Consider the following 57,671-nt stretch of genomic DNA (forward strand, 5'->3'; position numbering starts at 1 on the left):
GCTGGGCGAACACGCCCTCGTCTGCCCACTTGGCGAAGTAGCCGTAGACCGTGTTCCAGGGCGGGAAGTCATGTGGGAGATAGCGCCACTGGACCCCGGTCCGGTCCACATACAAGATCGCATCCATGATGTCGCGCAGGTCATGCTCGGGTGGCCGGCCGAAGTCCAGGGCCTTCCTCCGGCGCTCGAACCGCCAGGCGGCAAGGACCGGCTCGATCAACTCCCAGCGGGCATCGGATAGATCACTCGGATACGGACGTCGCTTCGCCATGCTTCCGGCGTATCGCCGCAGACCGAGTGCGCCCAGGCGCACATCGACGACAACGGAAGCGCACAGCCGCGAAGCCCGGGCGTTCTGGGATGAGACAGGAACACGGGCCATCCCGCCCCACCCGTTACCCCACCTGCCTCACAAACCCCAGAGAATGCCTGCCACCTCTCCATCACCACGACTCCGCACACCAAGAATGACCGGAAACCACAGCAATCCAGATGAAAACGACCTCTTACTGACTGTTTCAGAATGAGATCCGAGAAGACGCCGGCGTCCGGCAAGTGCGGTCGCCTGCCGGACTCTGGTGTTCCTGCCGGGGGCCGTCGGCTGAGGTTGTCCAGGCACGTGCGGTAGGCGTCGCGGGCGGACCGCACGTGCCCAGCGCTTCCACCCCTCCCCCCGGAAAGGGTCGTTTCTGACGCGTTCGGGTGAGAGATCCACTCCCGACTTGATCATCACGGTAAGCGCCCGATTGCATACTTTCCGCGATCAAGCTGGTTCGGCGGTCACGCCCATGGAAGGAAGTCATGATCAAGACCATCACGACGCGTCAGGGACTCATCGGGACTGCTGCCGCGCTGGCGCTCCTGGCAGCAGGGGCGGCCGGGGGTATGGCGATGGCGGACGATGCGGCCGTCAAGGCCAAGGCTCCGTACGCCCAGGCGTCCGCCCAGATCAATTCGGACGGCACGCGCGCCCAGTCCAAAGGAATCAAGTCGTCCACCAAGGTCGCCACAGGCATCTACTGCGTGACGTTCGACGACGCCAGCAGGATCGACGTGAGCCGCAGCACCCCGGTCGCCACCATCATCACGACCGGCGGCCCGCAGTACGCGATCAACCTGCGCACCACCCCGTCGCCCGAGTGCGGGGACGCGGCCGACACGCTGACCGTCTACACCGGCGAACGCAATCTGATGGCCGACACACCCTTCATGCTGCTCGTCCCCTGACCTTCCCGCCTCGAGCCGGAAAGCTGGACCACCGCTCGCCGGCATAACCCGGCCGCCCCAGCACACGGGTGACACGGCCGAGAATAAGGAAGCCCCCATGTCTCACCGCATCACCGGGCGCGCTCGCGCCGTCGCCCTGACCGTCGCCGCCCTGGTGTCGGTCCCCGTCCTGGCCAGCACGGCAGTGGCGGCACCCGCCGAGCTGTACGCCCCCTACGCCCGCGCCGCCGCCCAGGTCGACGCCGCCGGCACCCTCACCGCCGCCAAGAACGTCTCCTCATCCCGCAGGGTCGGGCAGGCGGCCTACTGCGTCGTGGTCTCCGACCCCGACATCACCCTCAAGGACGCCGTCGTGGTGGGCGCCGTCAACGCCGGCCAGGGAACCTACGGCCTCGACATTCGCAACTACCCCACCAGCACCTGCGGCAACGCCGCCGACACCATCACCATCTACACCGCCTACAACACCGCTTCCAACCCCGTGGCGTTCACCGTCGCAGTCCTGTAGCCCGCACCTTCCCGTGCGTCGCCCGGACACCCTGCCGAATGACGCACCCTCTTGCGTTGTCCGCTCGTGGTCGGCAGGGTGCTCGGGTGCGTGCTGATCTTGTCCCAGACGGCCTGTGGGAGCGGGTGGCCCCGCTGCTGCCGCTCCCTCCCGAGCGACGACGCCGCCATCCTGGGCGGCTTCGCGTTCCGGACCGGGTGGCCCTCGCCGGCATCATGCACGTCCTGCGGACCGGCGTCGCCTGGCGCGACATCCCGGCCGAGACCGGCGGCTGTTCCGGAGTCACGGCCTGGCGGCGATTGCGGGACTGGACCGAGGCCGGCGTCTGGCCACGCCTGCATACCGCCCTGCTGACCGAGCTGCGCCGCACAGACCTGCTGGACCTGGACGACTGCGCCGTGGACGGCTCGCATGTCCGGGCTCTCAAAGGGGGGACCATGTCGGCCCCTCACCCGTCGACCGTGCTCGTCCCCCCGGCCCCAAGCACCACCTGATCGTCGACCGCCACGGGATCCCGCTTGCCGTCACACTCACCGGCGGCAACTGCCACGACGTCACCCAGCTCCTGCCGTTGCTGGATGCTGTCCCGCCGATCCCGGGGCTGCGGGGACGCCCCCGCCGAAAGCCTCGGCGCCTGTACGCCGACCGGGGATACGACTTCGACAAATACCGCCGCCTGCTGTGGAAGCGCGGCATCAAGCCCGTGATCGCCCGACGCGGTGTCGCCCACGGCTCCGGTCTGGGCAAGGTGCGCTGGGTGGTCGAGCGCGCGTTCGCGTGGCTGCACCAGTTCAAACGGCTCCGCACCCGCTACGAGCGACGCGCCGACATCCACCAGGGACTGCTCGAACTGGCTTGCAGCCTCATTTGCCTCCGCCGCCTCCGAACTTCATTCTGAAACCATCAGTTAAAGGCGACGGCGTCCACCACGCCATGCTCGGCATCGCCCGGATGCACAACCTCGCGCTCGTTGGATAGATCAGCGGGCCGCACAGCGGGCGGCCAACCGAGCCCGGGGCAACCAGAAGATCATTTACGGGACACCCTTAGCGGACGTGGGCGGCCCGTGCTCGGCCACTGGCGGGCCGCATCCGCCGTCCGGCCGGAGCGCGTAGCGATCGGCGGCGGCCTATGTCCGGCCACCGGCGGCCCTGATCCGCCGTCCGGCGGGAGCGCGTAGCGATCGGTGGCGTCCGGTACCCGGCGGGCCGCATCCGCCAATCAGCAGGAGCGCGTAGCGATTTGGTGCGCCTGGACCGGCCCAAATTACGTAGATCTGATCCATTTCACTTCCGCGTCCGCCCGGAGGGCGGCTGGCCGGGCGGGAGCCGCTGCTCGTGCCCGCCAACGCCAGAGCGCCAGGATCCGAAGGCTCCTCCCATGCCATCCCCCGGGGGCGGCCCGACAGTCCTTGTCGTTGCGTGACGGTCGTCGGGGTCAAGGGGGGCCCGAAGGGCCATCGGCTTGCCGACGCGACCAACGGGAGCGCCCTTGACGCCGGCGGCCGGCGCGTAATGACACTGGGACTGACGGGCAGCCCCCGGGCACCTCCCAGACGCCGCCCAGCCGGAGCCTAGGCACACCCCGCCCCCGCCCCCGCCCCCGCCCCAGTTCTCTTCCCCCAGGCCTCGGTGACCTCACCGACCCCCCGCTTCAGCTCCCGGTCCCGCCCCGGCTCCGACTTCCCGAACCCCCTCTGGCCACAGGCGTGCCCACCTCCGGTCCGCCTCCACCTGTGCGGCAAGCCCGATCAGTAGGGGTTCGGAGTTCGCCGGCCCCAGCAGTTGGGCGCCGATCGGGAGGCCGGACTCGGTGAAGCCCGCGGGGATGTTCACTCCTGGCCAGCCGAGCGTGTTCCAAGTCCAGGTGTACGGGCACGCGGCGATCATCGCGCGGTCCGTGGCCATTGCTCCGAGCCCTGCGAGCTCGCCGATCCTGAGGGGCGGAGTGGCCGTCGTAGGCGTGAGGACGACGTCGAAGCGTCCGAAGATCTCTCCGATCCGCCGCTGGAGCAGCGGTTCGGCCCGCCGCGCTGACCGTAGGGCCAGGCCGCCCAGCAGCCTCCCCGTACGCATCGCCTCGTGCGTCCGGGGGTCGAGGAGCTCCCGGTCCGGCACGCGCCCCGCCCACTCCCGTACGCCGCCGGTCGCCCGCGGTACGAAGGTCAGGCCGATCTGCCCGTACCGGGGGTCCTCGGGGATCACCTCGTGGCCCAGCGCCTCCAGCCGGACCGCGAGTCGTTCCACGGCCGAACGGATCGCCGGATCAAGCGATTTGGGGGTTGCGGTGAAGGCCATTCCGAAGGAAAGGGCGATCCGGAGCCGCCGCCGGGGCCCCTCGGCCGCGGCCGCCGAGGCGGCCGAAATCGGGGGCGGCACGTGCAGGTCGCCCGGATGCGGCCCGCTCGCCGCGTCGAGCAGCAGAGCCGCGTCCGCCACCGTACGGGCCAGGACGCCGTTGACGGTGAGGCCGAGGAAGGACTCGGGGTCGGGCCAGGTGGAGATCCGTCCGCGCTGCGGCTTGATCCCGACGAGATGGGTCCAGGCCGCAGGTATCCGTACCGATCCCGCTCCGTCCGAGCCCAGTGCGGCCGGCACCAGCCCGGCGGCCACGGCGGCGGCCGAGCCGCCGGAGGAACCGCCGGGCGTGTAGTCCGTGTTCCAGGGGTTACACGTGTCGCCGAACGCCGGCCCCTCGGTGAACGGCCACTGCCCGAGCTCCGGTGTGGTGGTCTTCCCGACGATGACCGCGCCCGCCGCCCGGAGGCGGCGCACCGCCTCGCCGTCGGCGGCCTTGGGCGGGAAATCCCCGGCGCATCCGAAGGGGGTCGATTCCCCGGCCACGTCCATATCGTCCTTGACGGCCAGGGGCACGCCCAGCAGTGGCAGTCGCTCACCGGCGGCGAGACGCCGGTCCGCCGCTTCGGCCTCGGCGAGCGCGGCCTCGGCGCGCACCACGCGGAAGGCGTTGAGACGGGGCTGCGCCGCCGCGATCCGGCTCAGCGCCTCCTCTGCCAACTGCCGTGAGGACACCTCGCCTTCGGTCAGACGGCGGACCGTCTCCACCAGTCCTGCCGACACCGGGACGGAATCTGCGGACACCGGACCTCCCCACTCCTCAACCGTGTTACTCACAGGTACGGGGGACAGTAGCGGGCGGCCCGGGACCGGACCATCCCCCGCGGAGATCGCGTCCGGGATTCAGATCCACCCCTCCAACGACGCCATGAACCCCTCGAAGTCGTCCCTATGGATCGTGTGACCGGCGCCCGCGACCGTACGGACCTCGAAGCCGCGCTTCCGCAGCACCGCGGCGCGGTCCTCCGAGATCAGGAAGCTCGGGTCGGCGAGCTGCACCAGCGACGGCACCAGCGGGGTGGCCGGCAGCAGGTCGGTTCCCAGCAGCGGCTCCAGACTCACGGCGGTGGCCTCGTCCCAGACCGCCAGCGTCGCCAGCTCGATGTCGACGTCCGCCTCCTCCCACCGCGGGTTCATCGACCGGATCTGCTCCCTCGGGGCGGACTTCAGGCGGGCGAACACCTCGGGCCCGAGACCCTCGTCGGACGAGGCCAGGTGCCAGGCGGGGTCGGAGAACACCGCACGCTGCGGCTGCAGCCGATCCACGGCCAGGGACAGGGCCAGGCCGCCCAGCGAGTGCCCGATCGCGAGCTCCGCGCCCGCGGGCACGGTCTCGACGAGGTCGTCCGCGAACAGCCACGGGCTGTACTCGCCGCGACCGCTGCTGCCGTGACCGCGCAGGTCCACGGCCACCACCCGGTAGCCGCGAGCGGCGAGAGCCGGGCCGACGCGGCGCCACGTGCGATGGTCGGCCATGATGCCGTGGACGAGTACGGCGAGACGGTCGCCCTCGCCCCAGGTGTGGGTGTGCAACTGCACGGTGGTGCCTTTCTGTTGAAAGGAGAGGAGGGGCCGGGGAGAGGAGGGGAGGGGAGGGGAGGGGAGGGGAGGGGAGGGGAGGGCAGGTGGGAGGTCAGCGGACCCCGCGGATCGGCCTGACCGCGATCGCTCCCGCAACGGACAGGACCGCCGCGACGAGGAACAGCGACGTGTATCCGCCGCTCACGGAGACGATCAACGACGCGATGAAGGGTGCCACGATCTGCGGGCCCGCATTGGCGATGTTGAGCACTCCCATGTCGCGCGCCGCGTCCTTGGCCGTCGGCAGCACCATCGTCACCAGGGCCGTGTCCACAGCCATGTAGCAGCCGAAACCGAGGCCGTTGATGACGGAATAGGCCAGCATGGCCGTCCAGCTCGTCGACAGGGCCGGAATCACCAGCGCGACGGCGGACAGCAGTGCGGACGCGCCGACGAACAGCTTGCGCCGGTCGTAACGGTCGGACAGCCAGCCGCCGAGCACCGTCGACACGACCATGGCCACGCTGTTCAGCGGCATCAGCAGGGCCAGCGCCTCCTCCGGCGCCAGGCCGGCGGGAAGGTCGGTGTGGTCCTGGAGGACGTAGAGCTGGTACGCGCTGACGGCGAAGTAGCCGAGCACCAGCAAGGCCCGCCCGATGAAAGCCCAGCGGAAGTCGTGGTCGCGCAACGCGCTCGCGAAATCGGCGAGTTGCCGCTTCACCGGCATAGGTGGACGGCTCGGCAGCCGCTCCTCCCGGGTGCAGGCGGTGAACAGGACGGCGGCACCTGCCACGATCGCGCCGAACAGCAGGTAGCCGGTGCGGTAGTCCTCCGAGAAGGCCGCGCCGAGCAGCGCGCCCAGTGTCGAACCGAAGGGCAGGCCCAGACCCACGGCCGCGGACGCCTTGCCGCGCGCGGTCGCCGGGATGCGGTCGGGGACCACGGAGGTGATGGCGGCCTGGTAGACGTTCATGACGGCCTGCCCCAGACACCAGGCGATCGTGATCAGCAGCACCGTGTCGGCGAATCCGAGCAGCGCCATGGCGGGGATCGCGGCCAGACCGCCGCCGAGGATCCACGGGTTGCGCCGGCCGCTGCGGTCGGAGAGGGCTCCGGCGACCGGGTTGAAGACCGTCGCGAAGATTGCGGAGACACCCGCTATCAAGCCGAAATTGGCGACCTTGTGGGCGGGGTCGATCTCCTCGACCTGGAGCGCGAGGAGCACACCCGCCACGCCGACGTAGAGCGCGTACATCGCGGAGTTGCCGATCAGCAGCAGCGGCAGCAGGCCGCGTCCGGGTGCCGGGCGGCCGGCCGGAGCCGATCTCCCAGCCGCTGGGGACTCGGAGACGGAGGACGCGGAGGAAGCGGAGGAAGCGGAGGAGGAAACGGCCATGGTGCCCTCCTGGGCGGGGCGCAGATGGTCTGCGGGCGGATGAGGGGTGGCTTGAGCGGGGGCCAGGGAGCGGTTACACGTGTAACAACGAGTGGTCTGGATACGGCTGACGCAGGTGCTGCGGATGGCGAGGGCGTAGCAGAGGGGCGCGGGCGTTGCGGCGCCCGCCTGTGCGCCGCCCCCGCCGTGACGGCGGGGATGTGTCGGAAACACGGCGGGGGCGGCGGCACGAGCATCCGGCCAGCATGGTGACACGTGTCAGTTGCTCGTGTAACCACTGTCTAGCATCCGTTTCCGGCCATCCGCCAGTCCCCGGCGGCAACGGGTCTGGAAAGATGCGACGGCAATGACCGATTCACCGAAGCCGTCGGCCCGGGCCGCGACCGCCGTCCCCACCAGTGCCGACGTGGCCCGCCTGGCTGGTGTCTCGCGCGCGACCGTGTCGTACGTGCTGAACAACGCGGAAGCGGTGCGGATCAGCGAGCCGACCCGCCGCAAGGTCCGCGAGGCGGCCGAGGAGCTGGGGTACGTCCCGCACGCCGCCGCGCGGAGCCTGCGGGCGGGGCACACCCGGATCGTGCTCCTCCCCACCTCGCACGTGCCGGTCGGGCAGCTGTACAGCGGTTTCCTCAACGAGTTGCAGTGGGCGCTGCGCAGGCTCGACTACACGGTGGTCCAGTACGGCAGCCTGGGCCTCAGCGGCGATCAGGCGGCTCGCGCCTGGGCCGAGCTCAGGCCGGTCGCGGTGATCTCGCTGGGCGAGATCACGCTGAGCCCGCGCGACGTGGACACGCTCAAGCGGGCCGGTACCCGTGCGGTGATCACCGTCGGGCCGTCCGGGCTGCCGGGTGCGCACGCGCTGCTGATGGACCAGCGGGAGGTCGGTGCGCGGGCCGTCGAGCACCTCCTCGAACGCGGCCACCGCCGGATCGGCGTGATCGTCCCCGAGGCCCGGGGGCTCGGCCTGTTCGCCGCGCCCCGCCTCGAAGGCGCGCGGGGCGCCGTACAGGCCGCCGGGGCGCCCGAGGCGCGGGCGCTCCCGATGGCCTACACGGAAGAGTCGGCGGCGGCGCTGGCCGAACGGTGGGGGGAACTGGGGCTCGACGGGGTGTACGCGTACAACGACGAGTACGCGATGCTGCTGATGCGGGCGCTGCAGGACGCCGGGCTGCGGATCCCCGCGGACGTGGCGGTCGTCGGGGCCGACGACCTGCTGCTCGGCCGGCTGCTGCGGCCGCGGCTGAGCACCGTCCGGATCGAGCTGCCGAGCGGGGACCGGCTGGCGGAGCTGGTGGACCGGATGGTGCGGTCGCCCGCGGTCGCGGAGTCGCACCGCGACCTGCTGTCCGCCGTCATGGTGCCCCGCGAGTCGGCCTGACGGCACCCGGTCGCCCGGCAACGGTCGGCTCCGCTCACGTTCCGCTCATGTGCCGCCCCCCTCCGTGGCCCACCGTTGACAGGCCGTGACGGCCCGGCGGAGACTGCGCTCGCACACGCCCGCACCCGTGTGCCCGACTCAGGAGAGAGACATGCACATCCGCGACGTGTACGTCGTCGACGCCGTCCGCACGCCCATCGGCAAGTTCGGCGGCGCGCTCGCCGGCGCGCGCCCCGATGACCTCGCCGCCCACGTCGTCCGTGCCCTCGTCGACCGGACCCCGCAGCTCGACCCGGCCCGTATCGACGACGTCGTGCTCGGTGACGCGAACGGCGCGGGCGAGGACAACCGTGACGTCGCCCGGATGGCCGTGCTGCTCGCCGGGCTGCCGGTCGGCGTGCCCGGCGTGACCGTCAACCGTCTCTGCGGCTCCGGCCTGGAGGCCGTGATCCAGGCCGCCCGCGCCATCGCCCTGGGTGATGCCTCGGTCGCCATCGCCGGCGGCGTCGAGTCGATGAGCCGTGCCCCGTGGGTGGTGCAGAAGCCCGAGCGCGCCCTCCCCGCCGGGCACCAGCAGATGTGGTCCACCACGCTCGGCTGGCGCATGACGAACCCGAGGATGCCCGCCGAATGGACGGTGTCCCTCGGCGAGGGCGCCGAGCTGATCGCCGACAAGCACGGCATCACCCGCGAGGCCCAGGACGCCTTCGCACTCGACAGCCACCGCAAGGCGGCCGCGGCCTGGGCCGCAGGGCAGTACGAGGCCGAGGTCGTGCCGTTCCCGGACGCGCCGGAGCTGCTCCGCGACGAGTGCATCCGCGAGGGGTCCACCCCCGAGGCGCTCGCCCGGCTCAAGCCGGCCTTCCGCACCGACGGCACGGGCACGGTGACCGCGGGCAACGCCTCCCCGCTCAACGACGGCGCCGCCGCGCTCCTGCTGACCGACGAGGCGGGGCTCGCCGAGACCGGCCGCGAGCCGCTGGCCCGGATCCGGGCCTCCGCCGTGACCGGCATCGAGCCGCACCTCTTCGGCCTCGGCCCGGTCGAGGCGGTCGACCGGGCGCTCGCCAAGGCCAGCCGGAGCTTCGCCGACCTCACCGCAGTCGAGCTCAACGAGGCTTTCGCCGCCCAGGCGTTGGGCTGCCTGGCAGCCTGGCCCGAACTGGATCCGGCGGTGGTCAACCCACGGGGCGGCGCCATCGCCATCGGCCACCCGCTCGGCGCCTCCGGGGCCCGGCTGGCGGGTTCGGTGGCGCACCAGCTCGCCGCGGCCGGTTCGGGAACCGGACTCGCCGCGCTGTGCATCGGCGTGGGGCAGGGGATCGCCCTCGTCCTGGAGCGCTGACCGGACCGTGGGGGCGGCCGTGTGAGCCCCCCCACGGCCGTCCGTCCTCGGCCCCCACGGCCCGGTCTGTCGACCGGCCGGTCGACCGGTCCTCCGCGCAGCGATCAATTCCGGTCAGTGCGGTTTCCAACTGCCTTATAAGTGAACAGTTTTGGCCTTCTCTGCTGGCTACGATGACCCCTGCCCGAGCCAGCCCGCCGCGCGTCCCGGAGGCCCTGCGATGCCGTTTCTCGACCCGTCCCTCTGGCAGGACGGACCGACGCTGACCGGCGGCCCGGCCCCCGTGGTCGAGCCCGCGACCGGACAGGTCCTCGCCACGTTCGAGCTGGCTGCCCCGGCCGACGTCGCCGACGCGGCGGTACGGGCGCGGGCCGCGCAGCCCGGCTGGGCGCGGTCCACCCACCTGGAGCGCGCCGCGGTCCTCCGCCGGGCCGGCGACCTGTTCGCCCGGCACGCCGAGGAGCTGAGCACCTGGCTGGTGCGGGAGTCCGGGTCCATACCCGGCAAGGCCGCCTTCGAGTTACACGTGGCAGCACAGGAGTGTTACGAGGCGGCCGCCCTGGCCTCCCGCCCCACCGGGCAGGTGCTCCGGAGCGAGGCGCCCAGGCTCTCGTACACGACCAGGGTGCCCGCCGGCGTGGTCGGGGTGATCGCTCCCTTCAACGCCCCGCTGATCCTGGCGATCCGCTCCGTCGCCCCCGCGCTTGCCCTGGGCAATGCGGTGCTGCTCAAGCCGGACCGGCGGACGGCCGTCTGCGGGGGTCTGGCCCTCGCCGCCGTGTTCGCCGCGGCCGGGCTGCCGGCCGGGCTGTTGCACGTGTTACCCGGCGGCGCGGACACCGGAACGGCCGTGGTCACCGAACCCGGTGTCCGTATCGTGTCGTTCACCGGCTCGACCGCGACCGGCCGGGCCGTCGCCGAACTGGCCGGCCGTCACCTCAAGCGGGTCCACCTGGAGCTGGGCGGCAACTCCGCGCTCCTGGTGCTCGCCGATGCCGACGTCGAGGCCGCCGTCGCCCAGGCGACCTGGGGCTCGTTCTTCCACCAGGGCCAGATCTGCATGACCGCGGGCCGCCACCTGGTGCACGCCTCGCTCTACGACGAGTACGTCGAACGGCTCGCCGCCAAGGCCGAGGCCCTCGCGGTCGGCGATCCGTACCGGGAGCAGGTCCACCTCGGCCCGGTCATCGACCGGGCGCAGCGGGACCGGATCCACGCGCTGGTCGAGGCGAGCACCGAACAGGGCGCGAAGCTGGTCGCGGGCGGCACCCACCAGGACCTCTTCTACCGGCCGACGGTGCTCGCGGGTGTCGCCGACGACACCCCGGCCTACGCGGAGGAGGTCTTCGGGCCGGTGGCGCCGGTGCGGTCCTTCACCACCGAGGACGAGGCGGTGGCCCTGGCCTCCGACGGCCCGTACGGTCTCTCGCTCGGCATCGTCACCGCCGACACCGCACGCGGACTGGAGCTGGCCGAACGGATACCGACCGGGATCGCGCACATCAACGACCAGACGGTGAACGACGAGGCGGTGGCCCCCTTCGGCGGTACCGGGGTGTCCGGCACCGGAGCGCGCTTCGGCGGTGAGGCGAACCTGGACGCGTTCACCGAACTCCGCTGGACCACGGCCCGCCGCACCGCGGCCGGCCACCCGTTCTGACGGGCTCGGGCCCTGCCCGGCGACGCGGGCCCGACCCGGCCGGGCCCGACCCGGCCGGGCCCGACCCGGCCGGGCCCGACCCGGCCGGGCCCGACCCGGCCGGGCCCGACCGGGCCGGGCCCCGGGCGGGGCGCGGCGCCCCGCCCAGTACCGCCCCCGCTCAGTACCTCCGCTCGCCCAGCGGGTCCCCGTCGAGCACCACCGGATGCGCCAGCGCCTCCTCGTACCGGGCGCGGCCGAAGACGTACGGGCCGAGGGCAAGCTCGCCCCACTCGGGCCGGTACGGCTGGCGGAACCCCGACCAGGTGACGGTCCGCGGAGCGACCGCGACCCGGGCGAGCAGCGGCCGGCACTGCCACACGGAGCAGCAGCAGCCCAGCACCGGCACCAGGTCCGCCAAATCCCCCCACAGCTCCGCCCGGACGTCCGGGGCCACCTCGCCGTGGAAGTGCCGGACCGGGTCGACGAGGTCGGTCGCCGACATGCCGGCGTGCTGCCGGAGCACGCGCTCCTCCAGCGCTTCCGGGCCGGGCCGCTCCCTGCCCTCGGCGGCCTGCTCGGCGGCCTCCGCCTCCAGAGCGGGCCACCAGAGCGCCCGGGTGGCCGCCGCCACGTGCACGCGCAGATCGGTGCCGTCCACCCGCACGCCCCAGAGCGGCCCGTAGCCATAGGTGTAGAACTCGATTCGCTGCCCGGCGGTCGCAGCAGGCGCAGCGGTCCCCGTGGTTTCGGCCGTCACGGCACCATCCTGCCCCGCCGGGCAGCCGGAATGCGGGCGGCATCCCGTCCGTTCCACCACCAGACGCGCAACGGGCGCACCCCCTACGGAGATCGGAAGACAGTGGCCACAGTCGAGCTCACCAAGGACAACTTCGACAGCACGGTCCGTGACAACGGATTCGTCCTGATCGACTTCTGGGCGGAGTGGTGCGGCCCCTGCCGCCAGTTCGCGCCGGTCTACGAGCGGGTCTCGGAGGCCAATCCGGATCTGGTCTTCGCCAAGGTCGACACCGAGGCCCAGCCCGAACTCGCCGCGGCCTTCGACATCCGGTCCATCCCGACGCTGATGATCGTCCGCGACCAGGTCGCCGTGTTCGCCCAGCCGGGCGCGCTTCCCGAGCCCGCCCTCACGGACATCATCGGCCAGGCCCGCGCCCTGGACATGGACGAGATCAAGGCGAAGATCGCCGAGCAGCAGGCGCAGGGCCGGGACGGCGACGCGCCGGACGCCTGACCTTCGTGCGGGCCGGGGCGGTGGCCGAGAGACTGTGCCCCATGACCGAAGCCGAGGAGTACGACGTCGTGGTGCTGGGCGCGGGCCCGGCCGGCGAGAACATCGTGGACCGGACCCGCGCCGCCGGGCTCACCACCGCGCTGGTGGAGGCCGAACTGGTCGGCGGGGAGTGCTCGTACTGGGCCTGCGTCCCCAGCAAGGCCCTGCTGCGCCCGGCCCTCGCGCGGGCCGACGCCCGCCGCGTCCCGGGGCTCTCGGCCGCCGTCGGGGGCCCGCTCGACGGTGACGCCGTCTTCGCCCACCGCGACTACTGGACGGGGCACTGGAAGGACGACGGCCAGCTCGACTGGCTCGCGTCGATCGGCGCCCACCTCTACCGGGGCCACGGCAGGCTGGACGGCCCGCGGCGGGTCGCCGTCACCGCCGCAGAGGGCGAGCACCACGTGCTCGCCGCCCGGCACGCGGTGGTCGTCGCCACCGGCAGCCGGGCCGTCGTACCGGACCTGCCCGGCCTGGCCGGGGCCCGCCCGTGGACCAGCCGGGAGGCCACCTCCGCCCGGCAGGTGCCGCCGCGCCTCCTGATCGTCGGCGGGTCGGTGGTGGCGGCCGAGATGGCCACCGCCTGGCAGGCCCTGGGGTCGAAGGTCACCGTGCTGGTGCGCGGGGAGCGGCTGCTGGAGCGGATGGAACCGTTCGCCGGGGAGCTGGTCGCCGCGGCGCTGCGTGAGGCGGGTGCGGAGATCCGTACGGGCGTGACCGTCGAGGCAGTCGTACGGGACGGGCACACCGGGCCGGTGACGGCGGTCCTGGAGGGCGGGGAGTCCGTCGAGGGCGACGAACTGCTGATGGCGACCGGACGGTCGCCGCGCACCGAGGACATCGGCCTGGAGACCGTCGGGCTGAAGCCGGGGGAGTGGATCCCCGTGGACGACACCCTGCGCTCCACCGGACACGACTGGCTGTACGCCGTCGGGGACGTCAACCACCGCGCGCTCCTCACCCACCAGGGCAAGTACCAGGCCCGGATCGCGGGCGCCGCGATCGCCGCGCGCTTCGCCGGCCCCGGCTCCGACACGTGTAACGGAACCGGCGGCGGCGCGCTCGACACCGCCCGCTGGGGCGCCCACGTGGCGACGGCCGACACGGCGGCGGTGCCGCAGGTGGTCTTCACCGATCCGGAGGCCGCCGCGGTGGGACCGACCCTGGCCGCTGCGGAACGGGCCGGGCACCGGGTCCGGGCCGTCGACTACGACCTGGGGAAGGTCACCGGCGCCGGGCTGTACGCCGACGGTTACCGGGGGCGGGCCCGGATGCTCGTCGACCTGGACCGCGGGACCCTGCTCGGGGCCACCTTCGTCGGGCCGGGAGCGGCCGAGCTGCTTCACGCGGCGACGATCGCGGTGGCCGGCGAGGTCCCGGTGGACCGGCTCTGGCACGCCGTGCCGTCGTTCCCGGCGATGAGCGAGATCTGGCTCCGGCTGCTGGAGACCTACCGCGACACGGAGGGGTGACACCGGGCCGGGGCTGGGATCGGGCCGGGATCGGGCCGGACCCGCCGTGCGGCCCGATCCCGGGTCCGCCGTGCGGCCTGTTCGGGCTCCGCCGGGCGGGGCCCCGGACCCGTCACGCGTCGTCCACCGTCTTCCTCAGGTGGTCGAGGAACCAGTCCCGGGCCAGGCCGGAGACCTCGTCCAGGGCCCCGGGCTCCTCGAAGAGGTGCGTGGCACCCGGAATGACCTCCAGCCGGCTCTCGCAGCGCAACTCCCGCCGGGCCTGCTCGTTCAGGTCCAGCACCGTGGTGTCCCGGCCGCCCACGATCAGCAGGGTGGGGGCGCGTACGCCGGCCAGGTGCGCTCCGGCGAGGTCCGGGCGCCCGCCCCGGGAGACCACCGCGCGGACCCCCGAACCGGCGGGCGCCTCCGCGGCGGCCCGCAGTGCCGCCGCGGCCCCGGTGCTGGCACCGAAGTAGCCGAACGGGAGGGTGCTGCGGGAGCGCAGCCAGCGGGTGGTGTCCAGCAGCCGGCCGGCCAGGGTGCCGATGTCGAAGACGTTCGCCCGGCGGGCCTCTTCGGCGGGCGTGAGCAGGTCGAAGAGGAGGGTGCCCAGTCCGGCCTCGTTGAGGGCGGTCGCCACCGCGCGGTTGCGCGGACTGTGCCGGCTGCTGCCGGAGCCGTGGGCGAACAGCACCACCGCCCCGGCGCCGGCGGGCAGGACCAGGTCCCCGGCCAGCGAGACGCCACCAGCGTCCACCACGACCGGTCCGGACCCGAGCGTCCCGGACCCGGGCGTCCCGGTCCGGGACGCCTCCGAAGCTGCCTCCCCCGGCCCGTCGGCCCCCGGCCGGGCCCCTGCGGCCGCATCGAGTGGATCCCCCGCCGCCTGCGTGGCCCTGGCCAGCAGCGCGACGACCTCTTCGTCCGGGGTCTGTGAGAAGTCCCGGTACCACTCGCCCACCGCGCGGAACGCGGGCGGCGCGTACAGGCACACCACCTCGTCCGCCTCCGTGCGCAGCCAGGCCACCGCGTCCGGCGGCGCGACCGGGGCCGCCAGGACCACCCGGGCCGCGCCCTGCGCCCGTACGACCTCGCAGGCGGCGGCCGCCGTGGCGCCGGTCGCGATGCCGTCGTCCACGACGATCACCGTACGGCCCCGTACGGGCACGCGGGTGCGGCCCTCGCGGAACCGGTGCGCCTGCCGCAGCAGGTTCTCCTGCTCGGCCTGCTCCACGGCCGCGAGCTCCCGCTCCCCGGCCCGGCTGAGACGCACGATGTCCTCGCTGATGATGCGCACGCCGCCCTCGCCGATCGCGCCGAAGCCCAGCTCACGGTGTTGGGGGACGCCCAGCTTGCGGACCACGATGACGTCGAGCGGCGCTCCGAGGGCGCGCGCGACCTCGAAGGCCACCGGGACCCCGCCGCGGGGCAGTCCCAGGACGACGGGCGCCTCACGCTCCAGGTGCCGCAAGGCCCCGGCGAGGCGCGTGCCCGCGTCCGTCCGGTCGGTGAAGAACATCGTCCTCCACCCCCAATCGCGCCCCCCTGTCCGCAGCCGGCTCGGCGGCCGAATCCTCTCGGACCGGCGTCTACCCGTACGGGTTGAAGGGGATGCCCGCCGGCTTGGCCTCGGCGAGGTGGGACGGGAAGGAGCCGTCCTTCAGGCCGAAGTGTGCGCTGCCGAAATCGGCCTGGCCGAGCGTGTCGCGCAGGGTGGGGGGATAGCCGTCCCAGCCGACGAGCGCCGGGTACTGCCAGGTGCGCTTGTGGTTCTCCGGCGGCTCGTCGTTGGTGTTCGCGGCGCGGAAGCAGTGCGTGCTGATGCCGTCCTTGTGGTAGACGATCTTGGGGTGGTTGCCCTCCCAGCGGATCTGGTCCCGCGTGTGGATGTTGAAGTCGCCGTGGGCGGAGGTCGCCACGTACTTCGCCTCGTTGTTCTGGATCCACACCACCACGTGTTCCCAGTCGTGGCGGTGGCCTCCGAGGCTGATTCCGGGCAGCGCCTGGTCCTTCTCGAAGTACAGTGCGTAGGCCACCGCGCACCAGCCGTTGTTGCAGGTCGCGCGGGAGTAGCCGTTGGTGTTGTCGAGGTCGGAGGCGTCCCGGCAGCTGCCGTTGAGGGCGCCCGTGGGCTTGAGGCCGCTGTTCAGGACCCCGGTCGGGCCGATGGCGGGGGTCGGGTAGCAGCCGTCGGTGTCGTAGTCGTACGCCGGCTGGAAGGCCAGCTCCATCGCACTGGCGTTGACGGGGAGGGCCGGGGGCGGCGCCGCGAACGCCGCCTGCGGGAAGCCGACGACCAGGGTGAGGGCGGCACCGACGACCACGCTTGTTCTCCGTATGTGACGACTCGTCCGCAAGGCAGGCCTCCGGCCAGGTGGGGTTGGTGGGTGGCGCGAGAACCGACCGCGGTCGGGCTCCGCGCCCGGAGCATCATTGGCGAACGGGGTCGGCGGGGCAAGGGTTTGCACGACAATTGGCAGTCGTGCAGCGGGAGTTGAGTGGAACAGCCCGGGGCAGCCGGGGCATCGGGGCGCAGGCTCCCGCTCGGGGCGCGGTCGTTGGGCGGAGTGCGTGCCCGGATGCCGCCGGGAGAGCCGGGCGCAGCACTGCCGGGGCAGCCGGATGGCGGCGCCCTCTGCCGCCGCGCAGCACGAAGCCCCGGCTGGTGCTGTGACCGGGAAGGCCGGCCGCGTTACACGTGTTGCGGTCGGGTGTGAAGACTTCGACCGGCATGGGGAGGCGGAACGGCGTTACCGGTCAGGGCCCGCAGGCTGACCGTGCGGGAGCGGGTAGAAGCTCCCGGTGTACCTGTCCGGTCAGCGCAGTAGACTCCCCGCGCACGGCTGCCCGCCTGCTAATTCACTGTCGGCAGGCCCCTCCCGCACGAGAGGATGAAGCCTCACGAACCGGGAGGAACCCCATGAGCCAGGTGGCCCTGACTCTCCACGACCTGATGCCCGCGCAGGAACTGGCGGCCGCGATCGACGCCGGACACGTCATCCGCAAAACGCACCCCGAACTGCCGCTGTCGATCTACACCTACTCGCGCGCCTGCCAGTACGAGCGGAACTGGACCAGGGTGACCATGCGCTGCCGCGGTCTCGTCGCCGACGACGCCACCGGCGAGGTCGTCGCCCTGCCGCTGCCGAAGTTCTTCAACGTCGGCGAGCACGAGTCCGGCCAGCCGTACGCGCCCGCGCTGCCGGACGAGCCGTTCGAGGTCTACGAGAAGGTCGACGGCAGCCTCGGCGTGGTCTTCCACTACGCGGGCAGCTGGCGGGTCGCGTCCAAGGGGTCATTCGGCAGCGCCCAGGCCGTCTGGGCGCAGCGCCGGCTCGACCGCGCCGGCGGGTCCGCGCCGGTCGGGCTCGTGCCGGGGGTGACCTACCTCGCCGAGATCGTCTACCCGCAGAACCGTATCGTCGTCGACTACGGCGACCGCCGGGACCTGGTGCTGCTGGCCGCGTTCGGCCGGGACGGCGCCGAGGTACCGCTCGCCGAGGCCGCCGTCCACTGGCAGGGCATCGGGTCCGTGGTGACCGTCCACCCGCCCATGCCCCTCGACGAGCTGCTCAAGCTGACCGAGACGAACACGCTGCCCGGCGGCGGCCCCGCCACCGGAACGGACGCCGAGGGCTTCGTGCTGCGGTTCGCCTCCGGCGTGCGCGCCAAGGCGAAGATCGCCGAGTACGTGCGGCTGCACAAGGTGCTCACCGGGGTCACCGAACGCGACATCTGGCGCAGCCACGGCATCCAGCGGTTCGCCGGCACCGCCACGAAGCGGCTGGCACAGGGCCTCGGCCTGTCCGTCGCCGAGCTCGGCGGCATCACCTCCGAGGGCGGGCGTCCGCTGGACGCCCTGCTGGAGCAGGTGCCCGACGAGTTCGACGCCTGGGTGCGCGCCGTGATCGCGCGCCTGGAGGACGAGGCGGCGGCTCGCTCGCGCGCCATCGACGAGGCGTACGCGGCCGTGGCCCACCTCGGTGCCGACCGGGGCGCGTTCGCGCGCGCGGTGAAGGCGCTGCCGGTCGAGCCCGGCATCAAGTCCGCGCTGTTCCTGCGGCTCGACGGCCGCCCCACGGACCTGCTGGTCTGGCGCGCCGTACGGCCGGAGACGGCCGACCCCTTCACCACCGACGAGGAGAACTGAACCAGTGCCCGCAGTACACGTCATGACGGGACTTCCCGCCTCGGGCAAGACCACGGCCGCGCGCCGTCTGCAGGAGGAGTCCGAGGGCCGGATGCGCCGCGTCAACCTCGACGACCTGCGCACCATGCTCGACGTACCGGCGTCCGAGCGGGGCCGCTCGCACGCGCACGAGCGGACCGTGCTGGACATCCAGGACGCGGCCGTCCGCTCGGCGGTCGAGGGCGGCTTCGACGTGGTCATCGACAACACGCACCTCACCCCGCACATCCCCAAGCGCCTCAAGGCGGCCCTGACCGGCCTCGACGCGGCCTTCGTGGTGCACGACTTCACCGACGTGCCGGTGGAGGAGTGCGTACGGCGCGACGCGGCGCGGGAGCGGTCGGTCGGCGAGGAGATCATCCGCATCCTGGCCGAGAAGCACGCCAAGGCCACCCGGGGCGGCTGGCGGCTCACCGCGGAGTGGCTGGGCGCCCAGCCCGCCGCCGATCCGTACGTCGCCGACCCGGCGCTGCCCTCGGCGGTGATGTGCGACATCGACGGCACGCTTGCGCTGCGCGGGGACCGCGGCCCGTACGATTTCACGCGCTGCGATCTGGACCTGCTCAACCTCTCGGTCCGGCAGGCCCTGAGGGCGTTCCGGAGTGCCGAGAACGACCGGATCGTGCTGCTGTCCGGGCGGAGCGAGGACCACCGCGCGATCACCGAGGAGTGGCTCGCACGGCACGAAGTCCCCTACGACGAGCTGTGGATGCGCGCGTCCGGGGACGGACGCAGCGACGACATCGTGAAGGCGGAACTCTTCGACGCGCACGTCCGGCACCGGTACGCGGTCCGCGTGTCGCTGGACGACCGGGACCGCGTGGTGGCCCTGTGGCGCCGGATGGGCCTGCCGACCTGGCAGGTCAACTACGGCAACTTCTAGCCGGCAGCTGCTCCGGCGGGCCGCCGGTAGCAGCTCCCGTCCCGGGTGCGGACGAGATGTCCGCCGATCACCAGATAGCGGCGCAGGGCCGCGCTGTCCTCGTGGACGGTGCGGATCGCCTCGTTGATTTCGGCCTCGGTGTAGGACTCGTCGGCGGCGAACAGTGTCCGGGCGAGGTGCCCGAGCAGCTGTTCGCGGCGGGCGGGTCTGCGCGGGATCGCCTTCAGGCGGCCGTCGGGGGCGAACAGGTCGGACACGGGACGGGCTGCCGGTTGCTCTTCGTTCATGCCCGGAGCCTCGCCGAACGGCGGGGCTCCGGGCAATCGTGTTTTCCCGCTCCGGCCCCTTCCGCCGCCGCCCCGTCGCGCGCCTCGCCGCGCGTCCCGTCCAGACCCTTCCGCGTCCTGCCGCGCCCGCCCGGGCTCTTGTGACGAGGGGGGCAGGTGCTGCCGCGGTGCCGCCGCCGGAACCCCCACTTGCACACTGCTCAAGTTCCCCGTACGCTCGCACTTGTACTTAGTGCAATTCGCTTCCTTTGCAGGGGGAATGATGGCGCAAAACCAACTGCTCGATTTCGTCACCGCCGCCGCCGAGGAGTTCGGTGTACCCGGTGTCGCAGTCGGAGTGCTGAAGGACGGCCAGGAGTTATATGCCTCCTACGGCGTGACGAGCATCGACAATCCGCTGCCGGTGGACGAAAGGACGCTGTTCCCGCTCGCCTCACTCACCAAGACCTTCACGGCAACCGCACTGGTACGCCTCGCCGCGGAGGGGAAGGTGGATCTGGAGGCACCCGTCCGCCGTTACGTGCCCGAGCTCGAACTCCCCGACGAGCGGGCCGCGGAACGCATCACGGTGCTCAACCTCCTCAACCACACCGGCGGCCTGGACTGGAACCTGATCGACGTGGAGGACGGCGAGGAGACGCTGGCCGAATTCGTCGCCAAGATGGCCGGGCTGGAAATGATCGCGGCACCGGGAGACCGGGCCTCGTACAGCCAGGCCGGCTACAACCTGGCCGGACGGGTCATCGAGAAGGTCACCGGCATGCCGTACGAGAAGGCCGTCGGCTCCCTCCTCCTGGAACCGCTCGGGCTGGCCGACACCTTCTACGACCTGGACGACGTCATCGTCCGGCGGTTCGCCGTCGGGTACACCCGCGGCGAGGACGGGCAACTGCGGCCGGCGACACCGTGGAAGGCGTACCGCGCCGGATCGCACGGCAACAACCCCGGCGGCGGCGCCGTCTCGTCGGTGAGCGACGTGCTGCGCTGGGCCCGCTTCCACCTCGGTGACGGAGACGGCATCGTGCCCACCGGCCTGCTGCACGGCATGCGGGAGCGGACCGCCGCCCTGCGCAACAGCTCACTGGGCGACGGCATCGGCGTCTGCTGGATGCTGCGCGACATCGATGGCGTCGGCACGATCGGCCACGGCGGCTCCGGCAACGCCCAGTTCTCCGAGCTGCTCATCGTGCCCGAGCGGAACTTCGCGGTCGCCGTCCTGGCCAGTTCCGGACCGGCCGGCCACGCGTTCAACCAGTCCATCGCCCGCTGGGTGCTGGAACACCAGCTCGGTGTGGTCGACCGGGACCCGGAGCCGGTCCCGTACGACGACGCGCACGCGCGGGAGGTGGCCGGCCGCTACGAGAACGAGGTCATGAACATCGACATCGCGGCCGACGGGACCCGGCTCACCCTCGCTGCCGAGATCAAGCCGGAGATCCGGGCCGCCTCCGAGGCCGAGATGCCGCCGGACTGCCCGCCCGGCCTCACCGGATTCCTGCCCGACGACGGGTACGTCATCACCGAGGGCCCGCTGAAGGGGCAGCGCGGCTATTTCACCCGCGACGAGGTCGGCCGGGTCATCGGCGTCGACGTCGGCGGACGCCTCTTCACCCGTTCCCGGCCGACCGCCTGACACGCCGTCGGGCCGCGCGGCATCTGCACCCGCGCGGCCCCGGAAGGGCGGGGTGTGGGGGTGTGGGGGCGCCTGCGCCCCCGGAGCGGGAGCCGGGGGCGGGACGACGGCGAAGACCATCGGAGCCCTCGCCCGTTCCCGGCCAGTGGCGATCCCGCCGGTCGCTATCGGGTGTTCGGCATTCTCTGTTCGGTGTGTGCGAGTCGTTTTCTCGCCGCCCTTCTCCAAAGCCCTGGAGAAGGGCGTTTTTGATTCCTCAAAGGATGCGCAGGGGGGCCACCTCCTGTTCGGTGTCCGGTTCGTCCCGTCGAACAAGACGACGGGTGGACCGCCGACCCTTCACGCACTGAAATGTCATCGACTTTCGGCCATTCGGTGACCGCGATCGGGTCCCGACTTTCCCTGGGGAGGAGGAGTCGCATGTGACAAAGGGCGGCGACGGCGGCCGACGGCTGCGCAATCGCAACGTAGCGTCGTTTCGGTGTAGCGGCCATGCATGTATGGATGTGTGGCCTCGTGAGGAGGAGCTGACATGACCGATTCGCCCATCCCCGGCCTGCCCCTGGAGCGCCCCGCCGGCTGTCCGCTGGCCCCGCCCGCGGAGTTCGCCCGCCTGCGTGAGGAGGGCCCGCTGCGCCGGATGACCTACCCCGACGGCCACGTGGGCTGGCTGGCGACCGGCCACGCCATGGTCCGCGAGGTGCTGTCCGACAGCCGGTTCAGCTCCCGGGCCGAGCTGGCGCACTGGCCCATCCCGGGACCGGCGGCGGAGTACCAGGCACCGCCGGCCCAGCCGGGCATGTTCCAGCGGATGGACGCGCCCGAGCACACCCGCTACCGGAAACTGCTCCAGGGCAAGTTCACCCACCGCCGGATGCGCGGGCTCGCCGATCGGGTGGAGCAGGTCACCGCCGAGCGCCTGGACGCACTCCGGCGCAAGGGCCCGGCGGTCGACCTGTTCCAGGAGTTCGCGCTGCCCATCCCCGCGCAGATGATGTGCGAGCTGCTCGGCGTGCCCTACGAGGACCGGGAGTTCTTCGAACGCCAGGCGATCGCCACCAACGACAACAGTCAGGGGCCGGAGGCCCAGTTCGCGGCCTTCGCCGAGGTGCAGAAGTACCTGGCCGAGCTGGTGGCCGCCAAGCGGGCCGAGCCCACCGACGACGTGATGGGCGAGCTGGCCGGCGGCGACAGCGACCTCACCGACGAGGAACTCACCAACATCGGCGCCCTGTTGCTCGGCGCCGGCTTCGACACCACCGCCAACATGATCGGTCTCGGCGCCTACACCCTGCTGACCCACCCCCGGCAGGCCGCCTTGCTGCGGGCCGAACCGGAGCTCACCGACCGGATGGTGGAGGAGCTGCTGCGCTACCTGACCATCACGCACACCGGCCTCCGGACCGCACTGGAGGACGTGGAACTCGGCGGCAAGCTCATCAAGGCCGGCGATGCCGTCACCCTCGCCGTCCAGGCCGCCAACTGGGACCCCGAGAAGTACCCCGAGCCGGAGGTGTTCGACATCCGCCGGGAAGCGGCCGGCCAGCTGACCTTCGGTCACGGCATCCACAACTGCATCGGCCAGGCACTGGGCCGCGTGGAGATCGGCGTCGCCCTGCGCGAGCTGTTCACCCGCTTCCCGACCCTCAGCCTGGCCGTCCCGGTCGAGGAGGTCCCCATGCGCACCGATTCGGACTTCTACGGCGTGGCCAGGCTCCCCGTGACCTGGTGACACCCCGGCGGGGGGCCGGGGCGACCACAGTCGCTCCGCCCCCCCGGGACGCCTACCGAAACGGCCCCGGGAGGCGTCTGGCAGACTGGCCGGGTCACCCGAAGGCGGTGCGGACCAGGAAACCGGCGCGATTCCGGTACGGTCCCGCCACTGTGACCGGACCCCCCGCGGGCTCCGGGAGTCAGACACTGACGCACCGCCCCGGCACTCCACTTGACGAGGGGACGAGGATCCCCCGGAGAGGCCCGCTTCCGTGTTCTCGCGCTTCCGTACCCGTACGGCCGTGCTGCGCACCGCGCTGTCCGCCGCACTCCTGATACCCCTTGCCGCCTGCAGCAACTCCTCCTCCGAGGACGGTTCCGCCCGGTCCTCCGAGGCCGCCGCGCCCGGATTCCCGTACACCGTCGCCAACTGCGGCGTCGACACCACCTACAAGACCCCGCCACGGCGGGCCGTCACGATGAACCAGCACGCCACCGAGGTGCTGCTCGCCCTCGGACTGCAGGACCGGATGGCCGGAACGGCCTACCTCGACGACGCCGTGCTGCCCCGCTACAAACCGGCGTACGACGGCATCAAGGTGCTGGCGAAGGAATACCCCTCCAAGGAGGTCCTGCTCTCGGCCAACCCCGACTTCGTGTACGGCGGTTACTCCTCCGCCTTCGACAAGGCGGCCGGCCGGGACCGGGCCGGACTGGAGGAGACCGGCATCCACACCCGGCTGAGCATCGAGTACTGCACCCGCGGCCCGGTCGGCATCGAGCAGCTGAAGACCGAGATCACCGAGGTGGCCCGCACCTTCGGGGTGCCCGAGCGGGGGCAGGCGCTGATCGCCGACCAGCAGCGCCGGCTCGACGCGGTGGCCGCGAAGGTCGGAACCCGGCCGAAGCCCACCGTCTTCGTCTACGACTCCGGCGAGGGCTCCGCCTTCACCTCGGGCGGACACGGCATCGGCAACGAGATCCTGACCCGGGCGGGCGGCACCAACGCCTTCGCCGACCTCAAGGACAGCTTCGGCGACGTCCCCTGGGAGGAGGTCATCGAGCGGAAGCCCGAGGTCGTCCTCATCTACGACTACGGCGGCACCAGCGTCGAAGACAAGAAGCGGCGGCTGCTCCAGGACCCGGCGCTGGCCCAGGTGCCGGCGATCCGGGACAAGCGGTTCGTCGTCCTGCCGCTGTCCTCGGCCGTGCTCGGCGTGCGGGTGGCCGACGCCGTGGAAACCCTGGCGGGCCGGCTGCATCCCGGAACCTCGTGAACCGTCCCTCCGGCGGCGGGCGTTCGGGGCGGGCCGCCCTCGCCCTCGGCGTGCTCGCCGTCGCCCTGCTCGCCTCCGCCCACGCCGGACTCGCGCTCGGACCGGTCAAGATCCCCCCGGGCGAGGTGCTCGACATCGTGCTCACCGGACCCGCGCGACCGGAGGGCGCGTTCGCGGCGATCGTCTGGGACGTCCGGATGCCTCGGGTGCTGCTGGGCGCCGTGGTGGGGGCCGGGCTCGCCGTCACCGGAGCAGTCCTGCAGGCCCTGGTCCGCAACCAACTCGCCGACCCGTTCCTGTTGGGCGCCTCCTCCGGGGCCTCGGCCGGGGCGGTGCTGGTCATCGTGCTCGGGGTGGGCGCCTCCATGAGCCTGTCCCTGCCGGCCGCCGCGTTCGCCGGATCCATGACCGCCCTCGTCACCGTGTACGCCCTGGCCCGGCGCGGCGGCACCATGACCACCGGTCGGCTGATCCTCGCCGGGGTCGCCGTGCAGTACGTCCTGGCCGCCCTGACCAGCCTGGTCCTGGTGCTCTCCGCCCAGCCCGACCAGGTGCGGTCCGTACTGTTCTGGACCCTGGGCGGGCTCGGCGGCGCCCGCTGGGACGAACTCGCCCCGCCCGCGGCCGTGCTGCTCGCCGGAACCGCCCTGCTCCTGGCCCTCGCCCGCCCCCTGGACCTGCTGCTCGCGGGCGAGGAGGGGGCACGCACCCTCGGCCTGGACACCGGCCGCTTCCGGGCCGCCGTGTTCGTGCTCACCTCCCTGGTCGTCGGGGTGGTGGTGGCGTACAGCGGGGCCATCGGCTTCGTCGGGCTGATGGTCCCGCACGCCGCCCGGATGGCCGTCGGTGCCGGGCACCGGGGCCTGCTGCCCGTGTCCGCGCTGGGCGGGGCGGTGTTCCTGACCCTGGCCGACCTGGTCGCCCGTACCGCCGCCGCACCCGAGGAGATACCGGTCGGCGTGGTCACCGCGCTGCTCGGCGGCCCCTTCTTCCTGTGGCTGCTGCGCCGCTCCTCCCGTACGGAGGGGATCGCCGGATGACGGAGGAAGCCCCGAGCCCGTGCACTCCGCCCGCCGAACTGCGCGTGGAGGGGCTGCGGTTCGAGACCGGCGGCCGTACCGTCCTGCACGGGGTGGACCTGACCGCCCGTCCCGGCGAGACCGTCGGCCTGGCCGGCCCCAACGGCAGCGGCAAGACAACCCTGCTGCGCTGCGTGTACGGCACCCTGCGGCCCACCGCCGGCCGGGTCCTCCTCGACGGCGTGGACGCCGCGTCCCTGGGGGTGAAGGAGCGGGCCCGCCGGGTGGCGGTGGTCCCGCAGGACGCGACCGGCACGCTCGGCCTCACCGTCCGGGAGGTCGTCGCCATGGGGCGGAGCCCGCACAAGCGGTTCTGGGAACAGGACGGGCCCGAGGACGCGCGACGGGTGGACGGGGCCCTGCGGACCGTCGGGGCCGGGGCGTTCGCGGGCCGGCGCTACGACGAGCTGTCCGGCGGCGAGCGGCAGCGCGCGCTGCTCGCCCGCGCGCTGGTCCAGGACCCCGGCCTGCTCGCCCTCGACGAACCGACCAACCACCTCGACATCCGCTACCAGTTGGAGATGCTCGGCCTGGTCCGCGCACTGCCCGCCACAGGCCTGCTGGTGCTGCACGACCTCAACCTGGCCGCGTCGTTCTGCGACCGGCTGTACCTGCTCGCCGAGGGGCGGGTGGTGGCCGCCGGGCCGCCGGGGGAGGTGCTGACCGAGGAGATGCTGGACGCGGTGTACGGCGTACGGACCCGGATCGGCGTCCATCCGACGACGGGTGCGCCCAGCATCGTCTACCTTCCGTGAGCCTTCGGGCGGCCCGGCACGGCCGCCCGGGGTCAGGGGGCCACGGTGATCTGCTGCGCCGGGTCGGTGGTGTCGGAGACCAGGTAGACCGCGTTGAAGACGGAGGCGGTCGCACTGGTCGGGCAGCCGAACCCGCCGGTCACCTTGATCGGCACGGAGGCGTTGGTGAAGGTCAGGCTGGGCGGGGCGCCGTTGGTCCAGGTGCCGGCGACCGGGGCCGGGGCGGTGGGCGCGGCGACGACCGTGCAGCTGGCCAGCCCGCTCGTACGGACCACCAGGCCGCCGGTCGGGACGGTCAGGGTGCCGGTGCTGGGGCTCCCGTTCTGCATGGACACCGTCCACGCGCCGCTGGTGGTCACGGTGGGGGTGACGCCCGGCATGCTCGACGTACAGGAGCCGTACGTGGGCGCGGAGATGGGGGAGGAGACGGCGCCGGCGGGGTTGTGGTTGCCGGGCGCGGCGGGGACGGTGCCGGTGGCCGCGGAGACCGTACAGGTCACGGTGACGGAACCGGCCTTGAGGGTGGCCTTGCCGGTGAGCTGGGCCTTGAACGCGTGGCCGGCCGGGGTGACGGTGGTGGAACCCGCCGAGGCTGATGCGGCGGGTAACTCGAGTAACGCCGGGGGTGATGCGGGTGCCGGGGCGGCGGTCGCGGTCGTGGCGTGGGCCGACCCCAGGATCAGGCTGCCGGCGGCGGCCAGACCGAGGGCGAACGCGGCGGGGGTGCGGGTCATGGCTGGGCTCCTTGGGGATCGGGGTGCGCGGGGGCGGCGGTGCCGGCGAGGGGGGAGGGGGCTGAGGGGGCGGAGGGGGTACCGATGGTGTCGGGGGTGTCGCGGGTGTCGGGTGTGCCGGGGGAGGTGAGGGCGGTGGGGGCGGTGGCGGTGGGGGCGGAGCGCGGCTGCCAGCCGAACATCAGGCCGCCGCCGAGGATGCCCAGGAGGGTGCCGATCAGGAAGCCGCCGAGGTTGGACAGCACCAGGGCGGCGGTGGCGATGAGCGTGGTGAGCACCCCGGCGAGTCCGCGGTAGTGCGGGGCGAACCAGGCGGACAGGCCGAGCACGATCATCACGAGGCCCATCAGGACGGACGGGATGCCCGCGACGCCCTGGGCGAGCATCACCTTCAGCGGGGCGAGGGGGAGGGCGCAGATCTCCGCCCCGGCGAGCACGGCGGCGAGCCCGCCCCAGAACGGCCGGCTGCGCCGCCACCGGCGGAAGCGGGCGGCGCCGGCGCTCAGAAGCATTCCTTCTTGCCCTTGCTGACGGTCATGTTGAGCCCGGAGAGCTTGAAGGTGCCGGCGTTGGTGGCCCACGCGGTCTGCCGCAGGTCGGTGATGGTGACGGAGTCGGCCTGCTGGCCGAAGAGGTCCTGCATGCCCTGGGCGTCGGAGGGGCCCTTGTCCAGGGTGGAGGCGTCGCGGCCGATCTCGATGTTGGTGAAGGTCGCGTTGCCGGAGAGCTGGGTGGCGTCGACGAACAGGTTCGAGGCCTCGACCGGGGTCTTCCCGCCGGCGGTCAGGTTGAGGGAGATGTCCCCGATCACCGGGAGCGTGGTGACCACCGACTGGCAGAGGCTGTGGAGCTTCGCCTCCCGGATGGCGGTGACCGCGACCGGGATGAGTTCCCCGCGGGCGTTGACGTCCACGCTGCCGTACTGGGCGAAGCCCTCGCCCGTCAGGCTCTGCGCGGAGACCTTGAACTGCTGGCCCGAGACGGCGAAGGAGGCGGCGAGGGCCCCCTGGGCCAAGGCCACGCCGAGACCGGCGGTGACCGCGACGGCCGGGACGGTCAGGACGGCGAAACGCCGCCATTTCACCCGGCCGTCGCCTAAGTGATGTTCCACGACATGTCCCCCTTGTGATCGTTACTGACCGGTATGGGTTGTGTCGTTGAATGTAAGAGTGCCAATGGTGGTTGGCAAGGTTGTGCGAGCGCTGCCTTTCGGCCAAGTCCTACCGGTGGGTCCACTACTCCGTGCGGCCCGATTCCGTACGGCCGCCGTGCAGCAGTTCCGCCGCTTCCGCGTCCACCCGGCGGGCCATGGCGCGGGAGAACTCCGCGGCCACCACATCGCCCGCCACCGGGCGCAGCGCCGCCACCGCGGCCGTGATGTGCTCCAGTTGGGCGGCCCGCGCGGCCGAAAGTCGCCCGAGCCCCTCCGGCCCGATCACGTGCCGCCGGAACAGGTCCACGAAGCGATCCGCGAGGACCGCCGCCTGGCTCTGTACGAACTCGCCCGCGTCCAGGATCTCGGTCAGCGGCACCCCCTGCCGCACCAGGGTGACCGTCGCCTCCAGCAGCCGCCGGCTGGGGAACGTGACCGCGTCCCCGTCGATCCGTACGTACTCCAGCGCGGCGGCACGCCGGGTGTGCTCGGGCCGGGCCGCCGGGCCGAACAGCTCGCGCAGTTCGGCCCGGCTCATGGTGACAGGTTCCTCGTGTAACCAGCCTCGGGTCATCTCCCGCTCCAGCCCCAGGAGTTGCGCGATCCCGCCGCCCTGTTCCCAGGCCGCCAGCAGCTCGGCGATCCCGTTAACCGTGTAACCACGGCCCAGCAGGTCGTCGATCAGGCGGAGCCGCGCCAGGTGGTCCTCGGAGTACCAGGCGATCCGGCCCTCCCGGCGCGGCGGGGGCAGCAGCCCGCGCTCCTGGTAGTAGCGCAGGTTGCGCACCTTCACACCGGCCGCCCGGGCCGCTTCCTCCCGGCGGTAGCGCACCCCGTCCCCCGCTCCCTCGCTGCTCACGGGGGCGAGCCTAGCCCCGGGACCAGGGGTTACCGGTGAGTGCCGTTCGACGCATCAGCGGCCGGGGCCGGAAGACCGGGCGCCGCCCTGCTTCACGGCCTTGAGCACCACGAACTTCGGGTCGCTCGCGACCAGTTCGCAGTTCCCGAACAGGCGGCGCAGCCGCACGTGGTAGCCGAGGTGCCGGTTGCCGACCACCCACAGCTCACCGCCCGGCCGCAGGGCCCGGCGGGCCTGGGCGAACATCCGCAGCGCGGTCGCGTCGGTGGTCGCCTGGTGGGAGTGGAACGGCGGATTGTTCAGCACCAGGTCCACCGAACCGGCCTGCACCTCGGCGAGCCCGTCGCCGACCCGGAAGGCGGCTTCGCCGGTCCGGTCGCCCCTCCGGCCGCCCCGCTCGTTGGCCCGGTACGTCGCCTCCGCCGAGGCCACGGCCTGGTACGACTCGTCGGTGAACAACACCTCGGCCTCCGGGCGGGCGAGCGCGGCGGCAGTGCCGACGATCCCGTTCCCGCAGCCCAGGTCCACGATCCGGGCCGGGCCCGCCGCCCCCTCGTACCCCGGCAGGTGCGCGAGGAAGAACCGGGTGCCGATGTCCAGCCGGTCGGCGCAGAACACCCCTGCGTGGTTGACCACCGTCAGCCCGGCAGCCGCCCCGGCGTCGGCGTCCGCGGTGTAGGTCAACGGCCACGGATTGGCGGGCCGCTCCTGACCCGCCGCCGGTGAGCAGAAGATCAGCCGTGCCTTCCGCTCGGCCAGCGAGGTCCGGGTCGGCCCGAGGATCCGCTCGAACAGGTTCAGCGTCGAGGTGTGGATCTCCTTGACCATGCCGGTGCCCACGACCACCGAACCGGCGTGCAGCGCGGGCGCCAGCCGGTGCAGCTGGTCCTCCAGCAGCGCGAGGCTCTTGGGCACCCGCACCAGCAGTACGTCGATCCGCTCGGGCGGGGCGTCCCGCGTGGTGAGCAGCCGTACCGCCCCCGCGGCCACGCCGGCCCGCGCCAGGTTGGCCGAGGTCGCCTCCCGGCCGAGGAAGGAGTCGGTGATCTGCGTGATCCGCCCGGCGGCCGGCCCGGCGAGGGTGGTCACCAGCGCCCCCCAGCGGTCCCCGAGCACGACGACCTCGCCGGCGCCGAGCGCAACCGGCCCCCACTCCCCGGTTCCGGTGGTGAGGTGCCGCAGCAGGTACTCGTCGGCGGCGTCCCAGGCGCGCAGCCGGTCGCGGGGGTCCTCGGGGAAGCGGGTGAGCTCGTACGAGCCGAAAGGCGTGGTCAAACGGTTCATCGTGCCCCCAGGCTATCCGAGCCCGGCCCGTGCGCGCGGCTCACCGCCGCTCACCGCGCTGCTCACCGCGGCGCACTCCGGGGCACGCCGCGCTCCCCGTTCCCCCCGGTCACGGCCCGGGTCACTCCTGGGGGAACTCCCCGCTCATCGCCGCCGCGATCCGCAGGTACGCAGCGGCCTCCGCGGCCCGGCCCTGCCGCTCCAGGGTGCGCCCGAGCATCAGCTGCGCGTAGTCCTCGACCGGCCAGCGCTCCAGGATGCCCCGGAGCTCCGCCTCGGCGCGGCCGAGCTGGGCCGAGTGGTAGTAGGCCCGGGCCAGCAGCAGCCGCGGGGCCAGCTGCTCGGGGACCTCGGCGGCCAGCGGATCCAGGACGCGCGCGGCCGTCGCGTACTTCTTCGCCTCGAAGAAGAGCTGCGCCCGCGCCCAGCGCTCGGCCTCCGTCCCGTGGTCGAGGTACCCCGCCGACACGTTCATCGCGGACATCGCCCTCCTCCAACCTCTCGCTCCGGTTTCTTCCCGTTCCGGTCCGATGCCTCCAACACGTGCCGAAACTTGAACATTCCATCTCACGCGATCCCGGTACCGCGGCTACGTTGTGCTCATGAGCAATCTCGACCGTCAGCCCGCTCTCTCGACCTGCGGTGGCCGCGGCTTCGTCGTCGCCGAACCCGTACGCGAACTCCTCAGCCCGCGCCGGGTCACGCTCGGTGAGTCCACCGAGGTCCGCCGGCTGCTGCCCAACCTGGGCCGCCGGATGGTCGGCGCCTGGTGCTTCGTGGACCACTACGGCCCGGACGACATCGCCGACGAGCCCGGAATGCAGGTGCCCCCGCACCCGCACGCCGGCCTCCAGACCGTGAGCTGGCTGCACGAGGGCGAGGTGCTCCACCGCGACAGCGTCGGCAGCCTGCAGACGGTACGGCCGCGCGAGCTCGGTCTGATGACCTCGGGCCACGGCATCAGCCACTCCGAGGAGAGCCCCCGCAAGCACGCCCGCTACCTGCACGGCGCCCAGCTCTGGGTGGCGCTTCCCGACGCCCACCGGCACGTCGAACCGCACTTCCAGCACCACGCCGAGCTCCCGCAGGTCACCGCCCCCGGAGTCACGGCCACGGTCATCCTGGGCACCCTCGACACGGCGACCTCGCCCGGCACCGCGTACACCCCGATCGTCGGCGCCGACCTCGCCCTGGCCGCCGGCACCGAGACCCGCCTCCCCCTGGAACCCGACTTCGAGTACGCGGTCCTCTCCATGTCCGGCGAGGCCCACGTCGACGGCGTCCCGGTGCTCCCCGGCTCGATGCTCTACCTCGGCTGCGGCCGCACCGAACTCCCCCTCCGCGCCACCTCGGACGCCGGCCTGATGCTGCTGGGCGGCGAACCCTTCGAGGAGGAGATCGTGATGTTCTGGAACTGGATCGGACGGTCACACGATGACATCGCGCAGGCCCGAGAAGACTGGATGAACGGGTCGCGATTCGGCGAGGTGAAGGGCTACGACGGCGCTCCGCTTCCCGCTCCCGAGCTCCCCCCGACCCACCTGAAGCCCAGGGGAAGAGTGCGTTGACCTGCTAGTTTGCGTGGACGAGGGCTGGGTGTCGTGCTCACGCCCGGCCTTCCGATTTCGGTCGCGGCGGAGGCCCGCCGGAGGCGAGGCGAGAGCCTTCGGCGCCAACGGTCGAGGCCTGTACGGGCCTCCGCCGGGCGGTCACGGAACGCCGTTGGGCACGTGGGTTCTACGGCTCTGAGGTCCTGGCCCTTTCCGGGAGAGTGCCCTCTTCAAGGAATCGGGTGACCGCGTCCATGCGGTCAGAGAACCCCGCGGGTGTGCGGTCCGCCAAGAGGTCGAGATGGTCCGCGGGCCAGGATTGCGGGTTGCCTTTCATCGCGCTCGTACAGGGCGCTGAGGTACGAGGCGTGGATGGTGCATGTGCGGGCAGCGTTCCCAGCGTCATGAGGGTGTGGGGAAGTGGGGTGGCGGGTGAGGGCGCCGGAAGCCCGACGGGGGTGCCGCCGTCGTGGTCGGGCGTGACGTCGGCGAGTGGCCGGGTGCGCGCGGCTGCACGGGCCATCCACTGGCCGATCCCGGACAATGGCTCCGTCGTGGTCGTAGTGGAGTCCGCGCTGCTGATCCACGTCGTCAGGTGAACCGGTGATCGGCGAACTCTCTGGTGGGGCACGTCGAAGGGACGACTTCGTGGAAGGCGCTCGCCGGGAAGACGACGAGGGTGTCGTGCTCGGGCTCGATCGTGCGGTAGGACTCGGCCGGCGCGGCTTCGCCCTCGCGCAGCAGCGTGTCGTACAGCCTGAGCTGGCCGCCGTCGAAGCCACGGGGCTTGCGGTGGAGGTAGTAGACGGCGGAGAGGGCGGTGCTGACGTCGCGGACCCGTGAGGCGTCGGTGTGGATGCCGTAGTGGCCCCCCTCGCCGTGTGCGGTCAGAACCGTCAAGGACTGTGTGAGCGTGGCCCGATGGGCGAGGACCTCCTGCACGAGCGGCAGGCAGTCGGCGAGGTGTGCGCTGAACACGGAACTGGTCACGGGCAGGACGAGGGATTTGCGGCTTTTGCGGGAAGTCTGTCCTGTGAACGGGTCCGCGACGGTCCCCGCTTTGAAGTCGGCCTCTCGGGATATATCGCGTAGGCCAAGAGGGCGTCGGCGCGCGCCGCGCCGAGGAAGCTCTCGAAGCGGCAGATCGGCACGGGTATCACGTGGCTCGGCGACCACTGGTCGGAGGGAGGCAGGGCCCCGGCGCCCATTTCCGTCGGCGTGTGCGGTCCGGTCGTGTGTCCGCTCATGGGCCGGAACCGTACGCGGAGTGCCGACGTCGTCGAAGGGGCGGTTGAGGGGCGCATGGGGTGCACGTCAGTACGCGTCCCGGCGTTGCCGGCCGCTGGCGGAGTGAGGGGCGGACCGTGCGACCAGGTGCTGATGGGCCCTTTCGAACGGTAGTTTTCAACTCGCGTGCATACAAACAGGTTTCTCGCAATGGGGGCGATCTCGCCCGTCAGTTGGTACGGCCGGGCTCCGTTGCGGGGGTGGCCCGCAGTGTCCCACGCACATGCCCGTGGCTGCCACTTGACACTACCCATGAACTGGGGCGACGGTTAGGTCTGCCTAACCTTAGTGGGTGGACGGTGTGTACATCCCGTGCCGCAGGCAACGACCTTTGGATACAACGGAAGGACCAGCATGTCGGGACGCCGCGAGGACAGCGGTCAGGCAGCCCAGGACCTGGTCGGCATAGGCTTCGGCCCGTCCAATCTCGCTCTGGCCATCGCGGTCGCCGACCAGAACCGGCGAGACGGTCAGCGCGCGTTGCGGGCCCGGTTCATCGAGCAGCAGGAGCGCTTCGGATGGCACCGGGGCATGCTGCTCGAAGGAGCGACCATGCAGGTCTCCTTCCTCAAGGACCTGGTCACCATGCGAGATCCTTCAAGCCGTTTCTCCTTCCTGATGTACCTTCAGGAACGCGGTAGGCTCGCCGACTTCATCAACCAGAAGACCTTCTTCCCCACTCGGCTCGAGTTCCACGACTACTTCGAGTGGTGCGCCGCCGAGTTCACCGACAGCGTCGACTACGGCCACCGCGTCACCCAGGTCCGACCCGTTCGCACCGCCGGCGGGCGTGTCGAGGCCGTGGACGTTCTCTCCGAAGACGCCGTTGGGGGCGCGCAGCAAGAGGTTGTCCGAACCTTCAACATCGCGGTCGGTACCGGCCTCACTCCGCGGCTGCCTGACGGTGTGGAAGCCGGGGGCCACGTGTGGCACACGCGCGATCTGCTCTTCCGAGCTCCGGCGGTCAAGGAGCCCCGGCACCAGCGGTTCGCCGTCGTCGGGGCGGGACAGTCCGCCGCGGAGGCCGTTGACTACCTGCACCGCACCTTCCCCGACGCCGAGGTCAATGCGGTCTTCACCCGGTACGGCTACAGCCCGGCGGACGACAGCCCCTTCGCGAACCGGATCTTCGATCCTTCGGCGGTCGACGACTTCTTCACGGCGCCGGACGAGGTGAAGCGGGACCTCTACGGCTACCACCGCAACACCAACTACTCGGTCGTCGACGGCGACCTCATCGAGCAGCTCTACCGCACCCATTACCAGGAGCGGGTCGCCGGGCGCGAGCGCCTGCGCATCCTCAACACCACTGAACTCGTCGGTATCGACCACCTGGACGACGGCGTCCGTGTGCTCGTCCGCTCGCTGACGACCGGAGAGCAGCAGGTCCTCGACTGCGATGCCGTCGTCATGGCGACCGGCTACCGGCCCGTCGACCCGCGGGGGCTGCTCGGTGAACTCGCCGCGGACTGCCTTACCGACGAGGAAGGCCGGCTCCGCGTCGACCGGGACCACCGAGTCCTCATGGCCGACCACGTCGACGTCGGTGTATACCTCCAGGGTGGTACCGAGCACACGCACGGAATCACCTCTTCCCTGCTGTCGACCCTCGCCGTCCGCTCGGGCGAGATCTGCGACTCCCTGCTGCTCCGCCGCACGGCGCAGGCGCTGAGGGCCGATCGGGGGCGTGAGACCGACCCCGTCCGGGGCTGACGAAGGACAGACGACAGGGGCCGGTGGGGTGCCGACGGCATCCCACCGGCCCCTGGGGTACGCGCGATGACGAGCAATCAGGGGAACGCGGTGTACGAAGCGGAGGAGACCAGTGACGCGGCGGAGGCCGCCGACTCGGCCGCCTGGGTGGTCGCTTGGTTGGGTGCGCGCGAGGAGGTGGAGCGGCGACTGAGCGAGCCGCTGGGCGCCCTGCCCAGCCAGCGCGACGACACCGTGTCCCGGATGGCGGCAGTGCTGCAGGCCACCGCCCACGGCATGGGTCCCGAGGCGGCGGCCGTCTGGGCCGGGATTCCGGGACGCATGCTGCGGAGCTGGGTGGAGAAGGACGCCGCGTTCGCCGCCGCCATGAACGCGGCGACTGCCCTGGCCCGGGCCCACGGGGCCCGACCGCGGGACCAGATCACACCGGCGATGATCCGGGTCGCGCTGACGGCGATCATCCGGGGCGAAGCCTGGCCGGCCGCAGCCGAGCTGGCGGGTATCCCGGTCCGGCGGTTCCGTAAACTCTGGCAGACGTCGGCGGTCATGGCCGCTCTGGTGCACGCCGCGCAGCAGGCCCGCCCCAGCAGCAGGACCAGGCAGTACTTCATTCCCGCGGTGTCCCGTCGGAGGCGTCCCGGTTCCCGCCCGGCAGCGGTGGAACAACCGAGCTACCGGCTCGTACGACGCGACGACCCGATGATCTCTGGACCCTTCCCGGAACCCGGGACGGACTGACCGGCCGATGGCTCCCGGAACGGCGCTGCCGCCCACACCCCAGGGTGTGGGCGGCAGCTCTCGTTTCCGCGGCCGACTACTCGCCCGCCTGCAGGTACGGGCGCAGTACCTCCGCGATCGACCGGACCGCGGCGGTGTCGAGGACCCCGTCGTGGTCCTCGGCCACCGTGTGTACCTCCACCTCGCCGTCCGTGTACGCGGCCCACTGGGCAGCCTCGTACGGGGCGTTCCCGGCACGGAAGTGAAGGAGCGTCCCCCGGTAGCGTCCCGGCATGAAGCCGGCCGGCAGCTGGTCCGATGCACGGTAGTTGGCCCGCATCGCGGCGATCGTGTTCTCCGGGAGATCGAGCCCCTCCACGGCGGAGGCGATCGCCGCCGCAGCGTGGGCGTCCGTCTCCGCTTCCGTACCCTCGCCGCCGCCCGGGTAGGCGTCGAGCAGCGCGAGCAGAGACACCTCCTCACCGCGCTCCTGCAGTCGGCAGGCCAGGGCGTGGGCGATGACGCCGCCCAGCGACCAGCCGAGCAGGCGGTAGGGACCGCTCGGCTGTACTCGGGTCAGCTCGGCCAGGTGCGCGTCGACCAGCTGGTCCAGGGACGCCGGTGCGGGGCCTCCCGACAGGTTGGGTGCCTGGAGGGCGTGCACGGCGACGTCGGCCGGCACATGGGCGAGGAGGGCCGCATACCGCCATCCGAGTCCGGTCGCGGGCGCCGGACACCACAGCGGCGCGGGAGCCTCCGCGTCGGCGCCGGGTCCGGGACGGAGGGTGAAGAGCACGTCCAGTCCCGACGCCGACCCGGCGGCGTCGCGCAGCAGTCCGGCCAGTGCCGCCGGTGTCGTGTGACGGAAGAGGTCGGCCACGGCGACCTGGCGGCCGGTGGCGCGCTGGATCCGGTCGCGCAGCCGCATCAGGAGCATGGAGTGTCCGCCGAGGGCGAAGAAGTCGTCCTCCGGGCCGGCTTCCGCGAGGTCGAGGAGGTCGGCGAAGATCTCGCAGACCTGTGCCTCCAGGACGTCGCGGGGTCCGCGCCCGGCCCGTACCTGCGCGGGCGGCGGTGCCGGCAGGGCACGCCGGTCGAGCTTGCCGTGGTCGGTCAGCGGGAGGGCGTCCAGCTCGACGTAGACCGACGGCACCATGTAGTCGGGCAGCATCCGGGTGAGCTGCTTGCGCAGCGCGGCCGGGTCGAACGGGGAGCCCGCCGCCGGTACCACGTAGCCGACGACGTACTTGCCCCGCACGTCGTCCTCGCGGACGTCCACCGCGGCCTGCAGCACAGACGGGTCCGAGGCCAGAGCCGCCGTGATCTCGCCGAGCTCGATGCGGAATCCGCGGATCTTGACCTGGTCGTCGGTGCGGCCGAGGTAGTCGATCTTCCCGTCCGGCATCCAGCGCACCAGGTCGCCCGTGCGGTACATGCGCGTGCCGGGAGCGCCGAACGGGTCGGCCACGAACCTCTCGGCCGTGAGCGACGGCCGGTCCAGGTAGCCACGGGCCAGGCCCGCTCCGGACAGGTACAGCTCACCGATCACTCCGGCCGGCACGGGCTGGAGCCGTCCGTCGAGCACGTACGCGGCCGTGTTCGCGGTCGGCCGGCCCACCAGCGGGCGCTCCCCGTCACAGACGCGGGCGGCCAGCGCGTCGACGGTGCACTCGGTGGGTCCGTAGAGATTGAACCCGGCGGTGTTCGCCAGACCGCGCATGTCCCGCCAGAGCGGGGAGGGCACGGCCTCACCGCCCACGCCGAGCGCGAGCAAGGAGCTGCGCCCCTCCCGGATCAGTCCGGCGCCGGCCAACTGCATGGCGTGGGACGGGGTGACCTCGATGAAGTCGATCCGGTGCTCGCCGATGAAGCCGACGAGCAGGTCGGGATCCCGGAGCGTGTCCTCGGTGACGATGTGCAGGGCGTGACCGTCCAGCATCCACAGCTGCGGCTGCCAGGACGCGTCGAAGGCGAACGACCAGCCGTGGGCCACACGGAGACTCCGGCCCCCGGCCGCCTCGACCGTCGGACGGTAGAGCAGTTCACGATGACTGTGGAAGAGGTTCGCGATGCTGCGGTGCTCCACGACCACGCCCTTGGGCAGGCCCGTGGATCCCGATGTGTAGATGACGTACGCCGGGTGGCCCGCCCGCGGGCGAGGCAGGTCCCCCGCCTCCGGGGTGCCGGCCGACTCGGCAAGCCGCTCCTGGATCTCGGGGGAGTCCAGGAGGACGGACTCGACCGGGGCGCCGTCCGAGGCGAGCGCGGCCAGAGAGCCGGTGGTGATCAGAAGGGTGGGCCGGGCGTCGCCGAGAATGTGCGCGATGCGTCCGGCCGGGTAGCCGGGGTCGATCGGCACGTAGGCGCCGCCCGCCCGCATCACGGACAGCAGGGCGACCACCGTGTCGGCCGTACGCGGCAGCAGCAGGGCCACCATCCGCTCCGGTCCGACGCCCTTGGCCCGCAGCAGGCCGGCCAGGCGGGCGGTACGCCGGTCGAGCTCGGCGAACGTGTACGAGACGTCCCCGCACACCAGGGCCGTCGCGTCCGGCGTGGCCCGGACCTGGGCCTCGAAGAGTTCCGTCAGCGTGGACAGGGGCGCGTCCACACGGTCGCCCTTCCAGTCGACGAGCACCTGATGGCGTTCTTCGGCCGCCAGGAGTTCCAGACTGCTGATGGGCCGCTCCGGGGCCTGGGCGACCGCCTCCAGGACCCGCAGGAACCGGGTGGTCATATTGGCGGCCGTGGCCCGGTCGAAGAGGTCCGTGCTGTACTCCACGCCCAGGGTCATGCCGTCCCGGCCGTGCTCCTCGACGATCTCGAAGGCCAGGTCGAACTTGGAGGTCCCCATCTCCACCGGCTCCTGGGCCACGGAGAGTCCGCCGAAGGCCAGGTCCATCGCCGGCCGGGCCTGGTGGCTGAGCATGACCTGGAACAGCGGGTGCCGGGCCATGGAACGGGCCGGGTTGAGCAGCTCCACCAGTCGCTCGAACGGGACGTCCTGGTGGGCGTAGGCGGCCAGATCGGTCTCGCGGACCCTGGCCACCAGCTCGCGGAAGGTGGGGTCGCCCGAGGTGTCGGTGCGCAGCACCAGCGTGTTGGCGAAGAACCCGACCACCTCGTCCACGGCGTCGTCCCCCCGTCCGGCGACGGGCGTGCCGACAGGAATGTCGGTGCCGGCACCGAGCCGGGTCAGCAGCACGCCGAGCGCGGCGTGCAGGACCATGAAGACACTGGCATCGCAGCGCCGCGCCAGCGCCCGGAGCTTCACGTGCAGATCGGCGGACACCTCGGCCTCGACCGTGGCACCACGCAGGCTGGGGGAGGCGGCCCGGGGCCGGTCGGTGGGCAGCGGAAGCTCCTCGGGCAGGCCGTCGAGGGCCTTTCGCCAGAAGGCGACCTGGCTGCTCAGCAGGCTTTCCGGATCGGACTCCTCGCCCAGCAGCCCGCGCTGCCAGACGGCGTGGTCCGCGTACCCGACGGGGAGCGGCGCGAACGCGGGAAGCTCGTCCCGGGTGCGCGCCAGGTAGGCGTCCGCGAGGTCCTGAAGGAGCGGAAGCGCCGACCAGCCGTCGGCGGCGACGTGGTGCAGCACCAGCAGCAGCACGTGCTGCTCCTGTTCCACGGCGAACAACTCGGCCGTGAAGGGCGGCTCTTCGTCGATGCGGAACGGTCGCGCGGCGGCAGCGGCCAGCAGTCCGGCCAGCTCCGTCTCCGTGGCGGGAGTGACCGGCATCGCCGGCCGTGCCGATCCGGCGGGCAGGATCACCTGCCGGGGGGTGCCGTCCCGGTCCGTGAGCAGCGTCCGCAGGGTCTCGTGCCGGTCCGTCAGATCGCCGAGGGCCTCACGCATCGCTTCGGGGTCGAGGCCGCCGTCCAGCCGGGCCGCGAACGCCATGTTGTAGGCGGGGTGCGGACCTTCGAGGCAGTACTGGAACCACATCCGGCTCTGCGCGAAGGACAGCGGCAGCGGGTCGGGACGAACCCCCGCACGGAGCGGCGGCCGCACATCTCCGCTGGTGAGACGCTGGGCCAGCGCCGCCACGGTGGGAGCGTCGAAGAGCGTCCGCAGCGCGAGTTCCACCCCGAGGGTGGACCGGACCCTGCTGGCGAGGCGGGTGGCGAGCAGGGAGTGCCCGCCCAGGTCGAAGAAGTTGTCGTCGATACCGACCTCGGGCACCCCCAGGACCTCCGCGAACAGGTCGCAGAGCATCTCCTCGGCAGGGGTGCGGGGCCGACGGCCGGTGCCCGCCGCGGCGCCGAGGTCCGGAGCGGGCAGGGCCCGCCGGTCGAGCTTGCCGCTCGGCGTCAGCGGCAGGGCGTCCAGCACCACGAAGGCGGCCGGCACGTAGTGCTCGGGCAGCGTGGAGGCGAGCGCGCGGCGCAGCGGCGCCGGTTCGGGCGCGGTGCCGGCGACGTAGGCGACGAGCACGGGGTCACCGACCGCGCCCAGGTCCCGCCGGGCCACCACCGCGGCCTCCCGGACGCCGGGCTGCGCCGCGAGGGCGGCCTCGATCTCACCGGGCTCGATGCGGAATCCGCGGATCTTGACCTGGTCGTCGGTGCGGCCCAGGTACTCGACGACTCCGTCGGTGCCCAGCCGTGCCAGGTCGCCGGTGCGGTACATGCGGCTGCCGGCCGGGCCGTACGGGTCGGCCGTGAACCGCTCCGCGGTGAGCGCGGGCCGCCCCAGGTAGCCGTGGGCCAGCTGCGGCCCCGCCAGGTACAGCTCGCCGGGCACGCCCGGGGGGACCGGGCGCAGGCCCGCGTCCAGTACGTACACCGACGTGTTCCACACCGGCCGGCCGATGGGCACGGTGTCGCGGTCCGCGTCCTCGGGCGGGCACGCCCGGTACGTGACGTCGACCGCGGCCTCGGTCGGGCCGTACAGGTTGTGCAGCTCCACCTCGCCGGCGTAGAGCCCGTGGAAGGACCCCACCAGATCGGGGGCGAGGGCCTCACCGCTGCACAGCACGCGGGTGAGACCGGTGCAGCCGGCCGCCTCGGGCTCGGCGAGGAAGGCGCGCAGCATCGACGGAACGAAGTGGGCCGTGGTGACGCCCCGCTCACGGATCAGCCGGGCGAGGTACTGCGGGTCGAGGTGCCCCTGCGGACGGGCCACCACCAGGGTGGCCCCCGTGATCAGCGGCCAGAAGAACTCCCACACCGAGACGTCGAAGCTGGAGGGGGTCTTCTGCAGCACGCGGTCGGCGGGGCTGAGCCCGTACTCGCCCTGCGTCCACAGGAGGCGGTTGACGATCGCCGAGTGCGGGACCACCACGCCCTTGGGACGGCCGGTGGAGCCGGACGTGTAGATCACGTAGGCCGGGTCGCTCGGGGCGGCGGACCGGAGCACCGCCGTCGTGGCGTCACCGTCGGCGGAAGCCTCGGGAGCATCCACGGCCACCACGGGGACGGACGCGTCATGCGGCAGGTGCGTGCCGGTCGAGGTGTCGGTCACCAGCGCGACCGGGGCAGCGTCGGCGAGCATGAACGCGAGCCGGTCGGCCGGATAGCCGGGGTCCAGCGGCAGGTACGCGGCACCGGCGCGGAGGACCGCGTTCAGGGCCACGACCAGCTCGGCGGACCGCGGCAGGGCCACCGCCACCACCCGGCCGGGACCGGCACCGAGCCGGGCCAGCCGGGAGGCCAGCTGCGTGGCACGGGCGTCGAGTTCGGCGTAGGTCAGCTGGGCGTCCTCGAACACGACGGCCGATGCCTGCGGCGTACGGGCGCACTGCTCGGTCAGGAGCGCCGTCAGCGTGGTGTCCGGTACCGGGTGCCGGGTGTGGGCCGTGGTGAGCTTGGCCGCTTCCCCGGCTCCGAGCAGGTCGAGCCGCCCGAGGGGGAGGTCCGGAGTGGCCGTGAAGGCCTCGAAGGCCCTCCGCAGCCGGTCCGCGACCTGCCGTACCCGCTCCTCGTCCAGGGCGTCGGGACGGTAGCCGAGCTCCAGCCGCAGCCGCCTGCCGGGCAGTGCGGTCAGGGCGAGGGGGTAGTGCACCCCTTCGTCGCCGCCCGCGTCCGTCATCCGCAGCCCGGGGGCGAGTTCGGCCATGGAGTCGGGGTCGAACGGGTAGTTCTCCACCACGGCGAGGGTGTCGAACAGGTCCCGGCCGCCGGCCGCCCGCTGGATCTCCGCCAGACCCATGTGCTGGTGCGGGACCAGGTCGGACTGCTCGGCCTGCAGCCGCGCCAGCGCGGCCGCGAACGGCTCGGCCGGAGGCAGTACGGCCCGTACGGGCACGGTGTTGACGAACACGCCGATCATCGACTCGACGCCGGGCAGGTCGGCCGGCCGGCCGGACACGATGCCGCCGAAGACGACGTCGGTGCGCCCCAGCGTGCGGGCCAGCGCGAGGGCCCAGGCGCCCTGGACGACGGTGCCGAGGGTCAGGCCGCGGGAACGCGCGGTCGCCGCCATGGCCGACGTGAGGTCCTCGGAGAGTTCGACGACGACCTTCCGCGGGCGGGCGGCGACCGAGTCGCCGGCGCCCGGAGCCACCAGCGTCGGGCTGTCGAAGCCCTCCAGCGAGGCGGTCCACGCGGCGGTGGCGGCCTGCCGGTCCTGGGAGGCCAGCCAGTCGAGGTACACCCTCGGCGGCACCGGAGGCGGCAGCGCCGGGCCGCTCGCCCCCGCGTAGAGGGCGAACAGCTCCTGGACCAGCAGGGGCTGCGACCAGCCGTCGAGGATCATGTGGTGGTTGGTGACCACCAGCCGGTGCAAGCCGTCGCCGAGCTTCAGCAGCCTGAACCGGATCAGCGGAGGCCGGCCCAGGTCGAACCCCCGCTCCGTGTCGAGGAGCGTCAGCCGCTCGGTCTCCCGCTCGCGGTCCGCCGGGGACAGCCCCGACAGGTCGTCGGAGCTCCAGGGGACGTCCGCCCCGGAGGGTATGAGCGCGGCCGCCTTGCCCTGCCGGTTCCGGCGGAAGGCGGCGCGCAGCCCCGGCCGCCGGTCCAGCAGGCGCTGAGCGGCATCCCGCAGGCGCGGGCCGTCCACCGGCCCGCGCAGGTCGAGCCGCAGGTGCCCCGCGTACACGTCGAGTCCGGTGCTGTCGAGCTCCGCCCGGAACAACAGGCCCTCTTGGAGCGGGGTCAGCGGGAGGATGTCCTCCAGCTTGGAACGGGCAGTCACGAAAGCCTCCAGTCGGCCTCGAAGTCGTCGATCTCGTCCTGCGTGAGCGAGATCAGGGAAAGGTCGGAAGGCGTCCAGCCGCCCGAATCGGCCGCGGTGGTGTGGAGTGCCAGCGCCCGCAGGTACGCGAGCCACGTGTCCGCGAGTCCCTCCACATGGGCCGCGGGCAGGGCGCCCGGGGCGTACGACCAGGTGGCCGTCAGCCGGGCACCGTCGGGACCGGGCGCCACATGGGCGTCGATCTCCAGGGCATGGGCCAGCGGCAGCGCGGGGTCGACACCGTGGAAGAGGGCGTCGTCCCCGGCCACGGGCTGCCACGCCTCCGTCTCCTGGCCGGCGCCGAACCGGCCCAGGTAGTTGAAGGCCACTTCCGGAACGGGCAGGGCCGCCAGTGAGCCGGCCGTCTCCGGGTTGAGGTAGCGCAGGGCCCCGAACCCGAGCCCGCCGTCGGGGGCTGACCGCAGCTGCTCCTTGACGCTCTTCAGCGCCTGTCCCGCGGCCGGCCCGCCGGCCCGGGCCTCGGCCAGGTCGACGGCGCCGGGGTCGATCCGCACGGGGTGGACGGAGGTGAACCAGCCCACCGTGCGCGAGAGATCCGTCTCCGCGCCGGGGACGTCCTCACGCCCGTGGCCTTCGAGCTGGAGGCTCAGGGCCCGGTCGCCCGTCGGGGAGCCCGCCGGGGAGCCCGTCGTGCCGCGCCGGTGTTCCGCGACCGCCAGCGCCAGGGCCGTCAGGAGCACGTCCTCGGTGTTCGCGTGGAAGGCGGCGGGAACGCTGGTGAGCAGGGCTTCGGTCTCCTGCGCGGCCACGGTCACGGTGTGGCGGGCGACCGAGCCGGCCGTGTCCCGGGCCGGATCCAGGGCGGCCGCGAGGGCCGTCCCCCGGGTGCCGTCCAGCGCCGTACGCCAGTCGTCCAGCTGCGCCACCGTCGGCGTGCTCCGTGCGTAGTCGCGCAGCAGCCTGCTCCAAGCGCGCAGCGAGGTGCTCTCGGCATCGATCTCCGTGCCGCGCCAGGCGGCGTCGAGGTCACCGCACAGGATGCGCCAGGACACGCCGTCGACGACCAGGTGGTGCACCACCAGCACCAGCCGTCCCTGAGTGCCGGCCGGGGCGGGCTCCCAGACGGCCTGGAGCATGACCCCGGACTCGGGGTGCAGTCGGTCCCGGGCGGCTGTGGCCTCGTCGTGCAGGCTTCCCTCGGCGATCCGCAGGACGCTCTCGGCCCGTACGGCGCCCGGGGCCGGGGCGTCCAGCTCCCAGCTGCCGTCCTCGGCGGTCACCAGGTGGGCCCGCAGCGCGGGATGGGCGTCCAGCACGGCCTGCAGGACCGAGGTCAGCGCCTCGCGGGACAGCCCGGGCGGAGTGGCCAGCGTCATGCCCTGGCTGTAGCCGTCGACGGTGACGCGGGATCCCGCCGATGCCGCGAGCTCGCGGAGCCATGCGGTGATCGGGGTCTCGGCCACCCGGCCCGTGCCGTGGTCCGCCGGCCGGTCCGGTGCGGCGTCGAGCGGCTTGGCGACCGCCGCCAGTGCGGCCGGGGTCTGGTACCGGAACACCTCCCGGGGGCCGATCGACCATCCGGCCGCGCGGGCCCGGCTCACCAGCTGGAGGGAGATGATGCTGTCGCCGCCCAGCTCGAAGAAGTTGCTGTCGGCGTCCGTGCGTTCCTGACCCAGGAGGGTGGAGAACAGGTCGCAGAACAGCTGTTCCGCCGCGGTGGCCGGGGCCCGGCCCGCGCCCTGCTCGGGCAGGACGGGAAGCGGCAGCGCGGCCCGGTCAAGCTTGCGGTTGGAGGACTGCGGAAGCCTGTCCATCGCGACCCACAGCGAGGGCACCATGTGGTCCGGCAGCAAGGCCGCGGCGTGGGCGCGCCAGCCGTCCGGGTCGGCCTCGTGGCCGGCGGACGGCACGACGTACGCGACCAGGCGGCGGGAACCGGGCAGGTCGTCGCGGGCGATCACCGCGACCTCGGCCACGCCCTCGTGGCGGCCGAGCACCGCCTCGATCTCGCCCGGTTCGATGCGGAACCCGCGGATCTTCACCTGGTGGTCTGCCCGGCCCAGGCACTCCAGCTCGCCGTCGCCCGTCCACCGGGCGAGGTCGCCCGTGCGGTACATCCGGGTACCGGGCGCGCCGTAGGGGTCCGCGGTGAAGCGTTCGGCGGTCAGGGCCGGCCGGCCCAGGTAGCCGCGGGCCAGGCCGGCGCCCGCGAGGTAGAGCTCGCCGGTCACGCCCGGAGGGACCGGGCGGAGCCGGTCGTCGAGGACGTAGGCCGTCGCGCCGCGGATGGGGCGGCCGATGCGCGGGGAGCCCTCGCCCGTGACGGGGGCGACCACCGAGTCGACGGTGCACTCGGTCGGGCCGTAGAAGTTGTACGCGGTGACCGCGGGATGCGTGCCGAGCTCCCGCCAGAGCGCGTCGGGCATGGCGTCGGCGCCGGGGCCGAGCAGGACCGGCCGGTGGCGGCCCTCGTCGAGCAGGCCGTGCTTGATGAGCTGTTGGAGGTGCGCGGGCGTGAGGTCGAGGTAGTCGATCCGCTCGCGGTCTACGTAGGCGGCCACCGCCTCGGCGTCGGGGTAGGTGAGCTCGTCCAGGACGTGCAGCTCGTGGCCGCCGACCATGAGGACGACCGGGTCCAGGGAGGCGTCGAAGGCGAACGAGGCGATGTGCCCCACCCGCAGCCGTCGGCCGCCGGCCTCGGGGACCTCCGCCGGGAACAGGGTCGAGGTGTGGGCCGCGTACAGGTTGGCCAGGTTGGCGTGGGTGACGACCACGCCCTTGGGGCGGCCGGTCGAGCCGGACGTGTAGATGACGTACGCCATGTCGGCGGGTCCGGCCTGGGCCGCGGCGGCACCCGTTGCGGGCACGGGGGCGTCCGAGTCCACGAGGACCACGGGCAGGCCCGGATCCGCGGGCATCGCCGCAGCGAGGACGCCGGTGGTCAGCAGGCAGACGGGGCGGGCGTCCTCCAGGGTCTGCGCGAGCCGCTCGACGGGGTAGTGGGGGTCGAGAGGCAGGAAGGCCGCCCCGGAGCGCAGGACACCGAGCAGCGCGGGCACCATCTCGTGCCGCGGCAGGGCGAGGGCCACCAGCCGGTCGGGACCGGCACCGTGCGCGGCGGCGAGACCGGCGATCCGGTCGACGCGGGAGTCGAGCTCGGCGTAGGTGAGCCGCTCGGGCGACTCCGAGCCGCCGCCGAGCACCAGCGCCACGGCATCCGGCGTACGGCGTACCTGCGTCGCGAACGCCTCGTGCAGCGGGGGAGCGGCGGGGGCGGGCACCGGCGCGGCGAGCAGCACCTCGCGCTCCGCGTCGGTCAGGACCTCGTGTGCCGAGACCGGGAGGTCCGGGCGGGCCACGGCGGCGGCCAGCAGCCGCAGCAGCCGGCCGGCCAGCCGCTCCACCGTGTCCGGGTCGAACAGATCGGCGCTGTACTCGGCGAAGCCGCCTACGCTGCCGGGCTCGGCATCGGGGTCGAAACCCTCGATGAAGGTGAGGCTCAGGTCGAAGGTGGAGGTGCCGGCGGAAACGACCTCGGGCCGGGACCGGAGCCCGGGCACCGGAAGCTTCGAGGCGGTCCCGGACTGGTGCACCACCATCACCTGGAACAGCGGGTGACGGGCCGTCGAGCGGGGCGGGTTGAGGATCTCCACCAGCCGCTCGAACGGCAGGTCCTGGTGCTCGAACGCGGAGACCGCGGTGTCGCGGACGCGGTGGAGCAGGGTCTCGAACGACGGATCGCCGGAGGTGTCGGTGCGCAGGACCAGGGTGTTGACGAAGAAGCCGACGACCCCGTCCAGTTCCTCCTCGGAACGCCCCGCCACGGGGGTGCCGACGGGGATGTCCTCACCCGCCCCGAGGCGGGTCAGCAGGGCGGCGACAGCGGCCTGGTAGACCATGAAGGGGGTGATCCCCAGGTCGGCGGCGAGGGTACGGACCTGCTGCGCGAGCTCGGCCCCGACACTGAACCGGACCATGCCGCCACGGTTGGTGGACTCGGCCGGACGGGGCCGGTCCGTGGGCAGGCGCAGCTCGTCCGGCGCCCCGTCCAGGGCCTCCTTCCAGTACGCGGACTGGAGGGCCGTGAGACTGCCGGGATCGGAGGCGTCCCCGAGCAGCTCGCGCTGCCAGACGGCGAAATCGGCGAACCGCACGGGGAGCGGCTCCCACACCGGGGCCTCGCCGCCCAGCCGGGCCCGGTAGGCCGCGGCCAGGTCGCCGACCAGGACCGGGAGGGACTGCCCGTCGCCGGCGATGTGGTGGAGCAGGAGGAGCAGCACGTGCTCCTCGGGTCCGCACGCGAACAGGGTGACCCGGAGCGGAGGCTCTTGGGCCAGGTCGAAGACGTGCGCGGCGGCCTCGGCGAGGGCGTGGTCCACCGCGTCCGGTGCCGGGCGGCTTACCTCAAGGCGCGGACCCTGATCCGGCTCCAGCACCCTCTGGTACGGCCTGTCCTCAGCTGTACGGAAGACGGTGCGCAGGGTTTCGTGCCGCGAGGCGACGTCCGCCACGGCGGCGGCGAGCGCGCCGTGGTCCAGCGGGCCGCTGATCCGCAGCGCGGTCGGGATGTTGTAGGCGGGGCCGGGCTCCTCCAGCTGGTGCAGGAGCCACAGGCGCTGCTGCGAGAACGACAGCGGCAGCAGCGGCCCGTCACCGGCCGTTCCGGCGGTCAGCGCCGGGCGCGGACCCGACGCCGTGGCCCTGGCCCCGTCGAGCAGCCGGGCGAGTGCCGCGGGAGTGCGGGTGTCGAACAGGGCGCGCAGGGCCGGCCGGATGCCGAACTCCGCCTCGATGCGCGTCATGAGCCGGGCCGCGAGCATGGAGTGCCCGCCCAGCAGGAAGAAGTCGTCGTCCGGGCCGGCCGGTGTCTCCAGCACGTCGGAGAAGAGGGCGCACAGCGTGGCCTCGGCCGCCGTGGCCGGCTCCCGGTGAGCGCCGCTGCCGTACACCGGAGCGGGCAGCGCCCGGCGGTCGAGCTTGTTGTTGCTCGTGAGCGGCAGCTTCTCCAGGGGCACGATGGCCGCGGGGACCATGTGCGCGGGCAGGACCGAGGCGAGCTGTTCGAGCAGGGTCTCCCCATGCGGCTCCGGGGCGCCTTCGGCGCCGACCACGTAGGCGACGAGCCGGAGGTCACCTGGGGTGTCCTCGCGGGCGATGACCGCGGCCTGGGCTATGCCGTCGGCACGGCGCAGGAGCTGCTCGATCTCGCCGGGCTCGATGCGGAAGCCACGGATCTTGACCTGGTGGTCGACCCGCCCCAGGTACTCCAGGACGCCTTCCGCGGTCCACCGGGCGAGGTCGCCCGTGCGGTACATGCGGCTGCCGGATGCACCGAACGGGTCCGCGACGAACCGCTCCGAGGTGAGTCCCGGGCGGCCGAGGTAGCCGCGGGCCAGACCGTCACCGGCGACGTACAGCTCACCGGGCGTGCCCGGGGGCACGGGGTGGAGCCGGTCGTCCAGGAGACGGACCGCGGTGTTGTGCACGGGCGTGCCGATCGGGACCACGGTCCCCTCGTGTTCCGGGGTGCAGGCCCACAGCGTGGCGTCGACCGTGGTCTCGGTGGGGCCGTAGGAGTTGAACATGCGCGTGGTGGCGGACCAGCGGCGCATCAGCTCGGCCGGACATGCCTCGCCGGCGACCATCAGCGTGGCCCCGGCCGGAAGCGCGTGCTCGTCGGGGAGGGTCGCCAGGACACCGGGCGGCAGGGTCAGGTGGGTGACGCCGTGCCGCGCGCAGAAGTCGGCGAGCGGGGGCCCGAGGCGCTTGTCGGTGGGCACGATGGCCAGCGTGCCGCCGGTGAGCAGGGCCATGGTCCACTCCCACACCGAGGTGTCGAAGCTGAACGAGGCGAACTGCAGGACGCAGCTGTCCGGCCCGGCACCGAAGCCCTCGGCCATGGTGGACACAAGACTGGGGATGCCCAGGTGGGTGACGACCACGCCCTTGGGCCGGCCTGTGGAGCCCGAGGTATAGATCAGGTAGGCGGCCTGCGCGGGTGTCGACGGCGGCAGCTCCGCCGTGCGGCCCAGGCTGGGCCGGGAAAGGTCGTCCACAAGGACCCGGACGGACGGGTCGGAAGGCAGACGGCCGGAGTTGGCGGTGTCGGTGACCAGCAGGGTGGGCCGGGCGTCCTCCAGCATCAGGGCGATCCGGTCCGCCGGGTACTCGGGGTCCACCGGAAGGTAGGCCGCACCTGCCTTCATCACGGCGAGGGCGGCGACGAGGAACTCTCCGGTGCGGGGCAGGGCGACGGCCACGACCCGCTCGGGTCCGGCGCCGAGGGCGGCGAGTTCGCCGGCCAGGGCGTCGGACCGCTCGTCCAGCTGGGCGTACGTCAGACGGTGCTCGACTCCTACCGCCCCTCCTGTCCCTTCCGACTCCCAGATCAGCGCCGTCGCCTCGGGCGTCTTGCGCACCTGCTCGGCGAACAGCTCGGGGATGGTGAGGGAGGGGAGCGGCCGGTGGTCGGCGCCCCAGGTGGTCAACACCCGCTCCAGCTCGTCGCCGTCGAGGAGTTCGAGGTCCCCGATCGGGGTGTCGGGTGCCGTCACGGCGGCTTCCAGCAGCCGTTCGAAGCGGCTCAGGAGCCGTTCGACGGTTGCCTCCGAGTACAGGTCCCGGCGGTAGGTGGTGTCGAGGGTGAGCGTGCCCGCCGTGTCCAGGACGGCGGACACCGCCAGATCGAAGGCGGCGGCGTTGCCCGGCACGGCCCGCTCGGTCAGCCGGATGCCGGGCAGGTCGAACCCCTCCCAGACGTCGCTGCGGAGGGAGAACATCACGTCGAAGAACACGTGGTGGCCGACGGTGCGTTCGGGACGCAGCTCCTGCACCAGGGTGTCGAAGGGCACCGTCTGGTGGGCGTAGGCCCCCAGGCACATGTTCCGAACGGATGAGAGGAGGGCCTTGAACGTGGTGCCGGGGCCGGCCGTCGTCCGCAGGACGAGTGTGTTGCCGAAGTTGCCGACGAGTTCCTCGGCTCCGCCCGCGGAGCGCAGCACGGCCGGGGAGCCGACGAGGACGTCCGATGCCCCCGACGTCCGGTGCAGCAGGGTGTTGAAGGCGGCGAGCAGGGCCATGAACGGGCTGACGCCCTCCGCCCGGCACAGCGCGTGCACTTGGTCCCGCAGGGCGGACGGGAGGGTCCGGACGAGCCGGCCGCCCTCCTCCGCGCGCGCCGCCCTGCGCGGGAAGTCGGTCGGCAGCGGAAGTGGTGCCGGGGTGTCGTCCAGGGCCTGCCGCCAGTGGTCCAGGTCGGCCTCGGTCCATGCGGCCCGCCGGCTCTCCGCCAGCGCCAGGTCGGCGTACTGGACGGGCAGTTCGGACAGGGTCTCGCCCTGGTAGGAGGCCGCGACGTCACGCAGCAGGACCTGCCAGCTGCCGTCGTCCCACGCGATGTGGTGGGCGACCAGGACCAGGACGTGCTCGGCGGCGGCCAGCCGCAGGACCTCGAAGCGGACGGGGGTGTCCTGGGCGAGATCGAAGGGAAGTGCCGCCAGGCGCGCGGCAGCCGCGTCGAGCTCGGCTTCCTGTATGTCGGGGCTTACCCAGGTCAGGTCGGTGACCGGGACGTCGACGACGGCATCCGGCAGGACCACCTGCAGCGGGTTCCCGTTTTCGTCGGCCCGGTAGACGGTGCGCAGTACGTGATGACGCCGGCTCACGGCCCGCAGCGCTGCGACGAACCGCGGCACGTCGAGGTCGCCGGACAGGCGGACGGCGACGCTGATGTTGTACGAGGTGCCCTGCGGCTCCAACTGGTGGAGCAGCCACATCCGGCGCTGCGCGGCGGACAGGGGGGAGGGCCCGGTGGCGCGCACGACCGGGGTCGGCTCGGCCGGGCCCTGGTCCTTCCGGCGGACGATGCCGCGTGCGGCGAGCTGCCGACGCATCAACTCGCGGCGTCGGTCGATGGATTCGTTGTTCTGGCCGATGTTCGCACCCGACACGAAGGTTCACGTCCCCTCAAGGCATGACTGATGGGCCGAACCATAACTTAGGATAGCCTTATCTTGCTATCGTTGGCCCGCTCCGCCGGGCGCCACCGGCGGTAAACAAACCCCAGGTGGAGGCCCGGAGTTGCGTATCAAAGAGCTGGCACTGGATCTCTCTCCGCTCCGGGCCGGCGGTCCTCTGGGGCTCGTCCTGGCGGCCCGCGTCCTCGCCTTGCTGTGCATAGGACTCACCTCCGTGGGCGTGGTGGTCCAGGTCTACGAACGGACCGGTTCCTCGGCGCAGGTCGGCATGGTCAGCCTCGTCCTGGCCTCCGGGCTGCTGCTCGGATTCCTGGGCGGCGGCGTCCTCGCCGATCGGCGGGACCGCAAGGGGCTGATCCTGGTCGGCAGCGGATGGGCGGTGGTCACCTTCGCGGTGCTCGCCGTGAACGCCGCGGCCGAACAGCCGTCGTTGTGGGTGGTCTACGTGACCGGCGCCCTCTTCGGCTTCACCGAAGGGGTCGCGGAGACCGCGCTCACGGCTGTCCTCCCCGCTCTCGTCAGCGAGGAGCACATCCCGGCGACCGGGGCCCTGGTGACCGTCACCACCACCCTCGGCTCGATCGCCGGCCCCATGCTGGGCGGCGTGCTGATCGCGGGCCCGGGACTCGCCACGACGTTCGCCCTCGCGGCGGCGGGCACCGCGGTCACCACCCTCCTGCTGACCAGGCTGGCCCCCATGCCCCCCACCGGGGACGGGGCTTCCGGTGACGACCTGACGGAATCGGAGGAAGGGTCCGGCGTTTCCCCCGCGGATGGCGCCCACCCCGGTGACGGCGGCGCCCTGGGAGCCCTGCGCGAAGGCTTCCGGTTCATCGGCGGCAATCGTGTCGTGTCGGCAGTCCTCGTCATCGACCTGTGCGTCGCCGTCTTCGCCACGCCGCAGGCGCTGTTCCCCGAGATTGCGGAGCGACGTCTCGGGGGCGGCCCCGAACTGGTTGGCCTGCTCACCACTGCGCCGCTGATCGGTTCGGCGCTGGCCTCCCTCACCTCCGGGTGGACCGGCCGGACGCGCCGCCACTGGCGTGTCCTGTGTGCTGCCGTGGCCGGCTGGGGACTGGCCTGCCTCGGCTTCGGCCTCAGCCCCTGGCTGGGCCTCGGGTTGGTCTTCCTGGCCCTCGGCGGAGTTGCGGACACGGTCTCCGAGATCATGCGCCGGACGCTGCTGATGACCCACACCCCCGACCCGCTCCAGGGACGGGTCAGCAGCCTGTGGCTGGCCCAGGCCATGACCGCTCCCGCGCTGGGCGGGGTCATCGCCGGCCTGGCCTCCTCGGCAGTGGGGCCTGCTGCGGCAGTCGCGGGCGGCGGAGCGCTGTGCCTGACGACCCTCGCCGTCGTCGCCCTGCTCTACCGTCAACTCTGGCTGGATTCAGACCAGGTGGTCGGTGACGATCGTGGAAACGACGAGATCGGACACGGGGATAACAGAGGGGCAACAGCATCTGCATAACGCTTGCTGGCTCGTAGTTAGGTATGGCTATCCTTTCCGGGTGCTTCCCGATTCTCCCCCTCCGCGCGGTGCGCGTGGGGGGACCCCCAGCCTGACCGCGGCGCCCGTTCCACCGCCCAAGGCGGCCTCGCGTCGGACTGCTCCACATCTCGTGGCCGTTCCCGTGTGCCTGTTCGTCCTGGTGTTGCTGTGCGCGGCGTCCCTCGCACTCGGCACCAAGTCGATCCCGCCCGACCGCCTCCTCGACCTGCTGCTCCATCCGGACGGGAGCGAGGAGTCCGGGATCATCCATCAGATGCGTGTTCCCAGAACGGAGTTCGGGCTCGTCGTCGGTGCCGCCCTCGGCATGTCCGGGGCGCTGATGCAGGGGCTGACCCGTAATCCGCTCGCGGACCCCGGCCTTCTCGGTGTGAGCGCCGGGGCGTCGCTCGGTGTCGTGGTCGGCACGGGGCTCCTCGGTGTCACGGCCGTCTACGGCTACGTGTGGTTCGCGTTCGTCGGCGCGGTCCTCACCATCGCCCTCGTCTACGTCCTCGGAGCGGCGGGCCGGGGCGGTGCGACACCGGCCAAGCTGGCCCTCGCCGGCGCCGCCGTGTCGGCCCTGCTGCTGTCCCTCGTCAATGCGGTGCTCCTGTTCGACGCGGCGGCACTCGGTGACTTCCGCTTCTGGGCCGTCGGTTCGCTGACGGGCCAGCCCGCAGAGGTGCTCGCGGGGGTGCTGCCCTTCATCGGGGCAGGCGCCCTGCTGGCTGCCTTCACCGCGCCCGCGCTGAACAAACTCGCGCTGGGAGACGGACTGGCCACCGCTCTCGGGCAGAACGTCGGCAGGGTCCGGATCCGCGGTGCGGTCGCCGTCACTCTGCTGGCCGGTGGTGCGGTCGCCCTCTGCGGACCGATCGCCTTCGTCGGACTGGTCATCCCGCACATCGCCCGCCGCTTCACGGGACCCGACCACCGCTGGATCGTTGCCTACTCGGCCCTGCTCGGACCCTGCCTGCTGATCGCCGCCGACCTGGCCGGGCGGCTGATCGCCCGCCCCGACGAACTCCACGTCGGCATCGTCGTCACGGCGGTCGGCGCGCCGTTCTTCATCCTGTCGGTCCGCCGCCGCCGACTTGCGGAGCTCTGAGAGATGCCCACCACCCTTGCAACGGCACCCGCGCGCACCGGTACCCGGTCCGCCGGTGGCGTGGTCCTGCGGGTGCCCCGGACACGGGCCTCCTGGATCGTCCGCCCGCGCAGCATCCTGGTCACGCTGGCGCTCGCGGCCGCCGTCTGCCTCGCCTTCGTCGTCGAAGTCGCCTACGGTGAATTGGACTTCCCGCTCTCCGAGGTCGCCGGCGCCCTTCTCGGCGGCGGAGATCCGGCGACCCATATGGTGGTCCACGAACTGCGCCTGCCGAGAGCCCTCGTGGGGCTGATGTGCGGGGCGGCCTTCGGTGTCGCCGGTGCCATCTTCCAGACCCTCACCCGCAATCCCCTGGCCAGCCCCGACGTCATCGGCATCTCGGCGGGCGCCGGGACCGTGGCGACGGCGGGCCTGCTGTTCGGCGTCGGTTCCGGAGTCGGACTCCAGACGTTCGCCCTGGCCGGAGGGCTGGGTGCCACGGCTGTGATCTATACGCTGGCCTGGAAGGGCGGCACCACCGGCTACCGCATCGTCCTGGTCGGCATCGGCATCGCCGCCCTGTGCACCAGTGCGACGAGCTACCTCCTGCTCAAGGCCGGCGTGTACCAGGCCCAGCAGGCCCTCATGTGGCTCACCGGCAGCCTCAACGCCCGTGACTGGAGCCACGTGGGCCCGCTGGCAGTGTCCCTGGCCGTGCTCCTGCCGGCCGTGGCGCTGGTGGGGCCGTGGCTGAACGGGCTGCAACTCGGGGACGAGACGGCCAGGGTCCTCGGACTGCCGGTCCAGACCGCCCGGATCGCCCTTCTGGTGGTGGGCGCGGCCCTCGTGTCGTTCGCGAGTGCCGCGGCCGGCCCGATCGCCTTCGTCGCACTAATCGCCCCCCAGATCGCGCTGCGGCTGGTCAACGCCCCCGGCCCGGCGCTCGTACCGTCCGCCCTGGTCGGCTCCCTCGTCGTCCTCGTCGGCGACGTGATCGGCCGCCAACTGCTGGACGGCACCGAACTTCCCGTGGGTGTCGTGTGCGGTGTGCTCGGCGCCCCCTGCCTGCTCTGGCTGCTCGGCAGGTCCAACCGCACCGGATCAGGAGGCTGAAGTGGACGAACGACCCCAGGGGCTGGTGGCGGAGGGACTGACCCTCGCCTACGACGGCCGGCGCGTCGTCGAAGGCCTCGACGTGGTCATCCCGGCCGGCAAGGTCACCGCTGTGATCGGGGCCAACGCGTGCGGCAAGTCCACACTCCTGCGCGGACTCTCACGCCTGCTAACGCCCGAGCGCGGCTCGGTGTACCTCGACGGTCAGCTCATCCACACCCTGCGGGGCAAGGAGCTGGCACGCCGGCTGGGCATGCTGCCCCAGTCCCCGGTCGCGCCGGAGGGCATCACCGTCCTCGACCTCGTCAAACGCGGCCGCAGCCCGCACCAGTCCTGGTGGCGGCAGTGGTCGCCCGAGGACGAGCAGGCCGTCTACGACGCCCTGGAGGCCACCGGGCTCACGGAGCAGGCGGACCGCAGCGTGGACGAACTCTCCGGCGGTCAGCGCCAGCGGGCCTGGATCGCCATGGCCCTGGCCCAGGGCACCCCCGTACTGCTGCTCGACGAGCCCACCAACCACCTCGATCTCGCCCACCAGATCGACATCCTCGACCTCGTCGTCGATCTGAACCGGGAACAGGGCCGCACCGTCGTCCTGGTGCTCCACGACCTCAACCACGCCTGCCGCTACGCCGACCACGTCATCGCCCTGAAACAGGGAAAGATCGTCACCCAAGGCGCGCCGGCCGACGTCATAGACGAGGACCTCGTCTCCGAGGTCTTCGGGCTCAGCTGCAAGGTCATCGACGATCCTGCAGGCGGCGGCCCGCACATCATCCCCTTCGGCAGGCACCACGCCGACGCCCGCGAGGCGAAACCGGCAGCCGCAGCCGGCTGACCGGCACTCCACACCCTCCCCGCGCACCACCACCCCGCACGATCCCGCGGCAATCGCCGCGCCCGGAAGGACAACCATGCCCATCTTCAACAACGCCCCGGCTTCCTCGGCGCAGGACATCCGCCCCGACCGCCGCCGCTTCCTGGCCCTCGCCGGCATCGTCGCCGCCGCGCCGCTGCTCGCCGCCTGCGGCGGTTCCGACAAGCCCGAGGACTCGGACAAGGCTTCTTCGGGCAAGCCCGCTCCGAGCGGTCCCTGGAGCTTCACCGATGACCGCGGCAAGAAGATCGAGCTGGCCAAGCGCCCCGAACGCATCGTCGCCCAGTCCCACCCGGCCGCGGCCCTCTGGGACTTCGGGATCCAGCCCGTCGGCATCTTCGGCCCGCAGAAGACCGAGGACGGCAAGCCCAGCCCGCAGATCGGCAACGTCGACCTCGCGAAGACCACCTCGGTCGGCACCGCGTTCGGCGAGTTCCAGATGGAGAAGCTGATCTCGCTCAAGCCCGAGCTGATCGTCACCATCGCGTACGGCCCGATGGTCTGGTACATCCCCGAAGACGTCATGAAGAAGGTCGAGGCGGTCGCCCCGATCGCCGTCATCCAGCTGATGGGCGTGGCGGTTCCGGACGCCGTCAAGCGCTTCGGCGAGCTGGCCGCGGCCCTTGGAGCGGACCCGGAGAGCGCCGCGGTCAAGAAGGCGAAGGCCGAGTTCGAGGCGGCCGCGGAGGGCGTGAAGAAGGCCGCCGAGGCCAAGAAGGGCCTGTCGGTCGCCGTGGTCTCCGGCACCAAGGAGAACTTCTTCGTAGCCGACCCCGCCTTCCACGGCGACGTGAAGTACTTCCAGCAGCTCGGCCTCGACATCGTCAAGCCCGAGAAGCCCGAGGCCGGCTTCGAGTCCCTCAGCTGGGAGCAGGCCGGCCGCTACAAGGCCGACCTCGTGCTCGAGGACTCGCGCCCCGAGGGCGGCCTGACCCACCAGCAGCTCGACGCCTACCCCACGTGGAAGGCCGCTCCCGCCGTTCAGGCCGGCCAGGTCACCGACTGGCAGACCGAGACCCCGTTCACGTACCAGCGTTTCACCAAGGTGCTGAACGACCTCGCCGCGGCGGTCTCCAAGGCCCGCGTCGACGTCGTCTGACCGGAGATCCCATGAGGAAGGCCCCCACCGCGTGCGCGGTGGGGGCCTTCCGGCGTCGAGACGTCAGGAGGCCTGCGCCACGCTCCGGGGGCGCAGGTCGGTCCAGGCCGTCTCGATGTATGCCACGGCCTCCGGCCGGCCGACCGGGCCGAGCACGCTCTGCCAGCCGTCCGGGGCCGTCTGGAACGACGGCCACAGGGAGTGCTGGCCCTCGTCGTTGACGAGCACCAGGAAGGTGCCGTTCTCGTCGTCGAAGGGGTTGGTCATGAGGTGGTGCCTTTCTTGAACGGGACGGGAGGGACGGGACTCAGGCCTGGTCGGAAGAGGTTCCGGAAGAGGTCAGCCGGGCGCGCAGAGCACGCTTGTCGATCTTCCCGATGGCAGTGAGGGGGAGGTCGGTGACCGTGGCCACCCGGTCCGGCAGCTTGAACGCGGCGACACCACGCTCCAGCAGGAACCCGCGCAGCTCCTGCACCGTGGGACCGTCGGGGCCGGCCGGCACGACGACCGCGCAGATGCGCTCTCCCTCGCTGCCAGGGTCGGGAATCCCGACGGCGGCGCAGCGCCGCACCTGCGGGTGGGCGGCCACATGTGCCTCCACTTCCTCGGCGGAGACCGTTTCGCCGTTGCGGTCGATGGTGTCCTTGACCCTGCCTTCCACCACGAGGTGCCCGGAGGGGAGCTGCCGGACGAGGTCCCCCGAGCAGTAGAAGCCGTCCGGGGTGAAGGCGACGGCGTTCACCTCGGGGGCGCGGTAGTAGCCGCGCAGCGTGTACGGTCCGCGCACCAGGAGTTCACCGGCCTCACCGGGCGGGACCTCCCGGCCGTCGGCGTCCACGATGCGCAGCTGGTCGTCCCCGCTGAGCGGGCGTCCCTGGGACACGGCGACGAGCTCGGCGTCGTCCTCGGAACGGGTGTAGTTCAAGAGCCCCTCGGCCATGCCGAAGACCTGTTGGACGGCGCAGCCGAGGGCGTCCGGGATGGTCCGGGCGAGGTCGGCGGAGAGCTTGGATCCGCCGGCCTGCAGGACGCGGAGACTGGAGATGTCGGCCGGGTCCCACTCCGCCGCGTCGATCCACAGCGGAATCAGCGGCGGTACCAGAGCGGTGTGCGTGACCCGCTCGGACTCGATCAGCGAGAAGGCGTCGCCGGGGGCGGGCGAGGGGGAGAGCACGACCTTGCCGCCGACCGACAAGGTCCCCAGCATGCCGGGACAGGCCAGGGGGAAGTTGTGCGCGATCGGCAGGCACGCGAGGTACACCGTGTCCTGATCGAGTTCGCACGCGGCTGCGCTGGCCCGCGCGTTGAACCCGTAGTCGTTGTGCGTCCTCGGGATCAGCTTGGGAACCCCCGTCGTGCCGCCCGACACCAGCAGGAGGGCGACGTCCGCAGGGTCGGGGTCGGCGAAAGCACGGGGCTCGGCGTCCACCTTGGCCAGTGCGGTGTACGGTCCGGGGTCACCCGCGACCAGCACGTGCCGCAGCTCGGGAGCCTGCTCCAGAACGGCGGCGGCCAGCGTCCGGTAGTCGAAGGCCCCGTACTCGTCGGCTATCACATAGGCCACGGCGCCGGACAGCCGCGCCAGATGGCCGATCTCGGTGATCCGGTGGGCCGGGAGCGTGAGCGCGGGAATGGCCCCCAGGCGGGCCAGCGCGAAGAACAG

General features: G+C 72.5%; 42 protein-coding genes and 1 riboswitch (1 of these 43 running past the window's edge). Of the genes, 23 read left to right on the forward strand and 19 right to left on the reverse strand.

Translation table 11 applies throughout. The features are described 5' to 3' along the window. Positions 1-271 (reverse strand): transposase (locus AC067U_RS15090; protein ID WP_478830130.1); only part of this gene is annotated, 271 nt, incomplete at its 3' end. A 530-nt stretch (positions 272-801) separates the two neighbouring features. On the opposite strand from AC067U_RS15090, the gene AC067U_RS15095 reads away from it, so the two are divergent. The 3 genes from AC067U_RS15095 (at position 802) to AC067U_RS15105 (ending at position 2,633) form a co-directional block, all read left to right on the forward strand. Further along, the gene (locus AC067U_RS15095) at positions 802-1,227 is read left to right on the forward strand and encodes a hypothetical protein (protein ID WP_478830131.1); all 426 of its coding nucleotides are present in this window, start codon (positions 802-804) and stop codon (positions 1,225-1,227) included. Between the two features lie 97 nt (positions 1,228-1,324). Next, positions 1,325-1,735 (forward strand): hypothetical protein, encoded by a 411-nt coding sequence (locus tag AC067U_RS15100; RefSeq protein WP_478830132.1) that lies wholly within the window; start codon positions 1,325-1,327, stop codon positions 1,733-1,735. Positions 1,736-1,821: 86 nt separating this feature from the next. Then, positions 1,822-2,633 (forward strand): IS5 family transposase gene (locus tag AC067U_RS15105; protein ID WP_478830133.1). Its coding sequence is split into 2 segments (ribosomal slippage): positions 1,822-2,161 and positions 2,161-2,633, totalling 813 coding nucleotides; the frame shifts between segments, so codons are not numbered across the junction. 739 nt (positions 2,634-3,372) lie between these two features. On the opposite strand, the gene AC067U_RS15110 is transcribed toward AC067U_RS15105, so the two are convergent. From AC067U_RS15110 to AC067U_RS15120, 3 genes are all read right to left on the reverse strand, one after another. Next, positions 3,373-4,836: an amidase gene (locus AC067U_RS15110; protein ID WP_478830134.1), complete on the reverse strand. Its 1,464-nt coding sequence runs from the start codon at positions 4,834-4,836 to the stop codon at positions 3,373-3,375. A 99-nt stretch (positions 4,837-4,935) separates the two neighbouring features. Then, entirely contained in the window at positions 4,936-5,631 is a 696-nt protein-coding gene (locus tag AC067U_RS15115; protein ID WP_478830135.1) for an alpha/beta fold hydrolase, read from the reverse strand. 94 nt (positions 5,632-5,725) lie between these two features. Next, positions 5,726-7,009, reverse strand: a complete 1,284-nt coding sequence (locus AC067U_RS15120) for an MFS transporter (protein ID WP_478830136.1) — start codon at positions 7,007-7,009, stop codon at positions 5,726-5,728. A 346-nt stretch (positions 7,010-7,355) separates the two neighbouring features. Between AC067U_RS15120 and AC067U_RS15125 the strand changes: the two genes are divergently transcribed. From AC067U_RS15125 to AC067U_RS15135, 3 genes are all read left to right on the forward strand, one after another. Then, positions 7,356-8,387, forward strand: coding sequence for a LacI family DNA-binding transcriptional regulator (locus AC067U_RS15125; protein ID WP_478830137.1), 1,032 nt, complete (start codon positions 7,356-7,358; stop codon positions 8,385-8,387). A gap of 151 nt (positions 8,388-8,538) precedes the next feature. Further along, on the forward strand, positions 8,539-9,732 hold the full coding sequence (locus AC067U_RS15130) for a thiolase family protein (protein WP_478830138.1): 1,194 nt from the start codon (positions 8,539-8,541) through the stop codon (positions 9,730-9,732). Between the two features lie 220 nt (positions 9,733-9,952). Then, on the forward strand, positions 9,953-11,392 hold the full coding sequence (locus AC067U_RS15135; protein WP_478830139.1) for an aldehyde dehydrogenase family protein: 1,440 nt from the start codon (positions 9,953-9,955) through the stop codon (positions 11,390-11,392). 160 nt (positions 11,393-11,552) lie between these two features. Here AC067U_RS15135 and AC067U_RS15140 read toward each other — a convergent pair whose 3' ends face one another. Next, positions 11,553-12,131: a hypothetical protein gene (locus AC067U_RS15140; protein ID WP_478830140.1), complete on the reverse strand. Its 579-nt coding sequence runs from the start codon at positions 12,129-12,131 to the stop codon at positions 11,553-11,555. Positions 12,132-12,233: 102 nt separating this feature from the next. Between AC067U_RS15140 and trxA the strand changes: the two genes are divergently transcribed. Then, positions 12,234-12,626, forward strand: coding sequence for a thioredoxin (gene trxA / locus AC067U_RS15145; protein ID WP_478830141.1), 393 nt, complete (start codon positions 12,234-12,236; stop codon positions 12,624-12,626). Positions 12,627-12,667: 41 nt separating this feature from the next. Then, positions 12,668-14,137: a dihydrolipoyl dehydrogenase family protein gene (locus AC067U_RS15150; protein ID WP_478830142.1), complete on the forward strand. Its 1,470-nt coding sequence runs from the start codon at positions 12,668-12,670 to the stop codon at positions 14,135-14,137. Positions 14,138-14,249: 112 nt separating this feature from the next. Here the strand turns inward: AC067U_RS15150 and AC067U_RS15155 are convergent, their stop codons facing one another. Beyond that, entirely contained in the window at positions 14,250-15,638 is a 1,389-nt protein-coding gene (locus AC067U_RS15155) for an alpha/beta family hydrolase (RefSeq protein ID WP_478830143.1), read from the reverse strand. 70 nt (positions 15,639-15,708) lie between these two features. Beyond that, the gene (locus AC067U_RS15160; RefSeq protein ID WP_478830144.1) at positions 15,709-16,476 is read right to left on the reverse strand and encodes an NPP1 family protein; all 768 of its coding nucleotides are present in this window, start codon (positions 16,474-16,476) and stop codon (positions 15,709-15,711) included. A 563-nt stretch (positions 16,477-17,039) separates the two neighbouring features. Here AC067U_RS15160 and AC067U_RS15165 point away from each other — a divergent pair. Continuing rightward, positions 17,040-18,269 (forward strand): T4 RnlA family RNA ligase, encoded by a 1,230-nt coding sequence (locus AC067U_RS15165; RefSeq protein WP_478830145.1) that lies wholly within the window; start codon positions 17,040-17,042, stop codon positions 18,267-18,269. A gap of 4 nt (positions 18,270-18,273) precedes the next feature. Beyond that, positions 18,274-19,191, forward strand: a complete 918-nt coding sequence (locus AC067U_RS15170) for a phosphatase domain-containing protein (protein ID WP_478830146.1) — start codon at positions 18,274-18,276, stop codon at positions 19,189-19,191. On the opposite strand, the gene AC067U_RS15175 is transcribed toward AC067U_RS15170, so the two are convergent. Next, a complete protein-coding gene (locus tag AC067U_RS15175; RefSeq protein ID WP_478830147.1) occupies positions 19,188-19,478 on the reverse strand; it encodes a DUF2087 domain-containing protein in 291 nt (96 codons plus the stop codon). The genes AC067U_RS15170 and AC067U_RS15175 overlap by 4 nt on opposite strands. A gap of 262 nt (positions 19,479-19,740) precedes the next feature. On the opposite strand from AC067U_RS15175, the gene AC067U_RS15180 reads away from it, so the two are divergent. From AC067U_RS15180 to AC067U_RS15200, 5 genes are all read left to right on the forward strand, one after another. After that, the gene (locus tag AC067U_RS15180; RefSeq protein WP_478830148.1) at positions 19,741-21,111 is read left to right on the forward strand and encodes a serine hydrolase domain-containing protein; all 1,371 of its coding nucleotides are present in this window, start codon (positions 19,741-19,743) and stop codon (positions 21,109-21,111) included. A gap of 532 nt (positions 21,112-21,643) precedes the next feature. After that, positions 21,644-22,843 carry a cytochrome P450 gene (locus tag AC067U_RS15185; RefSeq protein ID WP_478830149.1) on the forward strand — a complete coding sequence of 400 codons (1,200 nt, stop codon included), beginning with the start codon at positions 21,644-21,646 and terminating at the stop codon, positions 22,841-22,843. A 93-nt stretch (positions 22,844-22,936) separates the two neighbouring features. Continuing rightward, positions 22,937-23,036, forward strand: a riboswitch (cobalamin riboswitch). A gap of 60 nt (positions 23,037-23,096) precedes the next feature. Further along, on the forward strand, positions 23,097-24,101 hold the full coding sequence (locus tag AC067U_RS15190) for an ABC transporter substrate-binding protein (RefSeq protein WP_478830150.1): 1,005 nt from the start codon (positions 23,097-23,099) through the stop codon (positions 24,099-24,101). A 50-nt stretch (positions 24,102-24,151) separates the two neighbouring features. After that, on the forward strand, positions 24,152-25,141 hold the full coding sequence (locus AC067U_RS15195; RefSeq protein ID WP_478830585.1) for a FecCD family ABC transporter permease: 990 nt from the start codon (positions 24,152-24,154) through the stop codon (positions 25,139-25,141). Then, positions 25,138-25,935 carry an ABC transporter ATP-binding protein gene (locus AC067U_RS15200; RefSeq protein WP_478830151.1) on the forward strand — a complete coding sequence of 266 codons (798 nt, stop codon included), beginning with the start codon at positions 25,138-25,140 and terminating at the stop codon, positions 25,933-25,935. The genes AC067U_RS15195 and AC067U_RS15200 overlap by 4 nt, the downstream gene beginning before the upstream one ends. Positions 25,936-25,967: 32 nt before the next feature. Here the strand turns inward: AC067U_RS15200 and AC067U_RS15205 are convergent, their stop codons facing one another. The 6 genes from AC067U_RS15205 to AC067U_RS15230 all read right to left on the reverse strand — a co-directional run bounded on the left by AC067U_RS15205 (position 25,968) and on the right by AC067U_RS15230 (position 30,449). Continuing rightward, the gene (locus AC067U_RS15205) at positions 25,968-26,669 is read right to left on the reverse strand and encodes a hypothetical protein (RefSeq protein WP_478830152.1); all 702 of its coding nucleotides are present in this window, start codon (positions 26,667-26,669) and stop codon (positions 25,968-25,970) included. Further along, on the reverse strand, positions 26,666-27,181 hold the full coding sequence (locus tag AC067U_RS15210) for a DUF6114 domain-containing protein (protein ID WP_478830153.1): 516 nt from the start codon (positions 27,179-27,181) through the stop codon (positions 26,666-26,668). Before AC067U_RS15210 ends, AC067U_RS15205 begins: the two co-directional genes overlap by 4 nt. Then, positions 27,172-27,780: a DUF6230 family protein gene (locus AC067U_RS15215; protein ID WP_478830154.1), complete on the reverse strand. Its 609-nt coding sequence runs from the start codon at positions 27,778-27,780 to the stop codon at positions 27,172-27,174. The genes AC067U_RS15210 and AC067U_RS15215 overlap by 10 nt, the downstream gene beginning before the upstream one ends. Before the next feature lie 124 nt (positions 27,781-27,904). Continuing rightward, positions 27,905-28,681: a MerR family transcriptional regulator gene (locus AC067U_RS15220; protein WP_478830155.1), complete on the reverse strand. Its 777-nt coding sequence runs from the start codon at positions 28,679-28,681 to the stop codon at positions 27,905-27,907. Between the two features lie 54 nt (positions 28,682-28,735). Next, positions 28,736-29,956 carry a methyltransferase gene (locus AC067U_RS15225; protein WP_478830156.1) on the reverse strand — a complete coding sequence of 407 codons (1,221 nt, stop codon included), beginning with the start codon at positions 29,954-29,956 and terminating at the stop codon, positions 28,736-28,738. A 130-nt stretch (positions 29,957-30,086) separates the two neighbouring features. Next, the gene (locus AC067U_RS15230) at positions 30,087-30,449 is read right to left on the reverse strand and encodes a tetratricopeptide repeat protein (protein ID WP_478830157.1); all 363 of its coding nucleotides are present in this window, start codon (positions 30,447-30,449) and stop codon (positions 30,087-30,089) included. 118 nt (positions 30,450-30,567) lie between these two features. Here AC067U_RS15230 and AC067U_RS15235 point away from each other — a divergent pair, with 118 nt between their 5' ends. Then, positions 30,568-31,533: a pirin family protein gene (locus tag AC067U_RS15235; RefSeq protein ID WP_478830158.1), complete on the forward strand. Its 966-nt coding sequence runs from the start codon at positions 30,568-30,570 to the stop codon at positions 31,531-31,533. Between the two features lie 573 nt (positions 31,534-32,106). On the opposite strand, the gene AC067U_RS15240 is transcribed toward AC067U_RS15235, so the two are convergent. After that, positions 32,107-32,505 carry a 2OG-Fe(II) oxygenase gene (locus AC067U_RS15240; protein WP_478830159.1) on the reverse strand — a complete coding sequence of 133 codons (399 nt, stop codon included), beginning with the start codon at positions 32,503-32,505 and terminating at the stop codon, positions 32,107-32,109. Between the two features lie 651 nt (positions 32,506-33,156). On the opposite strand from AC067U_RS15240, the gene AC067U_RS15245 reads away from it, so the two are divergent. Then, a complete protein-coding gene (locus tag AC067U_RS15245) occupies positions 33,157-34,515 on the forward strand; it encodes a lysine N(6)-hydroxylase/L-ornithine N(5)-oxygenase family protein (protein ID WP_478830160.1) in 1,359 nt (452 codons plus the stop codon). A 66-nt stretch (positions 34,516-34,581) separates the two neighbouring features. Beyond that, positions 34,582-35,253 (forward strand): hypothetical protein, encoded by a 672-nt coding sequence (locus AC067U_RS15250; RefSeq protein WP_478830161.1) that lies wholly within the window; start codon positions 34,582-34,584, stop codon positions 35,251-35,253. Positions 35,254-35,329: 76 nt separating this feature from the next. Here the strand turns inward: AC067U_RS15250 and AC067U_RS15255 are convergent, their stop codons facing one another. Beyond that, positions 35,330-42,364 (reverse strand): amino acid adenylation domain-containing protein, encoded by a 7,035-nt coding sequence (locus AC067U_RS15255; protein ID WP_478830162.1) that lies wholly within the window; start codon positions 42,362-42,364, stop codon positions 35,330-35,332. Beyond that, the gene (locus AC067U_RS15260) at positions 42,361-50,313 is read right to left on the reverse strand and encodes an amino acid adenylation domain-containing protein (RefSeq protein ID WP_478830163.1); all 7,953 of its coding nucleotides are present in this window, start codon (positions 50,311-50,313) and stop codon (positions 42,361-42,363) included. Before AC067U_RS15260 ends, AC067U_RS15255 begins: the two co-directional genes overlap by 4 nt. Positions 50,314-50,443: 130 nt before the next feature. On the opposite strand from AC067U_RS15260, the gene AC067U_RS15265 reads away from it, so the two are divergent. From AC067U_RS15265 to AC067U_RS15285, 5 genes are all read left to right on the forward strand, one after another. After that, positions 50,444-51,811 carry an MFS transporter gene (locus AC067U_RS15265; protein ID WP_478830164.1) on the forward strand — a complete coding sequence of 456 codons (1,368 nt, stop codon included), beginning with the start codon at positions 50,444-50,446 and terminating at the stop codon, positions 51,809-51,811. Positions 51,812-51,962: 151 nt separating this feature from the next. Beyond that, positions 51,963-52,940 carry a FecCD family ABC transporter permease gene (locus AC067U_RS15270; protein WP_478830165.1) on the forward strand — a complete coding sequence of 326 codons (978 nt, stop codon included), beginning with the start codon at positions 51,963-51,965 and terminating at the stop codon, positions 52,938-52,940. Between the two features lie 3 nt (positions 52,941-52,943). Continuing rightward, positions 52,944-54,032, forward strand: coding sequence for a FecCD family ABC transporter permease (locus AC067U_RS15275; RefSeq protein ID WP_478830166.1), 1,089 nt, complete (start codon positions 52,944-52,946; stop codon positions 54,030-54,032). Position 54,033: 1 nt separating this feature from the next. After that, positions 54,034-54,870 (forward strand): ABC transporter ATP-binding protein, encoded by an 837-nt coding sequence (locus tag AC067U_RS15280; RefSeq protein ID WP_478830167.1) that lies wholly within the window; start codon positions 54,034-54,036, stop codon positions 54,868-54,870. A gap of 76 nt (positions 54,871-54,946) precedes the next feature. Then, positions 54,947-56,008: an ABC transporter substrate-binding protein gene (locus tag AC067U_RS15285; RefSeq protein WP_478830168.1), complete on the forward strand. Its 1,062-nt coding sequence runs from the start codon at positions 54,947-54,949 to the stop codon at positions 56,006-56,008. 63 nt (positions 56,009-56,071) lie between these two features. On the opposite strand, the gene AC067U_RS15290 is transcribed toward AC067U_RS15285, so the two are convergent. Next, a complete protein-coding gene (locus AC067U_RS15290) occupies positions 56,072-56,275 on the reverse strand; it encodes an MbtH family protein (RefSeq protein ID WP_478830169.1) in 204 nt (67 codons plus the stop codon). Positions 56,276-56,315: 40 nt separating this feature from the next. Then, a protein-coding gene (locus AC067U_RS15295) for a (2,3-dihydroxybenzoyl)adenylate synthase (RefSeq protein ID WP_478830170.1) crosses the window boundary here: on the reverse strand, positions 56,316-57,671 show its 3' portion. The gene runs 303 nt beyond the window's last position; the window shows 1,356 of its 1,659 coding nt (coding positions 304-1,659); its start codon lies off the right edge, out of view — the gene reads right to left on this strand; the stop codon is at positions 56,316-56,318.

It is taken from the genome of Streptomyces sp. NPDC043853, from assembly GCF_056436025.1.

Coding starts and splice junctions, on each gene's coding strand:
- AC067U_RS15095 (WP_478830131.1), top strand. CDS start 802: ATGATCAAGACCATCACGACGCGTCAGGGACTCATCGGGACTGCTGCC.
- AC067U_RS15100 (WP_478830132.1), top strand. CDS start 1,325: ATGTCTCACCGCATCACCGGGCGCGCTCGCGCCGTCGCCCTGACCGTC.
- AC067U_RS15120 (WP_478830136.1), bottom strand. CDS start 7,009: ATGGCCGTTTCCTCCTCCGCTTCCTCCGCTTCCTCCGCGTCCTCCGTC.
- AC067U_RS15125 (WP_478830137.1), top strand. CDS start 7,356: ATGACCGATTCACCGAAGCCGTCGGCCCGGGCCGCGACCGCCGTCCCC.
- AC067U_RS15130 (WP_478830138.1), top strand. CDS start 8,539: ATGCACATCCGCGACGTGTACGTCGTCGACGCCGTCCGCACGCCCATC.
- AC067U_RS15135 (WP_478830139.1), top strand. CDS start 9,953: ATGCCGTTTCTCGACCCGTCCCTCTGGCAGGACGGACCGACGCTGACC.
- AC067U_RS15150 (WP_478830142.1), top strand. CDS start 12,668: ATGACCGAAGCCGAGGAGTACGACGTCGTGGTGCTGGGCGCGGGCCCG.
- AC067U_RS15155 (WP_478830143.1), bottom strand. CDS start 15,638: ATGTTCTTCACCGACCGGACGGACGCGGGCACGCGCCTCGCCGGGGCC.
- AC067U_RS15165 (WP_478830145.1), top strand. CDS start 17,040: ATGAGCCAGGTGGCCCTGACTCTCCACGACCTGATGCCCGCGCAGGAA.
- AC067U_RS15175 (WP_478830147.1), bottom strand. CDS start 19,478: ATGAACGAAGAGCAACCGGCAGCCCGTCCCGTGTCCGACCTGTTCGCC.
- AC067U_RS15180 (WP_478830148.1), top strand. CDS start 19,741: ATGGCGCAAAACCAACTGCTCGATTTCGTCACCGCCGCCGCCGAGGAG.
- AC067U_RS15185 (WP_478830149.1), top strand. CDS start 21,644: ATGACCGATTCGCCCATCCCCGGCCTGCCCCTGGAGCGCCCCGCCGGC.
- AC067U_RS15200 (WP_478830151.1), top strand. CDS start 25,138: ATGACGGAGGAAGCCCCGAGCCCGTGCACTCCGCCCGCCGAACTGCGC.
- AC067U_RS15205 (WP_478830152.1), bottom strand. CDS start 26,669: ATGACCCGCACCCCCGCCGCGTTCGCCCTCGGTCTGGCCGCCGCCGGC.
- AC067U_RS15210 (WP_478830153.1), bottom strand. CDS start 27,181: ATGCTTCTGAGCGCCGGCGCCGCCCGCTTCCGCCGGTGGCGGCGCAGC.
- AC067U_RS15230 (WP_478830157.1), bottom strand. CDS start 30,449: ATGTCCGCGATGAACGTGTCGGCGGGGTACCTCGACCACGGGACGGAG.
- AC067U_RS15235 (WP_478830158.1), top strand. CDS start 30,568: ATGAGCAATCTCGACCGTCAGCCCGCTCTCTCGACCTGCGGTGGCCGC.
- AC067U_RS15245 (WP_478830160.1), top strand. CDS start 33,157: ATGTCGGGACGCCGCGAGGACAGCGGTCAGGCAGCCCAGGACCTGGTC.
- AC067U_RS15250 (WP_478830161.1), top strand. CDS start 34,582: ATGACGAGCAATCAGGGGAACGCGGTGTACGAAGCGGAGGAGACCAGT.
- AC067U_RS15275 (WP_478830166.1), top strand. CDS start 52,944: ATGCCCACCACCCTTGCAACGGCACCCGCGCGCACCGGTACCCGGTCC.
- AC067U_RS15285 (WP_478830168.1), top strand. CDS start 54,947: ATGCCCATCTTCAACAACGCCCCGGCTTCCTCGGCGCAGGACATCCGC.
- AC067U_RS15290 (WP_478830169.1), bottom strand. CDS start 56,275: ATGACCAACCCCTTCGACGACGAGAACGGCACCTTCCTGGTGCTCGTC.